We start from the raw sequence: 57,671 nt of genomic DNA on the forward strand, positions 1-57,671 counted from the left end.
ACATGTTCGTGGATTAATTCACACATGTGCGGTTTTTGTTTGCGTCAGAAAAACAAGAAAACGTCCGTAATTTTTGCCAACACGTCCGTATTTTGTAGAACGCGTCCGATTTGCCGCTATTTGCGTCCGATTTTACGCAATAAGCGAAGATAGCTGCAGGGCAATCTCGGTAATTGCGAATAAAAGGTATTACAGGAAGGTAGTGAACGTTACTAACTCAGCTAACGAACTGCGAAAGTAACGGTGATAAGTAAAACACCGTTACTAACTCAGCTAACGAACTGCGAAAGTAACGGTAATAGGCACAACACTGTTACTAACTCAGCTAACGAACTGCGAAAGTAACGGTAATAGGCACAACACTGTTAAAAACTCAGCTAACGAACTGAGAAAATAACGGTAATTACTTGCCAGAAAGAGTTCGCCAGCGAGATTTGGTTAAAACGTTGCGATGGCGCACGCGAGTTTCGTAAGCGAGCGCTTAGAGCGCGAGCATCATCTCACGTTTGGAGGGTTGCGGAGGGTTAGACGCTCCAAACGCGAGATAATTCCCCCACAATTGGAGCGCTCGACGTATGACTCCGCCCAACTGCGCCAGTAACGAAAAACGGTAAAGCGTGCGCGCTTTAAGCGCTCGATATTATCCAACGCGTATAATCCGCGGCACACCAGCCTCAACAAGCTTCCGCTCAAGATTCTTAACGCCAACAACATCCGCAAAATTAAAGCGCACAATCTTACTCACTCCGCACTCCCTAAAAAGCACCGACTCGCGCTCCGCCTGCCTATCAATATTGCGATTAATAGCGGCCTGATTGTAGGAATTACGCAACATTTGAGTATCAGACGAAGAATTGAAGTTGATATTCGCATGCGTAGAATTAGTCGAATCAACAAAATACTTCCCATACCCATCAAGCTCACCAACAATCAGACCACCGCCCGAAACCCGCCACAAAAAATCACACCTATACTTAACCCTAGAATTTGACGCAACAAACTCATGCTGCAACTCAGGCACCATAAACCCAAGATCAATCATCGTGCCGCGCGCAAAAGACTCGCCGCCATTCTCACTTAAACCATTCTTAAAAAGGCAAAGGCGGCGCAGCATAAGAAGCGAATATTCCTTACTCCCATATTTTCCGAACCCGCCGCCAACGAATGCATTCGCAAACGACTCCGCAGAATTAGCAGTAACTACACTCTTCTCACGAGTACGCAAATCTTCATACTCTTCATTGAATGAATCGTACTCATCATAAACGTCGTCCGCGTATTGCAACTTATTAGCGCAACCATTTCTACGTCCGCCAGCAGAAGTCCCGTATCTTCTTCCGCAAATCTCAAGAACCTTGTTAAAATTCACGTTATCGCGCGCAGCAGAATCAAAAATCGGCAGCGCTGTCCTAAAATTCACAGTATTCGCAACATCAAAAAGCATCGTGCTCTTGTCAACAATATGACTTCTAATCTCATAACTTACTCTGTCACTTGAATGCGGAAGCGTAACGAGACGTCTACCATGATTTCGACTCGGCTGCACAATGCGCACGTCATTGCTTGTACCATCCTGTTCTTTGCATGTTCGCATAATCCTATGCAAATACGGATTATCGTTAGCAGACTTGTGCACAGAACTACGAATATAAATCTTCGTTGAACTTACAGAAGAACTGAAGTTGCGCTGAATATTATCACTGCCATCTTCTACATCATCATAATTTTCCACAATATCATAGCCAAGTAGCGCAGCAGCAGTAGGACCAGTGAACTTCCATTCTGGATAAATCTCCATTAAAGAAATAGCTATGTGACGCATTTTTTCAGACGGATATAGCTTCTGCCAATACTCAGTTCGCGCGTAAAGATTGCGGAAAGTGCGCACAAAAGTGCCTTTCTTCACGCACCTATACGCATACTGCTTTTGCGCACCAGTAATTGGTCGTATGCACTGATGATTACTTTCTGCATTTTCGATCATGCGTATTATTTCGTTACTAGTATTGCTCATACAAATTATTATTCAAAGATACAATATTTGCGCAATAAATTTTGAGCGTTGTGGATAAGAGGTATTACAGGAAGGTAGTGAACGTTACTAACTCAGCTAACGAACTGCGAAAGTAACGGTGATAAGCTCAACACTGTTACTAACTCAGTCAACCAACTGCGAAAGTAACGGTGATAAGCTCAACACTGTTACTAACTCAGTCAACCAACTGAGAAAATAACGGTGATAGGCACAACACTGTTAAAAACTCAGTCAGCCAACTGAGAAAATAACGGTAATTACTTGCCAGAAAGAGTTCGCCAGCGAGATTTGGTTAAAACGTTGCGATGGCGCACGCGAGTTTCGTAAGCGAGCGCTTAGAGCGCGAGCATCATCTCACGTTTGGAGGGTTGCGGAGGGTTAGACGCTCCAAACGCGAGGAAATTTCCCCACAATTGGAGCGCTCAAGCAGATTAACCAACTGAGAAAATAACGGTAATTACTTGCCAGAAAGAGTTTGCAAACGCGTCCGTATTTTATAGAACTCGTCCGATTTACTGCTATTTGCGTCCGATTACGCGTCCGATTATGATGATTGCAATAAACCGCTAGAACAATTCGTTTTTAAGCCAGTTAGCAACGCCATCGTCATTGTTGGAAGCGCAAATCTCGTCTGCAATCGCAAGCAAACGCTGGTTACTATTCGCCACCGCTACCCCGTAACCGCCGGCACGGAACATATCAATATCAATAATATCGTCACCAAAAACAACCGTGCGGCTCGCCTTCACGCCCAAGCGATCGCAAATAACGTTCAGCGCATGCCCCTTATTCGCAAGAGGATTCGTAAGCATCCACAACACATCTTCGCTAATATGCAAGGAAAAATCGTCCGGAAGAATGCTCTGAAGTTTTTCCTTCTCACTCTCTCGAGGAACAATAATAATCTTGTCTGCAATGCCACTTGGAACATTAGAAAAATCGGTAATAATAAAATCCTGCTCGTTCCAAAGCATACGAACATCAAAATTAGTGTAACGAACGTCGTTCATCACAATACCAAGCCGAAGCGTAGGAATAGAGTGCAGCAATCGCAAGCAAACATCACTAGCAAGCTTAGAATCAAACCCAAAACGCGTAAGAGTATCGATGCTCTTTTGCGAAGTAAGTTCACTAACGGTACTATGCGCGCAATCAAAATCAATAAGCGCACCGTTGAGATACGCGCAAACTTGAGCATTTACATCGTGAACAAAATCAAAAGCACTTCCAACAGGACGAGCCGTAATAATAGCAAGCGGAATCCCAGATTCATGCAAACGCTCAGCAGCTTGCATAGTTTCGCGGCTTAAAAAGCGGCATTCAAAAGTATCGGAATCGTGAAGCATAGTGCCGTCAAGATCAGCAATTACTAAAGAAGGAGAAAAACGCAGCATTGTAAGAACCTAAATGAATAAACCTAAATAAGCGAGACTAAATAAGCGAGACTAAATAAGCGAAGCCAAATAAACAAAAAGTGCACAATCTGCCGACTATGCGCTTTTCAAAGAAGAATACTTAAATTAGCGAGAACTTAGTCATTAAGTTCAAAATAACAATTACTGCAACCCAAATCAGCGCAATAATCACTGTCCAACGGTTCAAATTCTTTTCTGCAACACCGGAACTACCAGCATTCTTCGTTAAACCGCCGCCGAACATGTCGGAAAGGCCGCCGCCCTTGCCCTTGTGCATCAAAATCAACAGTGTGAGCAAAACGCTAGTAAGCACAAGCAATACCTGCAAAATAATCTTTACAGCGGACACAAACAACCTCCTGTTTCACAGTACTTAGCTCAGTTTAATAAGAACCGTTGACCTATAGACGCGCTGCAGCAGCAGTGAGTCGCACAATATTTGACAGCTCCTCAGCATCAAGAGAAGCGCCGCCAATCAAAAAGCCGTCAACATCCGGTTCCGCAATAAGGCTTGATGCATTAGCAGAAGTCACCGAACCGCCGTATAGAATACGAACAGTATCTGCAACATCGTCGCCAAAAGTCGCGCGTAAATCTTCGCGAATAGCGTATGCTGCTTCCTGCGCAGATTGAGCAGTAGCAACCATGCCTGTGCCAATCGCCCACACCGGTTCATAAGCAATAATCAAGCGTTTAGCCTGTTTAGCATCCAAATCGCGCGTTACGTCGTGAACCTGCCCTACCGCAAAATCAAGCTCAATACCCTGCTTGCGTTCCTCAAAACTTTCGCCAACACACAAAATTGGTTGCATGCCTGCAGCAAGCACCGCACGCACTTGGTCTACAATATTTGCGTCGTCTTCCGGATGATATTTGCGGCGCTCAGAATGTCCAACAATAACCATTGAGCAGCCTAGGCTTGCAAGCATATCCGCAGAAACATCGCCGGTAAAAGCGCCTTGAGCAGTTACCGAAACCGCTTGCGCTCCATATAGTATCGGTAGACGATCAGACTCAACAAGAACCTGCACGCTTCGTATAGAAGTAAAAGAAGGCATAAGAGCCACTTCGCAATCATGATAGTCATAATGCGCATCACGCAAGAGCCACGCAAATTTTTGTATAAAATGCGTTGCTTCGCGGTGATTGAAATTCATTTTCCAATTACCTGCGACTAAGTAGGTGCGACTGGAACTCATGCAAATCCTTCTTAGAAATAATTACATAGCTATATTGCGAATCATATAGTTATATTGCAAATCAGATAATTTATTGCATTATGCCGGTTCAACAGAGAATCGATACTTCTGATATTCTCCGTTGAGCCGGCACAATATTCGCAACGTCAAATGTAAGCGAACGTTTTATCGCTCTAAATAATTACTAATAATTACTAATAATTACTCAAGTACGCTCAAGCCTGGAAGCGTCTTGCCTTCCAAGAACTCGAGGGAAGCGCCGCCGCCAGTAGAGATGTGCGAGAAGCCATCTTCTGGGAAGCCAAGATTGCGCACTGCAGAAGCAGAATCACCGCCGCCAACAATAGTGAAAGTGCCGTTCTTAGTGGCGTCAACCAAGCCCTGAGCTACAGCACGAGTGCCTGCTGCAAACTCTGGAACCTCAAACACACCCATAGGGCCGTTCCACACAACAGTCTTGGAATCAACAATCTGGTCGTGGAACAGCTTCTGAGAGTCAGGACCAATATCCAAGCCCATCTTGTCTGCTGGAATAGCGTCAGCTGGAACAACTTCTGGGGCAACAGGAGTATCGCCTGCTGGGAAGCCAGCGTTCACAACAATATCGGTTGGAAGCACAAGCTCAACGCCGTTCTTCTTAGCGGTTTCAATGTAGCCCTTGACTTTTTCGAGCTGATCTTCCTCGAGCAAGGAAGTGCCAACTTCGTGACCCAAAGCCTTGAGGAAGGTGAAGACCATACCGCCACCGATAACAAGACGGTCGGCCTTAGAGAGCAAGTTTTCAATAACGCCGAGTTTGTCGGAAACCTTGGAGCCGCCGAGAACAACAGTCAAAGGACGCTCTGGATTCTCGGTTGCGCGAGAAAGTGCCTTAACTTCCCTTTCAACAAGCAAGCCGGCAGCAGCTGGAAGATCGGCAGCAACATCGTAGTTAGAGCCCTGAGCGCGGTGAACAACACCGAAGCCGTCGGAAACGAATACTTCACCAAGAGCCGCAATCTTCTTAGCATAAGCTGCTCGCTCGGAAGCATCCTTGCTAGTCTCTTCAGCATTGAAACGCACGTTTTCAAGCAAAACAACGTCACCATTGTTCATGGCAGCAACCTTAGCCTGAGCATCCTCGCCGTAAGTATCTGCAGCCAAAGTAACATTCACTCCAAGCAGCTCTCCCAAGCGAGCTGCCACTGGAGCCAAGGAAAGCTCTGGAACAACCTGACCCTTTGGACGACCAAGGTGAGCCATCAAAATCACTTTCGCACCCTGCTCGCGCAAAGCCTTAATGGTTGGCAAAGCGGCACGAATACGACCATCATCGGTGATAGTAGTACCCTTGAGAGGAACATTAAAATCAGCACGGACTAACACGCGCTTGCCACTCAAATCTCCCAAATCTTTCAGTGTCTTCATTGGTATCCTTTCCAAATCATATGGCTTACCATACCGGCTTAATTCGTTCAAAAAGACGTGAAATCAGCCTAAACATTAACTCAATGCCGTGTGCAATTATACCGCAGGTCTTCAACAATCCCCTATGAGCCACGCAGCTTTGCAGTCGTGCTTTGCTAACGTTGATTCTGTAGCTTTGCAGTCGTGCTTTGCGAACGTCGATTATGTAGCTTTGCAGTCATGCTCTGCTAACGTTGCTAGTGTAGCTTTGCAGTAATGCTCTGCTAACGTTGCTAGTGTAGCTTTGCAGTAATGCTCTGCTAACGTCGATTATGTAGCTTTGCAGTTGTGCTTTGCTAACGTTGATTACTTGTTGATTCATGGAACTTTAACAGTATTGCTCTGCAGACGCTGAGTATTTATTGCTTAGAGAACACTAGCATTCATGCTGCTGCGCACGCCACATCAGACGCACCTACCACACCAAAGAACACTAGCGGTTTTACTAGTAGTGAGGGGTGGGTGTTGCTTGGTCGAGCAATATAAAAGCGGAGCGATAGTAATAATCTTTTTGATGAATAACTATTTCCGCAAAAAAGTAAGCAAAAAACTAAACTTAACTACCTATCCATTAGACCAAATGAGGTATAAGAGCGTAGCGCTGCGAGACAAGTAACCCCACCCCTCACAGCCACACAAGAAACCCACAAGCAAAACACCAGCCAAAACTTATAGACGAAACTCAAGAATATCGAAAATAAAAAAGCGCGAGAAGCAAAAACAACTCGCGCAATTAAAAAATTAACTCTGCTATAAACGCACAAAAACAGCACTAAAGCTGCTGCATACGCGACTTCTCAACTTTCGCCGAAAGCTGCAAAAGTCTACGAATACGACCTGCAATAGCATCCTTCGTAATAGGAGGATCAGCTAAATGTCCAAGTTCTTCCAAGCTTGCGTCACTATGCTCCAAACGAAGCTTTCCAGCCATCAACAAATTATCTGGAATGTCGTCGCCCAAAATATCGAAGGCGTGACGAACTTTTTCGCAAGCTTCGGCGGCAGCTTTAGCACTACGACGCATGTTCGCATCATCAAAGTTAGCTAAACGATTCGCTTTACCACGAGCCTCGCCATCTGAACGCTTTCCAGTCCATTCACGAGCCGAGCGAGGAGCACCAATTAAGTTCAACATGCGTTCGATTGCGTCAGAATCGCGCAAAGTCACACGTTCGGAGCTACGTACTTGACGTGCTTTAGCACTAATGCCTAAACGTGCTGCCATCGTCTGTAAAGCGTTTGCAGCTTCGTGAGTTGGGCACACGACTTCAAGGTAACTAGCTTTGCCTGGATCGGAAATTGCACCATGCGCTAAGAAAGCACCACGCCAAGCTGCTTTAATTTGGGCAATGCTACCACCGACAATTTCAGGAGCTAGACCAGCAACAATGCGCATACGACGGTCAAGCAAGCCAGATTGTAATGCCAATGCTGCCGCCCCACGCTCAACTACGACGTCGTAGCGAACAACTGTGCCTGTAGGCGTTTGACGAGAAACTTGCGAAATGGTAGCTTCTCGCTGGAAATACACCTTCAAAACTTCAAGAAGCCACTGTGCGGCACGCTGCGAATCAAACTGAGCGCGGATGATTGCTTGATTATTTACTGGTCTTAAACCGCCAGCAAAACGCATCATCGCTGCTGCTTGAGCCATAATGACCGTCGGGAGCTCATTGTTGTTGGAAACGAGTTCATTTTTGACGTCGTCAAGAAGAGCCAAGGGACAACCTCCTACTTTTGTTCTTCTTAAAATATGCGTGCTATTGTTACTTGCATGGTGCGGTGGCACGCGACATGCCCGGCTTTCTGTGATACAGAATACGTTGGACATTTTAGCATTATTTGTTCATGCGTACAGTACAATTTTTTGTAATTATTGAATTTTTAAGCTTATATAGTTTTGTTTTTGCTGTAATTTTATTAATTTTATTAATTATATTTATTTGTTGATATATGCTGGTCTACTATTCTCGTTTGTTATTCTCGTATGATAATTATTTATGCATTTACGATAAACATTTACAATAAACATTTACAATAAACATTTACAATAATTATTCATACATTGCACTAATAATTATTCACGATCTGCGCTGAAGTTCTCGCGCAGATACAGTAACTTGCAAGCCATGCAAACGCAAACGCCTAGCAAGCTCAATACTCACTGCCACTGAACGATGCTGACCTCCTGTACAACCAACAGCAATGGTCACATAATGCTTATCTTCTTTAGCAAAACCATCGATAGCAGTAAGCAGCGCCTTTTCGTAAGCATCCAAAAAAGCAACAGCTGCAGGATTTGCAAGAACATAATCGCTTACAGGCTTATCTTTTCCAGTTAAATCACGCAATTGCGGTACCCAGAATGGGTTAGGCAAAAAGCGCATATCCGCCACAAAATCAGCATCCATTGGCATTCCATATTTGAAACCAAAACTGAAAATATGTACCGCTACCGTCGAAGAACCCTTACCAAGCAAACCTTCATAAAGTTTAGTTGAAAGTTGGTGAATACTCAAAGTTGAAGTATCGATAATAATATCCGCGCAATCTTTTAAATGACTCAGCAGCTCACGTTCTTCTCGAATGCCGTCAATAAGTCTACCGCCGCGTTGTAAAGGATGCGGTCTTCGCACAGACTCGTAGCGCTTAATAAGCACAGAATCTGAAGCATCTAAGAACAATATACGCGTTTTTACGCCAAGTTCGTCAATATGTGCGAGCACAGCGAATAAGTCATCGAAGTATCCTCGCGAGCGCACATCAATAACTGCGGCAAGTTTGTGCACTTTTGAACCGGATGATGTCATCATATCTACCAGCGGTATGAGTAGTTTTGGTGGAAGATTGTCGATAACGTACCATCCCATATCTTCCAAAGCGTTGGCTGCGTGCGAGCGCCCAGCTCCGCTCATGCCGGTGATTAGCATAACTTCAAAACCGTCTGCTAATTGCATGTTGATTGCGCCGTGAGTATTTGCGTCTAATTCTTGATTCGCGCTATTTTGCGAGATATTTTGCGCGCTATTTTGCATATCGCTTTTCGCATCAGCTTGATTTTCGGCGCTCATAATGCCTCCTGTAATGCTTTTCGCATGCAATCAATTAAATCTTTAGGATCTTTAGAATTATCGTAATCTTCGGTCTTGTCAGAATCATTATTAGAAATATTTTCCGCGATTACTTCAGATTTTACTTCAGCCTCTTCTTCAGATTTTTCTTCAGCTTTTACTTCAGTTTCTTCTTTAGAATTTCTGTACTCAAACGTCATAAGCTTTACTTGCTCTAAAGCTTGATACAAAAGCATTTCTTCGCCGCCAATCCCCAATCCGTATTGCCTCCACGCGCTAAGAAGCATGCTTGGGCGAGGATCGTACACTACGTCAAGCAGTGTTCCTAGGCTTTTTACGCGCCTATTTTTGCAGTATGCTTTGAGTGCTATTGCCAAGCCGTCTGCAACGTGCGCAGGAACGGTGCTTATTACAATATCTGCTTCTGCAATTGCGCGAATTGCATCTAAGGAACTTAAAGATTGCAAAATGAGAGATTCGTCACATTTTAATATTTCTTCGCTAATTTTTGGAAACTCAATCCCTATAACCGATTCGTAATTTGCGTCGGTTTCATTGCTTTTCTTTTCACTACTTTCATTTTCACTACTTTCTAAGCACGGCTCTATGCTTCTGCTGTTTGGAGAATCAGCGCAATACGCGCGCAGAAGATTATTAAAACGTTCAACACCTTTTACGCTACCGTCACTTTCAGTTCTAGCAACAACTTGTACCTGCTCAAGTTTTGAGGCTTGCGCAATTTCTATAAGTGCCGCCATTGCTGAGGATGCAGTGTTGCCGCTGCCAATAATAACAGCTTTTTTTACGCCGGTTATGCGCTCGTGCAAAGCCTGAATAAAAGCCATAATTATGCCGCTTACGTCCGTGTTGCACAGTTCAATTTGTGAAGGCGAAGCAGTTGCAGGATTGCTGGTAAAAATCGCTGTGTTTGCTACGTTAAGCACTTTAGACCAGTAGTCGCAAGGAGTGCCGAGTTTCATTATGGTTTTTTTCAGTGGCATAGTAAGGCTTAAGCCTTTCCAAGATTCATCTAAGTGACGAATAAAATCCGCTAGCTCAGTTTCGCTGACTTTTTTCTTGCTATATTGCCAATTCGTAAGTCCTAAAGCTTGATAAGCTGCGTTGTGTAATACGGGAGATAGCGAGTGAGCAATAGGGTTTCCCAATACCGCGCAATGATATATTTTTGACATAGTTACTCCCTTATCAGCACGCTTTCATAAGCTTCAGTAAGCTCTATGATACTTCGGCACGCTTTCATGCGTACATATTAAGTATATTTTAGTAAGCTAGTAAGTCTTTTGGATCAATGCAGAAACGCAATTCTCCTGCAGCTCGCGTTGCAACATGGTGTGCTATTTCCTTATGCAAGCGATCTACTAGTTCTTGTCGCCAAGAAATTGGTACTCTTACTACCGCTTTTACACGATCGTCGAGTTCAACAAAATGATGATACTGGTCGGTAGCCGGCGGGTGCATAGGAACAATACCTAGCAGTGGCGGAATTGTGGCAAGTTCAGTAGGTTGATCAGGTTGCGCGGTGTGCGCGGATGTAGTTTGCGCATCAAACGTAAGCATGTTGGGTAAATTCGGTAAATCATGTGAAGTATGTGATGTACCTGCATCTTGATGTTGATGAGGGTGATGATTCGTGGCGGCTTGTTCTTTTGGCATAGCACCAATATTTTGTAGTGCTTGCACAACAGCATCGCGTGCTCCCCACACGCATGCTGCTGTTACACAAGGAGGCAACATTGTTTGTTTTCGCTCAAGAATTTCACTGCAAGAAATTTGTGTAGTATCCCATAGCGTAAGCGCTCTAGCTAGAGTCGAATAAGTTTCACCAATTAACAGCACGCTGCCACCACGAGTACGAGGCGCACACAATCCAGCTGCTTTCATCCAAGCAGTAAGCGTATCTATTCGCGCGTCAAGACCTGACGCATACAAGCTCACCCACGTATCGAGTATGGCAACAACACCGTATTCGCCATTTTGATTGCCGTTTTGTGAACGAACGCGCGGTTCAGCGCCTGGTGTCGCTACAACAACGACACGCTGCTCATCAATGCACTCAATAATGCCATTCGGCTGATGAGGAGATGAAAGTACAATAGGTACATTTTTCAATAGTTTCGCTAATTCACCGGCAGTACCAGCAGCCCCAACTCGTATAATACGCATATTACTATTTCCGCAATGCGAGCACACCCACGATACTGCACTAGCGCCACACCAAAGACAGCGAATTGACTGCTTAGGATTACTAACGTCAAGAGGACCCATACATCGTTTACAACGTGCTTGCTGTTTGCATGAAGTACACACTGCTGATTGAGCTACACCATCTTGTGGAATGGAAAGCAGCACGGGCTTATTTTCATCAAGCGCATCGTTAATTGCTCTTACTGCAATATGCGGTATGCGTGCCCCAATACTTGGATCAGCCAGCGTTGCTAAAGTTTCGCGATTAAGCCAGCGAACCCAAGGGATTAGTTTTTCACGAGCTGATTTGCGCGCAGTTACAGGAACGCTAGATCCGCTGACTTCTTGCGGAACCTGCGAAACTTGCGGAACTTGTGAATTTTTCAAATAGCAATCAACTTCGCTTTGACTTAACGCACTTCGCGAATACGCCATCGCTACAAACACGCCACCATGTCGTTTTGCACGAAGTCGCAAAACCCCGCGAGCTTGAGCGTAAGGCATCATCCCATCAGCATACTGGTAGGCGGTATCTTCAACAATAGCAAATAATGCATCCCCCTCAACCGGAGCGTACATTGCAGCACGCGTTCCGAGCACACAAGGAACTATTCCAGACGCTATAGCACGCCACGCACGGTAACGGTCAGCTGGAGTATCCGCTGACGATAAACGCGCAACATCACCGTCAAAACTGCCAGCCGAAAAACCCGGATGCGTTTCATCCATGCGCTTATACGGCTTTAAACCATACGCCATAAGCGCACGCATCACATCATTAACTTCGCGAAGCGTGGGTAATACTGCAACAGCCTGCTTACCTGCACTTATAGCTGTAGCAAGCATCCAAGCCAAGTCTTGAGCGAGTCGTTGACTACCAGGAAATGCATCCACTACAAAAGCTTGAGAAACGGTATTCGCTGCTTGATTCACTACTTGATTCGCTGCTTGATACTCACTTTGATATTCAACGTACTGCTTCCCAAAATCTGCATAAGTAGTATTCTTACTTAACGCTTGATATAGCATATCCGCATTTTCGTAAGATTCAAGCATTCGCGCAGTAGTAGCATACGCTGAATCAGCATTGTGATTACTGATCAAACGTTGCTTAAGTTTGTTACACCAATCTTTTCTACGATGGAGGCGAATACTATCGAATACTTCTTCATGTTCTACACGAGCCACTCGCTGCGGAACAGCAAGACGAAGAATATTCGCACTAGTTCCCCCATAAGCCTTTGCAATAGCATCGATATCATCGCGCAAAGACTTAGAAAGTAACACATCTGAAGGAAGCACGCGATCTAAAAATCGCAAAGCAGAAGCAGGAGTATCAGTATGCGAAGACCGCGACCAAATAACGCCTGTAAGCTTTTGCGCACCAAAACGCACGCGCACGAAAGCTCCCGGCTGAGCCACCTCATCCTGATCTTGAGATATCAAATAGTCAAACGTACGACCCAAATGTGAAGCTTGAACATCAAGCATTACGTGAGCAATAGCACAATCACCCGCAGGAACACGCGAAACAGCGTTACGTTTACGCTTTGTTTTACGCGCCAATCCATCTAACGAAGGTTGCTCTGCCATACAATACCCTTTAGTTCTGTTTGAATTACCTCACATAACTACTGTTAGTTTACTGCAACATTATTGAGCAATACTATTGACTATTTGCAACCTAATGCAGCGCGAAGCTGTTCAGTGCGATTCGTTTCTTCCCACGGGAAAAGCACATCCTTGCGACCAAAGTGACCATAAGCTGCAGTTTTTGCATAAATTGGACGCAATAAATTAAGCTCGTCAATAATAGCAGCCGGACGCAAATCAAAAACTTCACGAACAGCACGCGCAATATCTGCGCGCGTAATACCGTCAACTTCAGTACCAAACGTTTCAACATTCACGCTTACAGGATCAGCAATACCGATAGCATACGCAACCTGCACTTCTGCTTTATGAGCAAGACCGGCAGCAACAATATTCTTTGCAACCCAGCGAGCAGCATAAGCAGCAGAACGATCCACTTTGCTAGGATCTTTACCAGAAAAAGCACCGCCACCATGATGCGCCGCACCACCATAGGTATCAACAATAATTTTTCGACCGGTTAAACCAGAATCTGCCGCAGGACCGCCCAACACAAAAGAACCAGTAGGGTTTACCAGCATGCGGTACGAATCATGCGCAATACTATGTGGAAGTACTTCATCTAACACAGGCTCAACAACATGTTCTACAAGCTGAGTCTGAAGCCATTCGCGAGAGACTTCAGAATCATGCTGTGTAGAAATAAGAACAGTATCCAAACGTTGTGGCACACCGTTAGCATCATACTCAATAGTTACTTGCGTTTTACCATCTGGACGCAAATGTGACACTATACCATCCTTACGAACTCGCGCAAGCTGCTGTGCTAAACGATGAGCCAGATAAATCGGCAGTGGCATAAACGTATCAGTTTCGTCGCTCGCATAACCGAACATCACACCCTGATCTCCAGCTCCCTGAGCAGCATAACGTTCTTCGCGAGAAGCAGCACTTTCATGCATCGCATCTAAGCGAGCAACGCCTTGATTAATCTCAGCACTCTGCTCAGTTAAAGAAACCATCACACCGCAAGAATCGGCGTCAAGCCCAATCGTTGAACTCGTATACCCAACATTACGCACTACACGACGCACAATGCCTGGAATATCCGTATATACCTCTCCACGCACTTCACCGAAAACAACAAACTGCCCAACCGAAGCACACACCTCTACAGCAACATGCGCATGAGCATCTTGACGCAGCATATCATCCAAAATAGCGTCAGCAATCTGATCGCACAGTTTGTCTGGATGACCTTCAGTAACAGATTCTGCAGAAATCAACTTACGTTCTTCCACATTCCCCCCTAAACTCATAGTCAATAAAGGCTATATAAGCGAAAAAACGCAGTCGGCATCCGAACAAACACAGATGACACGACTGCGATTACATGTATAAAAGACGCTACAGTAATATAATTCTTATTACTTGTTAATTGCCTTCAGATAAATCGTCTTCACCAAGCGTTTCTTCTAGCGAGCCGTTATTAATCTCGCGGAAAGCAATAGATAAAGGTTTTTCTTGATTTTGATACTCAACTAATGGGCCAACATTTTGCAGCAAACCTTCATTCAGCTGGGTGAAATAAGCATTAATTTGACGTGCTCGTTTTGCAGCAAATAAGGCAAGCGCATACTTGGAATCCGCATGTTGCATCAAATCGTCAATTGGTGGATTCGCAAGACCCGTAGGTGTTGGCTGAGTGCCTAATGCCATAATATTCTCCAAATTCTATGGTGCCACAATAGTTCCAAAAGGATTATTATAGGTTATCTCTTGGATATTGCGGTAAGTGATATTTATAAGTCGTATTCGCGAGCAATAACATTCCAAAGTTCGTCTGCCGCGCGCTCAGCATTGTCATTAACAATAACAACATCAAATTCGCTGGCTGCAGCAATCTCAACTTTTGCTGTCTCCAAACGTTTTGCTTGCTGCTCAGGAGTTTCAGTGCCTCTGCCAATAAGACGACGCTTAAGTTCCTCAAAACTTGGCGGAGCAATAAAAACGTATATAACTTCCAAACCAAGACGCGCAGACTCTTGCTTAACACGTCGAGCACCTTGCAAATCAATTTCTAACAAAGTAGGAATATCTTGCTCAAGATGATCCAAAACCGGCTGCAGTAGCGTACCGTAATGCGCCATACCGTGCACTAAAGCAGTTTCCAAAAACTCACCATTGCGCCTACGACGCTCAAACTCTTCTTCATCCAAGAACCAATAGTGAATACCATTAAACTCACCCGGCCGAGGATCGCGAGTAGTAGCCGAAACAGACAACCAAATGTGAGGATGTTTTTCACGAAGTATCCCCTCTACTGTACCTTTACCAGCTGCAGTAGGGCCGGTTAATACGATTAAACGACGCTTAACCTGTGAAGAACGCGAATCTTGCGAAGCAGTCACATCACCTTTGGTAGTCATGTCTTTACCCTCTCACTTAAGCATGTTCGTCTGAGTCAATAAGCGCTTGGCGAATATCCCATGCTATACGCTCAGTTGCAGCGGAAAGATCCCCAATACTAGGACCATGCGAGGCAATAGAACGCGAAACAGTTACCAATACATTACCATGTGTACCAGCAAAAACACGCTTCAAGTCATTTGCTTCTGCGCCCTGCCAACCATAACCAGGAGAAAGAATTGGACCAGTAAAACTTGTAACGTCAATACCGCCACCGTTCATCCAGTCACCAATAGTAGCGCCAACAATTAAGCCAACTGAGCCCAAACCCTTAGTTTTATTATTAAAACTTTGAGCAGTTTGCGCAATTCCATGAGCTACAGTAGTTCCGCGATAAGTTCCACTTTGTCGGATTGCAGTTTGCAAACTTGCACCTTCACGATTAGACGTAAGAGAAGCAATAAAAACGCCTCGACCATTATTAAGCGCTTCGTTAATTAAGCCACCCATTGAACGAGCACCATAATACGGAAGCAAAGTAATAGCGTCGGCAAGCAGCGGCGCGTCCGGCTTAAAATATGCGTCAGCAAGCGCAGAAATAGTAGTAGATAAACCACCATGACCACAATCAACAATGGTAATAATGTCCATTTGACGAGCAGCATACAACACACGTTCAAGCGCTGCGAAACCTTTAGAACCGTAACGCTCGAACATGCTTGACTGGAATTTTACTGCAGCAGCTCTGCCATTCATAGCTTGTAACATACGCATAGAGAACAGCTCAGCGCCGAGAGCATCCACGTTATATCCCCAGTTCAGCAACATTTTGCGATGAGGATCAATACCTACGCATAAAGGACCATATTTAGCCATAGCGTTCTTCAAACGCAAACCAAAATTAGATCGTTGCGCCTGTAATTCTTGATTACGGATGCTCTCGGTCATGTATTAAGCCCGACTTTCTTGACTTTCTGCCTGTTCAATTGCAAACAGCTGTTGAGCATGCTCTTGGATGCTCATCACCTGATAATCGTTGTTCTTAACAGCTTCAATAGCCATTAAGACTGGTGCAAATTCGGTAATAGTAGTGAATTGTGGAAGATCCGCCGCTACAGCTGCCGCACGAATAGCATAGCCGTCCGTACGAGACCCTCTTGAATTCGGTGTGTTGAGTACCATATCAATCTTACCATTTTCGATAAGCTCTACAACATTTTTACCGATTCTTTCCTTGCTATACTCGCTATTACGCACATCCTTCGCCGTGTCGCCTTGACTAGAAAGTTTATCGACAATCACAGAATCAATACCGTAACGACGAAGCACCGAAGCAGTACCTTCAGTAGCCCAAATTGTGAAACCAAGTTCTACTAAGCGCACTGCAAGAAGTGGAAGTTGACGCTTATCCGCATCACTTACAGACACGAACACATTGCCACTGGTTGGCAAACCACCCTTGTATGCTGCAAGCTGGCTCTTAGCAAAAGCGTGCGGGAAGTCGCGGTCAAAGCCCATAACTTCGCCAGTAGAGCGCATTTCAGGTCCGAGCAAAATATCAACAGTGCGACCAACAGGAGTGCGGAAACGCTTGAAAGGTAGCACAGAAGCTTTAATAGCAACCTGCTGACCTGGGTGAATATCACCACCATCTCCCTTTGGAAGAAGAAGTCCGCGCTTACGCTGTTGAGCGATTGTTTCACCTGCCATAATTCGAGCAGCCGCTTTAGCAAGAGCAACACCAGTAGCTTTAGAAGCAAATGGAACAGTACGAGAAGCGCGAGGATTTGCTTCAATTACGTACAATGTGTTAGCCATAAAAGCGTATTGAACGTTAATAAGACCACGAACCGAGCAGCCGCGAGCAATCGAAAGCGTGCCCTCACGAAGACGACGAATCTGATCGTCCGAAAGCGTGCTTGGAGGGAGTGTGCAAGCAGCGTCACCAGAGTGCACGCCAGCTTCCTCAACATGCTCCATAATGCCGCCAATATACAGCTCGTTGCCGTCATACAGCGCGTCAACGTCGATTTCAATAGCGTCCTGAAGGAACTTATCAATCAAAAGCGGCGAAGGTAAGCGACCAGAAACAACCGTGTCTGCTCGAGCTTCATCCAAAGCGCGCTCAACATACTTTGCAAGCTGAGCGTCATCGTACACGATTTCCATGCCACGACCACCGAGCACGTAGCTTGGGCGCACAAGAACCGGGTAGCCGATTGCATGAGCTGCATCTTTTGCTTCCTCAAGACTTAAAGCTGTGCCGTATCGAGGAGCGTTCATGCCTTCTTGACGAAGAACCTCACCAAACAGCTCACGATTTTCCGCCAAATCAATAGCCTCAGGAGTAGTTCCCAAAATTGGAACTCCTGCAGCTTTAAGACGCGCAGCCAACGAAAGTGGCGTTTGACCACCAAGCTGTACAATCACACCCTTAACAGGACCAAGCTTCTTTTCCGCTTCGTAAATTTCAAGCACATCTTCAAAAGTAAGAGGCTCAAAGTAAAGACGGTCAGACATGTCGTAATCCGTAGAAACTGTTTCAGGATTGCAATTCACCATAATAGTGTCGTAATCCTTACCCAATTCCTGAACAGCGTGAACGCAAGTGTAATCAAACTCAATACCCTGGCCAATTCGGTTCGGGCCAGAACCAAGGATAATCACAGCTTCACGATCGCGCTTCTTCAACTCGCTTTCGTCAGCGTAGCAAGAATAGTAGTAAGGCGTTGCTGCATCAAATTCAGCTGCGCAAGTATCAACCGTCTTGTAAACAGGGCGCAAACCGTAAGCCCAGCGAAGCTCACGAACCATGTTTTCGCCTTCGTCACCAAGATTACGCAAATGCGCAATTTGCACGTCCGAAAGACCTGCGAGCTTAGCGCGCTTCAAAACCTTAGGAGTTAAAGTTTCAGCTTCACGAACCGCGAGCGCAGTCTCGTTAATTTGAGCCAGCTGCTCTACAAACCAAGGGTCGATTTTTGTTGCTGCAAAAATCTGCTCCGGCGTTGCTCCGCCCCACAGCGCGCGCTGAATTTGCAAGTAGCGATGCTCAGTTGGAATGTGCATTTCTTCAAGAAGTTTACTAACTTCTTCCTTGCTTGGGCGCTCGCCGTCCCAGTTAAAGCATGCGTGACGCTTGTCGATTGAGCGCATTGCTTTTCCGAGAGATTCCTGGAAGTTTCCAGCCAAAGCCATTGCTTCACCAACTGACTTCATGGAAGTAGTAAGCGTGGTATCTGCTCCTGGGAACTTTTCAAACGCAAAGCGCGGAATCTTCGTTACGACGTAATCGATTGTTGGCTCGAAGCTTGCAGGAGTTGAACGCGTAATATCGTTTTGAATTTCGTCTAAAGTGTAGCCGAGAGCAAGTTTTGTTGCGATTTTTGCGATTGGGAAGCCAGTTGCTTTGGATGCGAGCGCGGAAGAACGCGATACGCGCGGATTCATTTCAATGACAATGATGCGGCCGGTTTGAGGGTTGATTGCGAACTGAATATTGCATCCGCCGGTGTCGACACCAACGCCTCGAATAATCGCAATACCAATATCGCGCATCTTCTGATACTCACGGTCGGTAAGCGTAAAGCAAGGAGCTACGGTAATTGAGTCACCCGTGTGCACGCCTACAGGGTCAACGTTTTCGATTGGGCAAACAACTACGACGTTATCTTTTGCATCGCGCATAAGCTCAAGCTCAAATTCCTTCCAACCTTCAATGCCTTCTTCAATAAGCACTTCATTGGTTGGAGAATAGTGAATGCCTGCTCCTGCAATGCGGTGGAGCTCTTCTTCGTTATGAGCAATGCCAGAGCCGAGGCCGCCCATGGTGAAGCTTGGGCGTACTACTACCGGGTATCCTAAAGTTTCAACAATGTTGTCTACTTCTTCGATTGAGTGAGCAATAAAGGATTTTGCAGACTCTGCACCGGCTTTTTCAACGACTTTTTTGAAAAGCTCACGATCTTCGCCGCGATCGATTGCTTCCAAAGAAGCGCCAATAAGCTCAACGTTATATTTTTCGAGGATTCCTGCACGACCCAAATCCATTGCAGCATTAAGCGCAGTTTGACCACCAAGCGTTGGAAGAAGCGCATCCGGGCGCTCTTTAGCAATAATGCGCTCCAAAATCGAAGTGTCAATTGGTTCAATATACGTTGCATCCGCAAGCTCCGGGTCGGTCATAATCGTAGCCGGGTTAGAGTTGACTAAGATAACGCGAATGCCTTCTTCATGCAACACTCGGCAAGCTTGCGTTCCTGAATAATCAAATTCTGCAGCCTGACCAATAACAATCGGACCGGAACCAATTACCATAACCGACTTAATATCAGTACGTTTTGGCATAGTAAATTTCTCTTTCCGTAAATCTTAAAATATTACTTGCTTTTTCGAGTATTACTTGTTTTTTCGAGTGTTTTCACGCATCAATTGCACAAAGCGGTCAAAGAGGTAGGAGGCATCGTGTGGGCCTGCTGCAGCTTCCGGGTGATATTGCACTGAGAACGCTGGTATATCAAGGCATTGCAAGCCTTCTACAACATTGTCGTTCAAGTCAATATGCGACACCATGACGCGACCAAAGTGACCGTTTTCGTAAGGAGATTGCACAGGACCGTCAAGAGGTGCGTCCACTGCGAAGCCGTGATTGTGAGCCGTAACTTCCACTTTTCCGGTTGTTATGTCTTTTACAGGCTGATTAATACCGCGGTGACCAAACTTCAGTTTGTACGTACCAAAGCCGAGAGCGCGACCAAGCAGCTGGTTTCCAAAGCAGATGCCAAAGAACGGATAGCCCGCGTCCAAAACTTTGCGCAAAAGCTCAACTTCGCGATTTGCTTGAGCAGGATCTCCAGGACCATTCGAGAAGAATACGCCATCTGCGTTCAGCGCTTGCAGAGATTCAAAGCTGATTGAGGAGCTTACAACGTGCACGCGGCAACCGCGCTCAGCCAAACGGTGAGGAGTCATAGATTTAATACCAAAGTCGACTGCCACAACCGTATAAAGCGGATCTTTTCCTTCAAAATCATCGCAAGGCTCAATCGTGTATGTTTCTTGAGTACTGACTTCATCCGTTAAACGCAAGCCCTGCATTTGAGGAGTCTGCTTAATTTCGTCAACGAAAGAAGCGACGGTACGAAAAGCCCCGGTTGACGAATCAACCAGGGCCTTATGAGAAAAAATGCCGGCACGCATAACGCCTACGGAGCGTAAATGACGTACCAGCTTTCGAGTATCAATACCACTAATGCCAACGATACCTTGTTTTTGTAAATCGTCTTCCAAGGAACCTTCAGCTCGCCAATTGCTAACTACTGGGCTTGGCTCCTTAACCACGTAACCTGCAACCCAAATGCGATGAGATTCAGGATCTTCGTGATTCATCCCCGTATTACCGATGTGTGGGAATGTTTGAACTACGATTTGTTGATCATAACTTGGATCAGTTAATGTTTCTTGATAACCAGTCATGCCCGTGGAGAACACAATCTCAGCGCGCGTAGAACCTTGCGCACCAAAAGGCTTACCAACGTAAACCTGACCATCCTCCAACACCAATACTGCATCATCACTGCCGAATCCGGCAAAGGTGTCGTTGTAATCCACCTTAACCCCCTTATGGCTTTAGGATATTCGTGGCAAGTTTACTCAGATTGGCGGACTGGCGACGCGCCGGCGATAAGTTATTGCGCGTCCTGCATTCTTGCGTATCGTCTATGAGTTTTGACTGATGTTTTAGATTGTTACTTTGATGAGTCTAAAGAAATTTCAGCATCGCACGTTCCGTCCTTCGCTCCGCACTTATGTGAAACATTTTTACTGTAACAAAACCTTGTTTATGTTATGTTGCGTTCGCTCAGTCCTCTTTTAGTGCTCTGCCCGAAATTTCTTTAGACTCTAAGTTAATAATCTTTAACACAAAACTCATAGACTCGTGCAAAAAGTTACGAAAGTGCGTGGTTTGCTAAGTGCAACTAAAGTAGCGCAATAACTTACGCTTTGTCTTGTAATTGATAGGAAGGTTTGGCGTGATGGCAGCAAAGCATTAATGCTAGTGCTACCAATCAATAGAAATCGATGTCTGCAGAGCATTAGTGCTAGTGTTATCCAATCAACAGAAATCGACGGAAGCATAGCACAACTGCAAAGCTTCTTACTCGGCAGCAGTTTCGTCAGTAGTTGCACCAGAATCAGCACCAGCTTCCGCAGAAGCATCTTCGCTAGCGTCTCCAGAGTCCTGCGCTTCGCCATTAAACTTTGCCAAGCAAGCGTCTTTATCTGCCACAACTGCGCTCAACAAGCCGTGAATAAAGGCAATAGCTTCATCGTCACTATAGGTTTTAGCTAGCGCAATTGCTTCATCGATTGCAACTTTATCTGGAATTTCGTCGTTTAGTAGTATCTCCCACACTGCAATGCGCAAAATATTACGATCAATAACTGCCATTCTGCCAACTTTCCAGCCAGTTGAATAGCGGTTCAGCGTCTTATCAATTCTGTTACGTCGCTCTCCTACGCCTCGAACAATCTCAATAGCATATTCCGGAAGCGGAGTTTGAGCGCCAGGCTCTTTAACTCGCTCCTCAAGCAAAGAAAGAATATGCTGATTCTTCTCATCCGCCTCATACAGCGTATTTAAAGCCCTTTTGCGAGCGGTGGAACGTGCCATAATAGCGCCCTTCTGTACAAAGTATGTATTGCGATATTACAATTCTGATACTAGTTTGATACGAAAATTGCGCGACCCAGTAACGAAAAATCGTCACCGGGTCACTCTATAAAAATTATTTTACAATGAGTTAGTTATCTCTATGCAACTAGCTAATCTTAGTTTTCACGACCAAGGTAAGAGCCGTCACGAGTGTCGACCTTCACCTTTTCACCTTCACCCACGAAGAGTGGAACCTGGATTTCAGCACCGGTTTCCACGGTTGCAGGCTTGGTACCAGCATTAGCACGGTTGCCCTGCAAGCCTGGCTCAGTGTGAGTAATAGTCAAAATTACGGAAGCTGGAAGCTCAACACTCAAAGGAGTACCATCATGGAAGCTCACGATGCAATCAGTACCCTCAAGCAAGTACTTGCTTTGCTCGCCAACTAACTCCTTAGGAATATACACCTGATCATAGGTGGTCATATCCATGAAAACGAAGTTATCGCCATCTTCATAAGAATATTGCAAAGTACGATTATCAACGGTCTCGAACTCCATCTTCATGCCGGCGTTAAAAGTCTTGTCGACAATCTTGCCCGAGAGCACGTTCTTAATGGTGGTACGCACGAAAGCAGGACCCTTGCCTGGCTTTACATGCTGGAACTTAACGACGGTCCAAAGCTGACCTTCAAGGTTCAAAACCGATCCATTTTTAATATCATTGGTAGTTTGTGCCACGAGTTACCCGTTTCTTTCGCTAATACAGCTGCAATGTGTGCAGCTAAGAAATAAACCTTGCTTATTATGCCACACAGTATCAACTTATGCACTCGTGTATCAATATCATCGAGATTATATACTGAGCATTATGAAACTTTTTGGGAATATTGTGTGGCTGTTATTCGGTGGTCTTTTCCTTGCAGCAAGCTGGTTTTTCATAGGATTATTACTTTGCATAACCATTATTGGCATACCGTTCGGTATGCAAGCTTTCAAAATGGCAATACTCACGCTTACACCATTTGGAAAGCATGTTATTTATACTGGTGGCGTTAGCACAATTTGGAATATATTATGGATTATATTTCTCATTGGGCCAATGCTTGCGTTAGGCTATGTTATTTCAGGATTCATTTGCTGCTGCACAATTATTGGCATTCCATTTGGCATCCAAGCCTTTAAAATGGCAAAACTTGCGCTATGGCCATTTGGTTCCGAAATTGTAGAGGACAGTTACGCACCGTATGTACGCATATAGTTTGCAGCACGCGCAACTAATTCCTCATCCATAACTGGCTTTCCGTCAGCAGTAACTAAACGCTCAGCTGCAGCGAAAATTTCGCGCACGTTTGCAATTGGCAAAACAGGGAATCCAAACTCCTGCTCGACTGCTTTTACTGCTGAAAGTTCACTGTCTTTCGTGCGTTCCATTCTATCTACTGCCAAAATCAAGCCAACAACTTCCACATCTGCTTCCGCCTTAAGCTTCGGCAAAGTTTCGCGCACTGCAGTTCCAGCTGTCATCACGTCGTCAACAAGTAGCACTTTCATACCATCTTTGAGTGGTTTTCCAACCATTATTCCGCCGTCGCCGTGATCTTTGCGCTCTTTGCGGTCGAAAGTAAAGCCGACTGGCATATTGTGATTATTCGTTAAAGCCATTGCTGTAGAAACTGCCAGCGGAATACCCTTATAAGCAGGGCCGAAAACAGTGTCGATATCTTGTGGAAGTTTGCCTTCTTCGATTGCAGCCATTACGCGCTGAGCGTAGTATGAGCCCAAAGTTGAAATTTTCATGCCATCATCGAACGCTCCAGCATTAATAAAATACGGAGATTGACGACCAGATTTCAGCGTAAAGTCGCCAAATTTTAGCGCACCTGAATCAAGCAAAAACTTTGTGAAACGTTCATCTAATGAAGCCATTTTCTTCTCTCTTTCTTTTGAGTATTTTTATTTTTTAAGATATTTTAAGATTTTATTTGCGATTTTATTCGCTCATTAGTCACGATTTTATTCGCGCTTTTAGTCACGATTTTATTCGCGCTTCAGCGCCAAGTTTTGCCTTCAGCAAGCAAAGAAGCAAGCTTTGGCCTAGAATCAAGCAAATCGTCAAGCTCGCGCGCAATGCGAATCGGAGCAGTAGGGTCCACCAGTGCTGCCGCCCCCACTTCTACTGCGTTTGCTCCGGCATACAAATATTCCAAAGCTTTTTCGCCAGAATCAATGCCACCAATGCCAATAATTGGAATATCTGGCATAGCTTGACGCACTCGCCACACGAATCCAAGTCCAATCGGGAAAATCGCAGGTCCAGAAACGCCGCCCGTACGGTTTGCAATAATCGGCTCACCAGTTCGAATATCAATTCGCAAACCAACCAGCGTGTTAATCATGCTTAAAGCGTCCGCTCCAGCGTCAACCGCAGCCTTGCAAATCGACACAATATCCGTCACATTTGGCGTCATTTTTACAATCATCGGCTTATTTGTCATGGCACGAAGTCGCTTAATTAAGCGGTGCAATGCCACAGGATCTGTACCAACGCTCATTCCACCGTGAGTTACGTTCGGGCAGCTCACATTAATTTCAAGCATGTCGGCAGAAGAATCAGCAAGCTTTTCAACAACTTGCGCATAATCGTCGTCACTGTGGCCTGCAACATTAGTAATAACAAGCGCTCCCATGGATTTTAGTTTTGGCAGCTCGTCAATAAGATAATGGTCGACTCCAGGATTTTGCAAACCGACTGCATTCACCATTCCGGAAGGAGATTCTGCAGTGCGCGGAGAAGGATTACCCTCCCAAGGGACTGGAGAAACGCCTTTAGTGCAAATTGCGCCGAGCTGACTTACGTCGTAAAAGCGTCGGCATGCTGCAAGCTGGAAAGTTCCGGAAGCAGTTCCAACCATATTCTTCCACTGAACGCCTGCAACTTGAGTTGGGTGCTTCCATACGTGACTAGTATCGAAACCAAAAGTTGCAGCGTTATTTACGCTATTTTCAGCATTATTTTCGGCATTATTTACAGCATTCATATTTTTTACTCCCAACCCAAACGATTCGCATCAAAAACTGGTCCGTCGTTACAAACTTTCAGTCTGCCTTCCAAAGTATCAACCACGCAAGCAACGCAAGTTCCATAACCGCATCCCATGCGCGCCTCAAGACTTAGCTGGCATCGCATGTTACGCTCATGCGCCCAATGAGCTACGGCTTTCATCATAGGCAAAGGTCCACAAGACAAAATCACTGTTGGCAAATCGTCTTCAAAATCAAAATGATGATGTTGCTCAAGTTCGTCAAGAAGCGTAATAACCATACCTTCAGCATTTGTAATACTGTGTACGTCTGCAATATATTCCTTCATGAAGTCGTCTGCAAAACGCTTACTACGGTAGCCAAGCACTGCTGTTACGCTAGAATCCTTGCGCTCACTCAAAGCTTGAGCCGCACACATAATAGGCGGCACACCCAAACCGCCACTAACCAACACATAATGCGCAGGCTCAGAAATATTAAAACCTAATCCCAAAGGTCCCAGCGCATCAACGCTATCTCCAGGCTTAAGTTCAGCAAACTCAGCAGTGCCTTTGCCAATCACAGCAAAAATCAGCGTAAACGTATCACCTTCTACACTTGCCACACCAAAAGGACGAGGAAGCATAGCAGTTGGATCAGGAGAATACAAGTTCACAAATTGTGCAGGTTTAGCATGCTGAGCAATCTCGGAATCTCGCAACGTCAAACGGTACACGCCTTCGTCAAGCTTTTCGTTATTAAGCACTTCTACAGCTCTACGACCCCAAAGACGCGAGTATTTCGCATTGTCACTTTCGTTCGACGCGCAGGATCCTGAAGAATCAAAAGCGTCTTCACGTAACGTAATTATGGCGTTTCCCGAGGCTTTTCGCGTTGGAATAAACATGCCATCACTCATGTGGTTTCCCCTACCCTTATATGTGTTTTGTACCGTTGCGTTTTGGTTATTCGATTATTTTTTATTTTTAGTTTTAGTTTTTCAGTTTTACTTTTTTAGTTATACATATTAGCGATATACTGCCTGACGTAAGTCATCTCGCATATTTCGCGCAGCAACAGCCGCAGATTCGCGCACAATATCAAGAATATTATCGAGAGACATATTGCCTTGATTATTCACATAATCTTGAGATTTTCGCCAAGCACCAATAATACCGCGCGAAGAGTTCACAATAGCGCCTTCACTGTTTTTATCAAACATTCCGGCAACATCTTGAGCAGTGCCACCTTGAGCACCGTAGCCTGGAACTAGGAAGAAAGTATGCGGCATTACCTCGCGCAAATGCTTCCCCTCCTCCGGGTGCGTAGCTCCCACAACCGCACCAACCCTAGAATAACCGTGCTTACCAATAGTTGAAGCACCCCAGTTTTCAATCAAATCAGCCATATGCTCGTACACAGGCTTACCATCTTGCACAATAAGCTCCTGAAGTTCCTTGCTCGAAGGATTTGACGTACGCAATAGCACAAAAATACTTTTATTGTGTGCTACTGCTTCGTCAATAAAAGGCTTCACACCATCCGAACCCATATAAGGGTTAACAGTAAGCGAATCTTCATGCCACACGTCAAGATTTTTAGAGCTTTGTAGAAGATCATTCAGAGATTGAGGCAGCACGTTACCAGTAGCGTTTTCGCCGTCAAAATATGCAGAAAGATGAGCAAAACCGCTTAAATGAGCCGCATACTGTCCTGCTGTAGAGCCAATATCTCCTCGCTTTGCGTCACCTATTACAACTAATCCTTGCAATTTTGCGTATTCGCAAGTCATTGCGTACGTATCCATTCCAGCGGAACCAAGCGCCTCATACATTGCGATTTGCGGCTTTACAGCAGGCACAATATCCGCAACCGCATCAATAATCGCGCGATTAAACTCAAAATAAGCGGTAGCAAGAAGCGTTGGCAACGCATCTTCACCTGCTACTTCTTGCAGAACTTCGTCAGCAAGACCGCTCATAATTTCTGCAGGCACAATACCCGGTTTAGGATCCAATCCCACGACACTAGGATTTTGTTTGGCTGCAATTGCTTCCATCAGCTCGTCCATAATTGTTACCAACCTCAATGCAAATAATCTGTACAGAAAGTCACATTCTTGAGAACGCGATTTCAGAACCAATAATCGTTGCTACTGGTCTGCCCGTAAGCTGCCAACCGTCAAAAGGCGTGTTTCGAGCTTTTGAATGGAACGAATTCGCATCAACCGTCCAATTTTCGCGCATATTAATCAACACCAAATCAACATTTTCAGGATGCTCAGTAATACTCAAGTGCAGTGTTCGCTTGTTTGCGCATCGCGAAGAAACGTTCAACAAAGCCGCAATATCAGTAGGTCTTCTGCTCATTAATTGCATCGGATTTACCGACATTAATTCAATCAAATGCTTATCATCCGTGTACCCTGCATCAACCAAAACTTTGCGGCACACACCGTACGCGCACTCAAGCCCAATAATTCCGTTAGGAGTTTTTGCGAAATCTCCCGACTTTTCTTCCGCAGTGTGAGGCGCGTGATCTGTTGCAATCATGTCGATTGTGCCATCTGCAATAGCAGCGAGCGTTGCTTGACGATCCGCTTTAGAACGAAGCGGCGGATTCATTTTTGCCATTGACCCGTACTTCAGCACATCCTCATCACACAAAGCAACATAGTGTGGCGCTGTTTCGCAAGTAATTGGCAAACCCGCCTTTTTCGCTTTACGAATTGCTTCAAAAGCTGCCGCTGTGCTCACATGCTGGAAGTGCACGTGCACTCCAGTTTCTTTAGCAGCATCGATATCTCGCTGAACGATTGCAAGCTCTGTTGAAGCCGGAATTCCACCGACCCCCAGCATTTTTGCAACAGGACCAGCGTTCACAGCTCCCGCAGTATGATGCTCGCAATGCTCAACGAAAGGCAAACCAGTTTTCTTTGCCATAGCCAAAACGTCTCGCAAAATTGGTTCTGGAACTGCAGCACCGTCGTCACTTATGGCAGTAATCGGATGCTTTTTCATTGGGGACGTTTTTTCGTCGTCGCCAATTCCTGCAACATACTTTTTCCAAAGTTCAATATTGCTTGGTGCTAAGCCCTCGCGTCCCAAAGATGCGCACACGCTTACATCGTAGCGAACTGGCAATTTTACGCCATAAATACAGCCATAACGTTGCAAATAGTCAATAACATTTTCTACATCAAAAGGAGCATCATCCCAAGGCTCGCCGTCAACTGCAGGAATTGTGTTCGGCATAATCAAAACCTGCGTGTAACCACCAGCCGCCGCAGCCTCACTACCAGTCATCATGGTTTCTTTAGCTGTTTGACCTGGATCCCTAAAATGCACGTGTGGATCTGCAAAGCCGGGAGCAACCACCCAATCGCTTGCATCAATATCGCCAGTAACGCGCGCATTTTGCTCAATAAGGGCATCCTGACGAACGCCGTCCACAACAAGATCAATACGTTCGCCAGTATCCCACACAGAGATATTGCGCAAAGTTAAGGTGCGTGCTCCGTTCATATCACTCCTAGTTTTGCGTAAAATTATGATGCAATTTTATGATGATGTAATTTTTATAGTAAATTTTACTACGTTCACACTGTTAGGCACGCGCTTCTTCGTCGCAATACATACAACGATACTCATGTCTATCGGATTCAGCTTTGTAGAATTTACGTTTGAGAGTTAGTTCACTATTGGTTATGCAACGAGGATTTGGGCAGCTAAGATTTTCAGGTGCGTTCTCATCAGTTGTGTGCACGCGAGGATCTGCTAAGGAAATTCCGTGTGCATCAACTGCTTGCAATTCGTCTTCTGGAACGTTCACAAAATCGGTTGGCTCGTAGCCGCAAAGCTCGTCGCCAAGAACGGAACTTTCCAAAGCCATGCGCATCAGCATACCGTTTTTAACCTGCTCAAAGTATGCTGCACGCGGGTCGTCGTCAACATCAACCGCAATTTCGTTAATACGCGGAAGTGGATGCAGCACAGGCATATGCGACTTTGCTTTCTGCAATTTTTCTTCCGTTAAAATGTATGTGTCACGAAGTCGCAAGTATTGTTCGCGGTCTGTAAAACGTTCTTCTTGCACGCGAGTCATGTACAGCACGTCCAAGCCGCCGATTACTTCCATCAAGTCGCGAGTTTCTTCGTAAGTGCAAGAAGGAGTGTCGTTAATGCGGTCAATAACATATTGTGGAGTTTTCAGCTCATCCGGGCTAATCAGCACAAAATGAACGTTTCCAAAGCGGCACAATGTTTCGATAAGCGAGTGAACTGTGCGTCCGTAAGTTAAGTCGCCGCACAAGCCAACAGTAAGATTATTTAACCGACCAAATCGCGCAAGAATCGTTGCTAAGTCTGCAAGAGTTTGAGTTGGGTGCATGTGACCGCCGTCACCTGCGTTAATAATAGGCGTGCTCACAGCTTGCGTTGCTACGAAAGCAGCACCCTCCTTTGGGTGACGCATAGCGACTACGTCAACATAATTTGAAACAACTTTTAAAGTATCATTTACCGTTTCGCCTTTGCTTGCGCTAGAAAGTTGCGCGCCTGCGAATCCGATTACTTTTCCACCCAAACGCAACATTGCTGTTTCAAAACTTAAGCGAGTGCGCGTGCTCGGCTCATAAAAAAGAGTGGCCAACACTCTGCCATCGCAAGTGTGAGCCACTTCTTTACGGTGCGAATCAATGTATCGCGCTTTATCTAAAAGCATTCGTATTTGCGCTGTTGAAATATCGTCCAACGTAACAACGCTTTTGCCTGTTAAAGAATTTGCAATTGCGTCACGAGAAAAAGTTTGATGCAAAGAATGAGAAGAATTAGATGAATGAGAAGAACTAGAAGCGTTCATTGCGTTCGTCATAAATATCGCTTACCTTTCGCTAGTTGGCAAGACGGCCGCGACTGTACGCGACCTACGTAATACTACTGATGAGCGTTGACGAATCCGCGCTCCCGGAGTGGCGACATACTAGCATTTTCTGCATCTTGAGTAACAAGAATATTAAAGGAACTCATTACAAGCCCTTTTCTAACTCAGCAAAGACATCCGCATAAGGGCGTGCTAAACCAGAAACTGATTGCTTATAACTATGCATAAGTTTGGCAGCAAAATCAGTAGATAATAATTCATCATTTTCTTCTAAATTTTCACTACTGACTGCTTGTTTTATAGGTGAAGAAGCATCAGCATAAAAAACTGAAGAATTAGCTCTTTCTTTTACATCATTACTTATTACTGCATTTTTCACTAAAATCACCTCCCGTCCTGTAGCTACAACGTAAAGCAAAGAATACAACAATAAACGTAAGGCGGCGAAAGATGACGAGATTCACTACAGCAAAATTAGCGACCGTAGAAAAGACGAGACATGATTTCGCGGCACTGACGCATGGTTGCTAGAAGATCGTTTTCAAAAATGCGACCCTGGTTCGGCTCGTAGCCAAGATAAGTTGCGATTCCGCCCAAAGAATACGAGTCTGTTGGAATCACATCCGCGCGAGACATTGATCCGGACCACAAGAAGTTCGCGTTGCGCACAGCAGAGCACATATGCCAGCAGCGCTCCAAAATTTGAGCATCCTCATCCTCAATTAAATGCTCAGATTGCAAGGCTTTCAAAGCTTGCATCGTACCAACAACGCGCAAAGACTCATATTCACCAGCGTATTGCAATTGCAAAAGCTGAACAGTCCACTCAACGTCGCTTAAACCGCCGCGGCCAAGCTTCAAATGCCTGTCTCTACTAACTCCTCGAGGCAAACGCTCAGCTTCCATACGCGCTTTAAGCTTACGAATTTCAGCAAGTTGCGACTCACTAAGAGGATTTTTTGCGTAACGCAAGTCGTTCACAACTCCGTTAAGTAAAGCATCCGCCAATTCTTTAGAACCTGCAGCAAAACGAGCGCGAAGCAACGCTTGATGCTCCCAAGTGCTAGCCCATTGTCGATAATACTTTTCGCAAGATTCAAGACTGCGCACCAAAGGGCCGTCTTTTCCTTCTGGACGCAAATCCAAATCAACCATAATTTTTGGCTCAAGAGTAAGAGAACCCTGCAAAATATTGCGTAACACATCTACAGTTGTTTGTGCAAAACGGTGAGATGCGTCTAAATCGCAATCCTCACCAACCGGCTTATAAATTACCATCATATCCGCGTCCGAACAGAAGTTTACTTCCCTACCGCCGTAGCGACCAAGAGCAATAATCGCGATTTCAGCTTGAGAAGCGCTTGAATTCGAGGCGCTCAAATTCATACGCGAAGCAGCTTCGCGCATAGACCATTTCAAAGCTGCTTCCAGAACGGCATCAAATACGTCACTCATAGCCTGCATAGATGTATCGTCGTCAATAAGCTCACACATCCAAGCTAAAGCAACGCGCTCAATTTCCTGACGGCGAAGAGCACGCAAAGATTGTGCAAAATCAACAGCGCTATGAGCGTAGCGAGCAACCATTGCACACGTTTGCATATCAAGACTTGCTCTATCCCTCGCAGCCAACGCTTCGTCATCACCAAGCCATGTAATCGATTGCATAGACTGCATCATGGCGTCACCAAGGTAGCGCGAATTTGCCAACACGTGACATAGTCGCTGAGCCGCAGAAGGAGAATCACGCAAAAAACCAAGATACGTACTTTTACCGCCAAAACGCTCAGCAAGACGACTCCAAGCAAGCAAACCCATATCAGGATTCTGTCCTTCTCCAAGCCACTTCAACACGGCAGGAAGAAGAATTCTATGAATTTTAGCAGCCCTAGAAAGCCCTTCCGTAAGCGCTTCAACATGCAGCTGAGCTGCGCGAGCATCCGCAAAACCAATAGACGCAAAGCGCGCGCGAGCAGCTTCCGGTGAAAGTACGATAGGATCCGCATCAGTTTGTGCATTAATTGGAAGCATAGGACGATAGTAAATATCCTTATGCAAATTGCGGATTTCGCGGCGAGCTTTATCAAAACGCTCAACTAGCTCTTCCGGGCGAAGCCGCACAGCACGCGCAAGCCTACGAATCTGCTCGTTGCTATTCAACTGCTCTGTAGAAATATTACGAGCGCGATCCAAACCGCCGTTTCCCTGAGCACCCAAATCTGGGAACAAATGCGTGCGATGCATACTCCACATTTGCTGACGATGCTCAAGCACACGCTCAAAACGGTAGTGCTCCGCCAAAATTGCTGCTTGATTTCGCGACACATAACCACCTGCAGCCAGAGCTTGTAAAGCAGAAAGCGTATCTCGCACACGAAGCGAATCATCTTCACTACCGTGCACAAGTTGCAACATTTGCACAGTAAACTCAACATCACGCAAACCACCCTTACCAAGCTTCATATCAAGATCACGCTGTGAAGCTGGAATCAGCGATTCCACACGTTGACGCATATGCTGACAATCCGCCACAAAATGCTCACGACCAGAAGCCTTCCAAATAAGTGGCTCAACCATAGTACGATAAGCTTTTCCAAGATCCGCATCCCCCGCCGCAGGACGCGACTTTAGCAATGCTTGAAACTCCCAACTACTCGCCCATTTTTCATAATATTCACGGTGAGATTCAAGCCGACGAACCAAAGGGCCGTCCTTACCTTCAGGGCGAAGCGCAGTATCAATTTGCCAAAGCGGAGGTTCTGCCGAACCCATAACAACCGACTGACATACTTTTTGTAGCACCATTGCTATGGAGGTGCCAATACGCAACACAGCATCCTGATTGTGCAAATCAGCTGGTTCTACAACATAAATCAAATCAATGTCTGAAACATAGTTAATTTCTTGCGCACCAAGCTTTCCCATAGCAATAATCGCAAACTTACATGCAGAAGAACCAGCAACCTGACTACGCGCAACAGCCAACGCAGCTTCTAACGCAGCATCAGCAGCATCAGAAAGTTTTCTACTAATATCTGGCTGAACTTCAACTGGATCAGCGCTCGATAAATCCGCCGACATAATCGCAGCAACATGTTCACGATATCGTGCGCGTAATGCAGAAACAGCTTGCGCAAAACCAAGCGTAGTAAGCGAAATTGTGTAAAAAGAATTGTTTTTTTCAGAAGAATTGTTTTTTTCAGAAGCGCCCTCTTGAGAAGTAGATTGGGCAGAAGCGCTTTCTTGAGAAGTAGACTGGTCGGAAATATTTTCTTCAGAAGCAGTTTTCAATGAAATTTTTTCAGATATGTTTTTTTCTGAAGTAACTACTGTAGCACGATAAGCTTGAATAGCAGTAAGTAAATCAGCGCAACGTTCTTCACGAGTCATAGCAAACAGATGATCAGGATCATTGGCTGCCGCTTTCATAAGATTTGGATGGATGCGCATCCAGTTACCCATCGCATGAGAGGCGCCTAATACTTGCATCAAAGACGCTAAAGCACAAGTCATTGGCGAATTACGCGATATTGCAGCAAGCTGAGCAATAATTGTTGGCTGAGATTGCATAATACTACGTAAAGCTTGCACTGCAGTATCTGGGTCTTCCACGCTAGCAACATATTGTAGAAGTTGTGTTGGAGTAAGAGCGCATTGATCATAGTTCTCACAGATAGCGATAATTGCTTCACGAGCTGCATCTGGACGCGCAAATCCTGCTTTAATAAGATTCCTCAATGTGAGCGCAGAAGAACCCACAGCAGAACTTACAGAAGAACCTACAGAAGAACCTACAGAAGAACTTACAGAAGAACTTACAGAAGAACTTACAGCAGAACTTACAGCAGAACTTACAGCATCTGCATTGTTTTCGTTAGTATAAGCAATTTCATCTGTCATATACGCACTTCCCATACCGCAACTCTACCTTGTAGTGCTGTACAATGCACATGCTTGAACCAATGCACATGCTTGAACATAAAAATGCCAGCGCAAGCTCATGGGAGAAAAGCTTACGCTGGCACGAAGGAAGCTGCTGCTGCATTTCACTTCGCATACTATGCAAAGGTTACAGCAGCAGTCAGGTTATAAATTTTTATTTCCAATAATCTTGCAGTTTGAGCTGCAAGCTACTGCTTTAGTCGCGCGAATGCTTACGACGACGAGCAATAACAGCAGCACCAAGACCTGCGAAGACTGCAGCCAATTCAGCAAAGATTGAAGTCTTGGCACCAGTTTTCACAATCTTACCAGTGCTATTACTTGTATTCTTTGCAGTATTCTTTGCGGTATTGGCATCAGCATTGGCGCTATGGGAATCCGCTTGCACAGCATGATTCGTGGCATCTTCAGCCTTGGTTGTACCAGTGTTTCCAGTATTTACACTACCGGTAGTATCAGTACTTGTGTTCTGAACAGTGCCAGAAGCACCTGAACCAGCATCAGTGCCGATGGAATTGTACTTATCGAGAATGAGCTGCTTGGCATCCTGAAGCTTTCTCAAAGCATCATCAACCTGCTTCTGAGTAGCATTCGGATTCCTAAGCACAGAATTAGCTTCGTCAAGAGCCTTCTTATAAGCATCAAGATCTGGCACTTCACCAACAAGATACGCTGCCTTCTTGCGGAAGTCGCTATCAGCATCCGCTTCAGACTTCAACTTAGAAGTATCAGTCTTATGCGAATCAGCAAGCTTCTTCTTCGCATCCTGAAGCTTCTTCAAAGCATCATCAACCTGAGCCTGCGTAGCATTCTTGTCACCAAGAACCTTCTTAGCGTCTTCGAGTGCCTTCTTATAAGCTTCAACCTCAGGGCTGCCAACAGCATTCTGGAATTCTGGAGTCTTAGTGAAATCACCATCAGCATTGGACTCAGTCTGCAACTTGGTCTTATCAGTCTTATGAGAATCAGCAAGATTCTTCTTAGCATCCTGAAGCTTCTTCAAAGCCTCATCAACCTGAGCCTGAGTAGCATTCTTGTCACCAAGAACCTTCTTAGCGTCTTCGAGTGCCTTCTTATAAGCATCAACTTCAGGGCTGCCAACAGCATTCTGGAATTCTGGAGTCTTAGTGAAATCACCATCAGCATCCGCTTCAGACTTCAACTTAGAAGTATCAGTCTTATGCGAATCAGCAAGATTCTTCTTCGCATCTTGAAGCTTCTTCAAAGCCTCATCAACTTGAGCCTGGGTTGCATCCTTATCACCGAGAACCTTATTAGCATCCTCAAGAGCCTTCTTATAGGCTTCAACCTCAGGAGAACCAACAGCATTCTGATACTCAGGAGTCTTGGTGAAATCAGAATCCTTACCAGCCTCAGCAGTCAACGCAGTCTTATCAGTCTTATGCGAATCAGCAAGCTTCTTCTTCGCATCCTGAAGCTTCTTCAAAGCCGCATCAACCTGAGCCTGGGTAGCATTCTTATCACCAAGAACCTTGTTAGCATCCTCAAGCGCCTTCTTATAAGCTTCAACCTCAGGGCTGCCAACAGCATTCTGGAATTCTGGAGTCTTAGTGAAATCACCATCAGCATTGGACTCAGTCTGCAACTTGGTCTTATCAGTCTTATGAGAATCAGCAAGATTCTTCTTAGCATCCTGAAGCTTCTTCAAAGCCGCATCAACCTGAGCCTGGGTAGCATTCTTGTCACCAAGAACCTTCTTAGCGTCATCCAAAGCCTTCTTGTAGGCTTCAACCTCAGGAGAACCAGCAGCATTCTGATACTCTGGAGTCTTAGTGAAATCACCATCAGCATCCGCTTCAGACTTCAACTTAGAAGAATCAGTCTTGTGCGAATCAGCAAGATTCTTCTTAGCCTCTTGAAGCTTCTTCAAAGCATCATCAACCTGCTTCTGCGTAGCGTTAGGATCCTTAAGCACCGAATTAGCATCCTCAAGAGCCTTCTTGTAGGTGTCAAGAGCCTGCTTAGAAGCGTCGTCACCCTTAGCTTGAGCATTCTGATACTCAGGAGTCTTAGTGAAATCACCATCAGCATCCGCTTCAGACTTCAACTTAGAAGTATCAGTCTTGTGCGAATCAGCAAGATTCTTCTTAGCCTCTTGAAGCTTCTTCAAAGCCTCATCAACCTGAGCCTGGGTAGCATTCGGATCCTTCAGCACAGAATTAGCTTCGTCGAGAGCCTTCTTATAAGCTTCAACCTCAGGAGAACCAGCAGCATTCTGATACTCAGGAGTCTTAGTGAAATCACCATCAGCATCCGCTTCAGACTTCAACTTAGAAGTATCAGTCTTGTGCGAATCAGCAAGATTCTTCTTAGCCTCTTGAAGCTTCTTCAAAGCATCATCAACCTCGGTCTGAGTTGCGTTCTCATTGCCAAGCACGGAATTCGCCTCATCAAGCGCCTTCTTATACTCGTCAAGAGCCTTCTTAGAAGCGTCATCACCCTTAGCTTGAGCATTCTGATACTCAGGAGTCTTAGTGAAATCAGAATCCTTACCAGCTTCAGCAGTCAGATCAGTCTTATCAGTCTTATAACCATCCGAAAGCTTAGACTTAGCATCCTGAAGCTTCTTCAAAGCATCATCAACCTGCGCCTGAGTAGCATTAGCGTCGCCAAGAACCGTGTTCGCATCCTCCAAAGCCTTCTTGTAGGCTTCAACCTCAGGAGAACCAGCAGCATTCTGGAATTCTGGAGTCTTAGCAAAATCACCATCAGCATTGGATTCAGTCTGCAACGCAGCCTTATCAGTTTTATGCGAATCAGCAAGATTCTTCTTCGCATCCTGAAGCTTCTTCAAAGCCTCATCAACCTGCTTCTGAGTAGCATTCTCGTCACCGAGAACCTTGTTAGCGTCTTCGAGTGCCTTCTTGTAGGCTTCAAGAGCTTGCTTAGAAGCGTCGTCACCCTTAGCTTGAGCATTCTGATACTCAGGAGTCTTAGTGAAGTCAGAATCCTTACCAGCTTCAGCAGTCAGATCAGTCTTATCAGTCTTATAACCATCAGAAAGCTTAGACTTAGCATCCTGAAGCTTCTTCAAAGCATCATCAACCTGAGCCTGCGTAGCATTCTTGTCACCAAGAACCTTATTCGCATCCTCCAAAGCCTTCTTGTAATCCTCAAGAGCCTGCTTAGACGCATCATCACCCTTAGCCCGAGCGTTTACGTACTCAGGCGTCTTGGTGAAGTCAGAATCAGCATCCGCCTCAGACTTCAACTTAGAAGGATCAGTCTTGTAGCCGTCAGTAATCTTCTTCTTAGCGGCTTGCAAGGCATCTAGAGCCTCGTCAACTTCCTTCTGAGTTGGGATTTGCTTTTCGCCAGGCTTTGGCTTACCTTTATCGTCGAACTTGTTAAGCAAAGTCCTAGCTTTCTTCAACGCTTCTTTATAGGCAGTAACGTCAGCATTATCCTTGCCGTCATCAGTCTTCTTAGCAAGCGCATTCTGATACTCAGTAGTACTCTCAAATGACCCAGCAGTTGGCTTAGCAGTAGGATTTGTCGTATCGGCAGTAGACTTCGCAGCTTCAGTCTTCAAATCGTCAATCTTAGTGCCGAAGCTGTCGTCGATTGCCTTCTTGGCATCTTGCAAAGCCTTAAGAGCAGCGTCTACCTGCGCTTGCGTTGGCTTTGAGTCAGCTGCAGCATTTGGATCAGGATTATTCACCTTGTTGATGAGTTCCTGTGCAGCCTTGAGCTTTTCGTTGTAAGCTTCCAGCTTCTTGGTTGCGGACTTAGCATCCGTTGTCGTAGGATCTTCCGTCTTCGCCTTTTCAAGTGCGTTCTTGTACGGAATCGACTCTTCAAACTTAGGAGTTACAGGATTGCCCTGGGCATCCTTATCACCAACTTCGTTCTCAAGAAGCTTTGCATCAGTCTTGTACTCCTTAGCAATCTTATCTTGAGCAGCTTGCAGCTTTTCGAGCAACTCATTGACAAACTTTTGAGTTACCTTGCCCTTCCAATCCTTATCATTGAGCTTATCGGTAACTTTCTTCAGAACATTGTCGAAGCCAGTTTGCTCACCATCTTTACCCAAGGCAGCTATAGCACCTTGGTCACCAGCAGTCTTCTTGGCAAGAGCATTTTGATACTCAGGCGTCTTCTTGAAGTCGCCACCTGCAAAGTCTTTAGCAGAAGTCAACGGCTCAAGATTCGTCTTGTAGTTATCGGTGATTTGCTTCTTGGCGTTCTTCAAAGCCTCAAGCGCATCGTTAATCTGTTGCTGCGTTGGACGCGAACTGTTCTTAGCACCCGGATCTGTAGGATTAGCAGCCTTTACAAGATTGCGAGCTTTCTCGAGCGCATCCTTGTAAGCCTTGACATCCTCATTGTCGTTGGTGCCATCCTTCTTATCGCTAGCGTTCTTGAACTCTGGAGTGTCCTCGAAGTCGTCTTCAGTAACACCAGGAGCACCCTCCGCAGTAGACTTATTAATTTCTTTCTCAAGATCAGTAGTAACAGTCTTATACTTCTCAATCTCAGTGCGAGCTTTGTCGAGCTTTGTCAAAGCCTCGTCAATCTGCTTCTGAGTTGGCTTAGCGTCGAGAGGCGTAGTTTTATCGTCATGTTTCTTCAAAAGTTCCTGAGCTTTTGTCAAAGCTTCATCATACGCCTTCTTGGATGCAGCGGCCTTAGTGTTCCTATCTGTATCAGGCTTGCCATCAGCAGTTAAGAAGTGAGGATCAGACGCATTGCGGTATGCGTCGGAGGTAACAGTACCTTCGGTAGCTGCAGTCTCGCCTTGCTTTTCTTTACCATGCTTTTCAACGCTGCTCTTCAGAGCTTCAACGTTGGTGTCTTGAGCCTTAAGAGCGTCACGCTTCTCATTAAGCTTCTTAAGAGCCGCATCCACCTGCGCCTGGGTAGCGGTTGGATCCGTCAAAAGCTTCTTAGCATCAGCAAGCGCATCGTCGTAGTCTTTAGCCTTCTGCCTGATGGCCTCATATCCAATTTTATCTTCCTGGCCATCAGCGCCCAGCTTGTGCGGATTCTGGGAGTTCTTATACGCTGGATCGTGCTGAGTATCGGTATCCTTGTTGATGGATTCCAGCAGCTTATCGGTCTTGGTTGCAAACTTGTTCAACTCAGCAGCTGCGTCGTTCATTTCCTTAAGGATTGAGGTAATATCCCTATCCAGAGGCTCGCCTTGTGCATGTGCCTGAATATTCTTCAATGCATCTGCATCAGTAACATCAATATTCTTTGCAGGAGGATTAGAAGTTGGGATTTCTGTATTACCTTGCTTATCCTTAGGCATCCTTTTCTCAAGCGCCAGTTGTAGCTTCTTCACTGCGGCGTCATACTTCTGCTTAGCAGCCTTTGCATCTGCACTTGCATCATCTGCGGACACATTCTTGTATGCTGGGCTGTGTTGTATAGCAATATCGTTAAATACAGCTGCCGAAAGCCTGCTGGTATTAGTTGCATACTTGTCGATGACTTTACGTGCTTCTTCAAGAGCCTTCTGGGCTTCATTAATCTGTGTTTGATCTGGAGCAGTTCCACCATTCTTAGCTTTTTCTAGCTTTTCCTTAAGCGCCTTAGCTTTTTGATAAGCATCGTTGTAATTCTTGAATGCATCAGCAGCATCCTTATCGCCAGCATGCGCCTTATCAAAAGCATTGAAGTACGCAGGCATCAGGTAACCGCTAAAGTTATCCGCAAGCACTTTCGTAAGTTCATCAGCGTTGGTTGCATATTTTTCATGCAATACTTTTTCGGCATTAGTTAACGCATCCTTAGCAGCATCAACTTCAGCCTGAGTTGCCTTATCGTTCTTAAGAACCTCACGAGCCTTCTTCAGCGCATTGTCATAGTTTTCAACTGCAGTTTTAGCAGCTTGTTTTTCTTGATCGTTTGCGCCATTAGTCTGCTTGTTAAGCGCATTCTTATAGAAGGTGCTCTGCCTGTTTGCATCATCCTTATCAGGATTATCGAAACTGAGCTTTTCGGCAGTTATAAGCTTTGACTTATCTGTTGCTTCAGCGTCAAGAGCTTTCTTAGCATTCTCAAGAGCTGTAATTGCCTCGTTTACTTCCTTTTGAGAAGCGTTAGGATCGGCTGAAAGATCATTTGCTTTCTTTACAGCAGCATCGTAGGCTTTGCGCTCTTTTTCAGTTGCGTTTTGATAAGCTGGGTCAGCGTTTGCAAGCGTTTGAGTGCCATGAGCGTCCCTACCATCCTTTACCTTGCCATGCTCAGCAATAGCAGCGTTAAGCTTATCCTTATTGGTGCTGTACTTATCAAGCTCCTTACGAGCTTCGTCAAGCTTAGCCTTAGCATCGTCAACAGCCTTTTGCGTGGCGTTCTTGTCGTCATTTAACTCCTTGGCTTCTTTGAGAGCCTTGTCGTAAGCAGTCTTGGCAGCTTTAGCAGCATTGTTCCTAGTTTCGTCAGTTTTGCCATCAGGTGTCTTGAAGTCAGGGTCGCTCACGTTCTTAAACTGATTCGTCGCTTGCGTACCAGTTGCTGCAGTACCTTCCTTTGCAGGCGTACCATCGGCTTCAATCGAGGCAATCAGCTTATCCTTTTTAGTATCAGCACCATCAAGAGCCTCACGAGCCTTGTCTAACTTAATAGTCGCATTGTCAATATCGGCTTTTTGCTTCTCAGTAAGGTCAGACTCTTTTGTATTTTTAACTTGCTCGTACAAAGCTTTAGCAACTTTGAGTGCATCGTCGTAGTCGCTCTTTACCTTGTCAGACGCATTATAGTACTCATGCTGAGTAGGAACATCTTTGCCCTCAATAGCAACAGTCTTGTGACCATCAACAGACTTCTTCAAATCACTCGTCTTGTGATTCATCTGCGGCACAAAGATAACGTTAATTGCCTTTGCCGTATTGCCTGGATGGCGACCTTGCTCCAGATAAATATCCTTATAGTACGACATTGCATACGGCTCAACAAACAGACGTGCCTTGAAAATCTTGCCCTTTTTAGCAGCCACCGTTACAGATCCAGCTTCTGGATCCCATGAATACGGACCAGCTTCTGATAAATTATCACCGAGGTTTACGTCAGAATTAGAGACTTTCTGATTCCCATACCAATAAGCGCCGTTCATATTGCCAAGCGTTAGCTCGCCCGTTGGCTCGCCATTTTGCAACGCATAGTGCATGTGCGACTTTTGCGCGGTATTCCCTGTACCTTCATAGGAAAGCAGCTCGCCGCCCTGAAGGTCACGCAAACCAGACTTTGGATCCTTTGGTGTAGCTTTCAGCAAACCAAGAATCTTTGTTGTATTAAACTCTTCTGCTTTAGTTGGGTCGTAACGGTAGATGATAGTGGTTTTCTGATCATTACTCCAAGAAATACCCTCGTCGGTGTCACGACCACCAATCTTGTCTGCAGTCCAAGTAACGTTGTAATCCTTGCGGATATCTGGAAGCTTTGTAAGCTTGCTCTCTTTTACATTAGAGGTAAACTCAGCAACCGCCTTATCGGTCTTGATCTTAACGGTAATCGTATTTTCCGCCTGACCGTTCGAGATGCCCTGATTAGCTTGACCAGCCGCAGTAAAATTGCCCTTAAGATATTCAAGCGAAATCTGATCTACACTGGTAAGGCCAAGTTCTGTATTGGTCTTGTTGGCCTCAAAAATCGACTGCTTGATTCGGTTAAGCTCCGCGGTTGAGTAATCGAGTGGGTTGGCAACAAAGACTGCTTTGTCACCAGTTGGAACGGTAACATCCTTTTCTGCAACCTTCTTCAACACAAGGTCGCGCACAGCGATCTTCGGCGCATCATCAGTATCCACGCCATCGAAGTTGATTACAGCATTATCCCCGTCAAACTTGATTTTATCTGGAGTTACGCCGTTAATCTTTGCGAGCTTCTGTGCGATTTCGTTCTTTACATCTTGCGAAAGATTATTCGGGTCTTCCACAATCGGCTTATCAATAACATCGTTATAACGCACAATAGTCAGCGGAATATCCTGCGACTTAAAACCAAGATCGGTAACGAAATGGGTATTTACGATTGATACACCAACCTTACTATTTGCTTTCGTTAATGCATTCTTATCGTATTCGTTGCTTCCAGTAGGAATTTTCTTATCGATAGTATCTAACTTTCGTTTACCAACCTTGCTTAACGCTTGAATTTGTGCTTCTAGCGATAGACCATCAATACCACTCTTGCCAACATGCGTTGTTTTGCCATTCTTTTTAGCATCATCCATAGCATTGTTGACATCAGTGTCGGTGATATCAGCATCACTTACTTTTTTAACAATAGTTCCAGCACTTTGCGGAGGTACTAACAGAGCCGCTCTGAATTGATCTGATACTGCATCTTCTTTAGCACTTCCCTGAACTGGAATTGGATTAATCTGAATCGAACGCGTTGCAGAATAACCTTGCGCATTCTTAATAGCTTTGGAATCACTACGTTCATCTTTACGGAAAATCCTATTCATGGTAAGCGTTGCAGAACCATCAACGTTCTGTTTAAACACATATTCGCCAGAATATGGCTGATGTCCACCATTGTCGGAATCAAAATCAATACTTCCTGCAGTTTTTTTGGTATTAATATGGTTTGAAGTTGAAGGAAATACAGCTACACGCGTAACAGCCTTATCTGCTCCATTAGCATCTTGCTGTTTAGGAAGCTTAAATATTATAGGATTATTTGCGAGTTGCTCATCATACTGATTATCCACTGTGCCAAAGCCATAAACGTTCGGCATTCCACCTGTTTGACTAGAGAAAGCTACTTCGTTTGTGCCACCATTAGAAGCGCGATTCTGATCTACAGGCGCAGGAGTCTCAGGATCTAGCGAACGACCTACACGCTTCTTTGCAGTAGTTTCTTCAGTGGCGCTACTAGCTGCATTAGTCTTATCAGTATCAGTAGTTGCAGAGTTACCATCCTTCTTCTCTGCAGGCTTAGCATTCTCAGCCTTCTTCTCTGCAGTCTTACTTACATTTTCAGTATTCTTGTTAGCATCTTGATTATCAGTTGCAGTACCCGTATCAGCACTAGCGGTCGAGGATGCTGCAGAAGTAGCTGCAGAACCAGTAGAAGCAGTTACAGTAGCAGGAGTAGCAGGAGTAGTAGCAGCAGTCTCCGCAGCCATTGCAGGAGTTGCGCCGAAAGCGAAGGCAGCACCAGCTAATACGCCTGCTGCACCAATCGTAAACGCCGCCACTTTGCGAGCGTCAATTGCTTTCTGAATCGCATTACTTGCTGTTGCATCTAACGTCACTTTACGCGAATGTGCATGCCTTCCAGAATTTGCATTAATCATAACAATATCTCCTTAAGACAAATTTCTTTACGTGTATATGCCAGTATTAACTACAACGAGCTGCAAAAAACATCAATGTATGTATGCATATTTCATCAATCTTTCTCACTTAGCTCGAACGCATAGGCGCATCGCCAGTTATAGTTAGTGACCATCTTACCAGCTCAACATCAGCTATAACAGGTTCATTACAACCAATTGCATTGAGTACCCCCCCCCCCCGTTGGGCTTTATTTCAACGTTTTTAGCGTATTGGTAATCTTAAAAATTTTATAGTTATGTGGTTATAATCACAGTTTTTGAGTGTCGTATAAACTTTTGTTTATGCTATTACCTGCATAATGGTACAGCTTTCAAGCCTTACATACTATACATTCATATTCCAAAATTTTATACACCCGCAAAAATGTACATAAGCTAGCAAAGTTCATATGAAGCGCACATAGCTACAATATTTGTATTAATACAACAATATGAATAAATTACACCAACTTAATGTAAACGCAGTAGCAAATGAGCAAACGAGCAACTTACATAAAAGCCAATAAGCAAACGAACTAGCAAACTCAAACTAGCAAGCAAACTCAAACTAGCAAACGAACAAAAACCCAATAAACCAACAGCACACATACCAGTGAAAAGCGCCGAAACTTTCGCCCCAGCGCTTTCACTTTCACCTTACATCTTCTGCTTCTCTACCCGATTTTCGTAAAAAGCGGCTTCACATTCGCCCAAATCCTGCGCGCAATGCCCGGATGATTCATGGTATACAAGTGAATACCATCCACACCCTCAGCAATTAAATCGTTAATCTGCTGCGAAGCAAAAATACTGCCAGCATCGCGCAAACACTCAGCGTTACTCCCCCAACGATTCATCATTGCGGAAACTTGCGAAGTAATGCGCGAAGAGCAAAGACTTGTCATGCGCTGCACTTGCGAAGCATTCGCCACAGGCATCACTCCAGCCTCAATCGGCACGTTAATGCCGGCGGCACGAGCTAAATCACGGAAGCGCAAAAAATCCTCGTTATCGTAAAAAAGTTGCGAAATTAAATGCGTAACACCCGCGTCAACCTTGCGCTTAAGATTCTCAATATCCGCCTGCAAACTTTCCGCTTCCGGATGCTTCTCCGGGTAGCAAGCGCCCAAAATAGGCAAATCCGGGCGCTTTGAACGAATGTAGGAAACCAAGTCACTAGCGTGCTCAAAAACGCCTGCTGCCTCTTGACCTGCAATCACGTCGCCACGCAAAGCCAAAACGCCAGAAACACCAGCATTATCAAACATTTCCAAAGCTTCATCAACAGCATCATAATCAAGGTAGCGAGCCGTTAAATGAGCAACCGCGTCAATGCCATATTCGGAACGAATCGTATGAGCAATACGCGCAGTAGCAGTACGATCCTGCAGCTTTCCAGTGCCGTAAGTAACCGAAATAAAATCCGGGTCAAGACCCTTCAAGCCATCCAAAGTATCGTAAATCGTACCAATAGGAGATGTGCGCTTAGGTGGAAAAACTTCCAGCGAAAACTTTGGTTTATAAGTCACAACTCACCCCCTATTTAGATTATTGCACTGCTGATTGCTTGGTTGAGCATTAGAAAGCTCTGCGCGCACTTCTTGAGCAGCAGCAACAAGATTTTCCAAGCTTGGCCAAGTTTCAGCGTCGCCACGAGTTTTAAGACCGCAATCCGGGTTAATCCAAAGCTTCTCAGCAGGCATCTTACGCAAAATCTCGTGAATACGCTCCACAAGCTCAGCCTTACCAGGCACGCGAGGAGAATGAATATCGTAAACGCCAGGACCAGCCTCCGTCTCAAAATGCGCGTCGTGAATAGCGTCAAGCACAACCAAGTCGCCGCGAGAAGCCTCGAAAGAAATCACATCCGCATCCATAGCATCAATGTCGCGAATAATGTCATTAAACTCCGAATAGCACATATGCGTGTGAATTTGCGTAGTCGCAGCAACAGCAGAATGAACAAGGCGGAAAGCTGGAATAGCCCAATCCAAATACTTCTTATGCCAATCAGAACGACGAAGCGGCAACTTTTCGCGCAAAGCAGCCTCATCAATCTGAATCACACGAATACCAGCACGCTCCAAATCCAACACTTCATCGCGAATAGCAAGAGCCAACTGCTGAGTCTGCTCTTCATGCGTAATATCCTCGCGAGGCCAAGACCAGTTAAGAATCGTCACAGGGCCTGTAAGCATGCCCTTAACAATATGCTTCGTGCAGCTTTGTGCGTAAGCGCTCCATGCCACGGTAATCGCAGACTCGCGAGAAACATCCGACCACACGATTGGAGGCTTCACGCAGCGAGTGCCATAAGACTGCACCCAAGCGTTCTTCGTAAACTTAAATCCGCGCAAATGCTGGCCGAAATACTCAACCATGTCATTGCGCTCAAACTCGCCATGAACAAGCACATCCAAGCCAATTTGCTTCTGATGCTCAATGCACTTAGCGATGCGATCGCGCATAAACTCGTCGTAAGCTTCACGCGAAATCTCACCCTTACGAAGAGCAGCACGAGCATTACGAATATCCTTAGTTTGTGGGAAAGAACCAATAGTTGTCGTTGGCAAATCCGGCAAGCCAAGAGCTTCCTTTTGCAAACGCTGGCGCTCCGCTCTAGCAGGTTCACGCACAAAATCAGACTCTTTAAGATTCACAAGACGATTAGCAACAGCAGCATCCGCCTTCACGCGCGAACCGTCAAACAAAGCCTGATTCTTAGCCAAAACGTTACTCGATTTGCGGCTTTCGTCACTTTCTGCAGCAAGATGCGCAATATCGTGAATTTCATGCAACTTTTCAACAGCAAAAGCAAAATGCTGCAACACTTCCGCACCCAAAGCATCCTCACCAACAGTGCTAAAAGGCACGTGAAGAAGCGAGCAAGCAGTAGAAACAGCCACACGATCCGTAACATTCTCGCGCAAAGCATCAATAAGCCCAAGGCTCACAGCATAATCGTTACGCCAAATATTACGGCCGTTCACAACGCCTGCAAAAAGCGTAGTCTTATCGTTCACACCATAGCGCTCAATGGCTGCAAGATTTTCATCCTTACCTTCCACCAAATCAACGCCAACGCCATCAAAACCGAGATTATTCACCGTCTCATAAGCGTCTGCAATATGGCCAAAATACGTGTTAAGAAGAAGCTTAACTTCCGCACTCCTTGCCTCAAGCAAAGGCTTATACAAAGCTTCAAAAAGCTCCAAATCGCCTTGCTCTTTATCCAACGCCAAATAAGGCTCATCAAATTGCAACCAAGTTGCGTGAAGCTCACCAAAACGCTTCACAATACTCGCATAAGCGTTAGCAAGAGCCGAAATCACAGAATCTGTTACTTCCAACTCCTGAGCTTCAGGAGTACGAGCCAACTTCAAGAACGTGTAAGGACCAATCAACACAGGCTTCGTTTCCAAACCCTGCGCGCGAGCCTCCAAAAACTCGTCAAAAGGCTTCGTTCCAGCCAAATGCAAGCCTTCCGGATTCTCAACTTCCGGCACAATATAGTGGTAGTTCGTAGTAAACCACTTCTTCATCGGCAACGCCGTCACATCGCCGCGCTCACCCTGGTAGCCACGAGCAATGGCAAAAAGCGTATCCTCGGCATGCTCAAAATTCAATTTACGATAACGCTCCGGCACAGCACCCAGCAAAATAGCCGTATCAAGCATTTGATCATAGTAGCTAAAATCGTTACTCGGGATTAAATCAACACCAGCTTCAGCTTGCAAACGCCAATGCTTAGCACGCAAAGACTGAGCAACCTCACGCACTTCATCCAAAGAAGCATCCTGCTTCCAGTAGCGTTCAATAATCTTCTTCAACTCACGGTCAGCACCAATACGCGGAAAGCCGGAAACCGAAGTAACAACCGTAGACATACATCCTCCAAAAAATTCCTATTTAACTCATTTTTATTTCTTCTCGACTCGCTTTAGCCTAGCAAAGAAATGCTTAAATGCGGTCATTCAAGAACTTGGGGTGTCGTTATAAGCCGAATTTATATGCTTAATTTCGTGCGTTTTTTTGATTAGTTTTATTTTTCTTTTCGATGTTCTTGCGTATCGTCTATGAGTTTTGACTAGCGTGTTTGGTGTTTAGTGTTGTGAGGTTGGAAAATTTATGTTTGCGCGGTACTTAAGTTTCGTCTATGAGTTTTGACTGGTGTGTTTGGTGTTTAGTGTTGTGAGGTCAAGGAAATTTCAGCATCGTGCGTTCCGTCGCTGCGCTCCTCTTTTAGCACTCTGCCCGAAATTTTCTTGACCTCTACTTCACTACTCTTTAACACAAAACTCATAGACTCGTGCAGAAAGTTGCGAAAGTGCGTGGCTTACTCAGTGCAACTAAAGCCGAAAAATTAAGCTGCGGGTGGGTTGGTGGTTGAGTGGGTTTGGTGTAGTGTATGCGGCAGCATGAATGCTAGTGTTCTCTAAGCAGTAAGTACTCAGCGTCTGAAGAGCAATACTGTTAAAGTTCCATGAATCAACAAGTACTCAACGTTCGCAAAGCATGACCGCAAAGCTACGGGGAACGCCGTGTGCGGCAGCATGACTGCAAAGCTAGGCAAAGGATTTGGGGGTGAGGACTGCGAGCGCTGTGGCGCCGCGCAAGCCGCAAGTGGCAAATGGGCGCTCAGACACAAGCACCACAACCGACGCATTAGCAAGTCCCAAACGCATCGCCCCAAGCACATCCGGATCCGAATCCGGCGAAGAAAGCCACTGCGCAGCCATCGACATCGTTGGCTCATGACCCACAATCATCGTCGTATGAACATCACCTCGAACCGCCTGCAACTCGTCCATAACCGACTGCATACCGCCATCATAAAGACTCTTGCGCGACTCAACCACAGGCGCATCGCCAAAACGCTTCAACATGCGCTTCAAAGTTTGCTCAGTACGGTTCGCGCTAGAACACACAATATAATCTGGCACAAGCTTCAAAGATTCCAAGCCTTTTGCCATAATTTTCGCCTGCTTCAAGCCCTTATCAGTAAGGTTTCGACCCCAATCGTCGCCCATTTCAGGCGCCTCAGCTTTAGCATGACGCATCAGCAACAAAACGTACTTACTATGATGTGCTTTCTTCATAAGCTTTTTCATTGGTGATGCCATAATGCTCTCCTACTTAGCTTGACTATGCTCTATTTTTGAGATTGCACAGTTACTTGCGATTGCGAATCTTCCGGCAATTGCGCAAGTTGCACGTCTAAATCGCGCAAAACTTTACGAAGCTTACGATCCGAAATATCGCGCAAAGACAAGTCTTCCAACTGTTCAGCGCGCTCTTCCGCTGTCATATCGTCAATATCGCTCACAGTATCTTTAGTACCGTGCTCACGCTTCTTCAAAGCGCTAAAACCTTCTGCCATTGCGCGCGAAACAATCAAAAATCCAGTGTGGCCAATCATCGCGTGATCCGGACGAACCGCCAAACCTTGAGCTTTCCAAGTACGCTCCAATGTTTCTTGAATTTCTGGCTCAGTCCACATGCCACTTTCTCGCAAAGCTTCAGCCATGCGAGACATTTGCGTTGTAGTCGTAACGTACGCAATAAGCACGCCTCCAGGTACAATCACGCGATGCGCTTGTTCAAGGCGATTCCAAGGGTCAAGCATGTCTAGCATAATGCGATCCACGCTGTGAGCATCTAAGGTTTTTGCAACAGAATCAAAATCGCCAGTAAGCAAATTCCACCATTCTGGGCGCTTTCCGTAGTACAAAGTTGCGTTAGACTCGGCAATGCGCGCAAAATCCGGGCGAAGCTCAATCGTCGTAAGCTTTCCGCTCTCCCCAACTGCGTCCAAAAGGCTTAAGCTCATAGCACCAGAACCAGCACCCGACTCCAAAACGCGCATACCTGAGCGGATATCTCCTAAAGCAATCACTTGCGCAATATCTTTTGGATACATAATTTGCGCGCCTCTAGGCATAGAAAGCACGTAGTCAACCATGCGCGGTCGCATCACCACGTAATCCCAGCCACCAATAGCGCGAGCTGCTTTCCAAGGCTTGTTGCCGGTTTTTGAAAGGTCTTTAGATGCCTGATTTTCGCTATTTTGCAGCGTTTCACGCTTTGCGCTCACAGTAGTAATTACAACGCCTTCGCTTTGACCAATCACGTCATCGTGACAAATAAGACCGTGCTCAGTTTGTGTAACACCACCTGCAACAAGTTGTGCAGTAATCCGCTTACCCTTACGATCAGTGAACTGAATCTTCTCACCTACTCGTAACACACCACTACGCGAATTAACTGACTGCACAAAACACCTCACTTACAAAATTTGCTAACAAACTCAACTAACAAATTTGCCAATAAACTTTACTAATATTCGCATCAACAAACCGTATTTATTTTACGGCATACCCACACTAAATCTCACTAAAACGACGCAAGTGCTACATAACCTACAAACTTACAGTAGTAAGCGGCATAGCAGAATCGATGGCAAAATCAGGAGCGGAAGGACGCACCCCTGCTTCCACCAAATTCACGCCAAGCATGGCAACCATCGCACCGTTATCTGTGCAAAGCTTAAGTTCCGGCAAACGCACTTCAATTCCATGCTCCTTGCCGCAAGCCAACAAATGCTCACGAAGCTGCGAATTAGCGGAGAATCCGCCGCCAATCATCAACGTTTTAGAACCGTACTGCTCACAGCCCATCATAGCTTTGCGCGAAAGCACATCCGCCACAGAATGAGCCAAAGAAGCACACACGTCGTCAACTGGAATGTCAAGACCTTGAGCCTCGCGCGCTTCAACCCAACGCGCAACAGCAGTTTTTACACCAGAGAAGCTGAAATCGTAAGGATGCTCTTTACCAGAACGACCTTGCGTCAAACCTTGCGGAACTTTCAAAGTATCCGGGTTGCCAAGCCTGCCATGCCTATCAATATGAGGGCCACCCGGGTACGGGAATCCAAGCAAGCGCGCAACCTTATCAAAGCACTCGCCTGCAGCATCGTCCAAAGTCGTGCCAACAACGTCAATGCTTCTAGCAATATCGTTCACGTGAAGAAGCGAAGTGTGACCGCCGGAAACAATTAGAGCAAGCACATCTTCTGGCACATCACCGAATTGCAATTGCGTTACTGCAATATGCCCGATTACGTGGTTAATACCATAAATTGGCTTATTTGCAGCCCAAGCCAAAGCTTTAGCTCCCGAAACTCCCACAGCCAAGCAGCCTGCAAGACCAGGACCTGCACTTACTGCAATCGCGTCAACATCGCTTAAATCCATATTTGCATCTGCCAAAGCTTGAGAAACAACCGGCATAAAAGCTTCAGCGTGCGCGCGAGAAGCAATTTCTGGAATTACACCACCGTAGCGCGCGTGCTCCTGCATAGAAGATGCCACCACATTTGACACCAGCGTACGTCCGCGCACAATAGCGGCGGCAGTTTCATCACAAGTTGATTCAATTCCCAATACGATTGCTTCGCTCATTGCTATTCCTCGTTATTCTTCGTTATTCTTCAATTCCGTTATTTTTTGCGGAAGGTACCTTACTATTTTCGGAAGTTTTGTTATTTTTTATGGAGATTACATTATTATTTTCGCAAGTTATGTTAGTACCGCCTAAAATCTCGCTTAAATCAGCGCACATCGTGTACGCGTCCACACCTTCCGGCTGATAGTAACGTTTTCGCAAACCCATTTTCTTAAAACCAAAACGTTCATACAACGCGAGCGCAGGATTGTTGTCAACTCGTACTTCCAGCAGCATGCGCTTGGCACCGATTTGTTTTGCGGTTTTCATCATGGTTGATAACAGCTTAGAAGCTATGCCTTTCCGTTGGTATTGCCTCACAACGCCAATTGTCATAATTTGCGCATCGTCTCCATCGAACCAATATCCAGCATACCCGCATAACGTATGCGTATTTTCGTCGATTTCCGCATAATATGCGCGCATAGGAGCTTGCAATTCTTGCGCAATCATGCTCTCATTCCAAGAGCCTTTTCCAAATAAATCGGCTTCAATGGGAGCTATTTTTTGCGCTAACTCATCGCATGTAAAATCGCACTTTGGAACTATATTTAAGCTTTCGTTATTTATGCTCTCAGCAACTGCCGGAAATGTAGAATGCGTTATATCAACAATCATAATTACTCAAATCGTTACAACGCTTCTATTTTTCTTTAGCTCTCGTTGCCTCACCGGATCCAAGCACATGCTTAAGCGGATTTGGCACAGACACATCTGGGCGGCGCAAATACAGCGGTTCAACAGCTTTTACGTGCTCATTTTCATCGGAGCAATGCTTAGCGCAATTCTCAGCACACTGCTCGAAAATTTGTAAACCTTGCACACCCAAGTCAAGCGCAGAAACTTCAGCAATAACGCCAACATTGGCAATATTTCGCCAATCTTCAACGTATTTTTGAGCACCATGTCCAAGCACATCCACGCAATAATTTTCACCATTTACACTCGCTACATACTCGTTCACACGAGCCGCAGCATTCTGAGGATAGTCAATATCCATATCGATGACAGCATTGCCTTCATCATCGTACAAAGCCATATACACTTGGCGACGGCGTGCATCGTTGAGCGAAAGCACGTAATGCTTTACATCAGAACCTGCAGAGTTAGCAGAATCAACAGCATTCGGAAGATGTAGTAGTGAATCCTTGCAAATAACGTCATTTTTAAGTGCTTCTTCAAACGCACCAGATCGCATCATCAAACTTTGAGGAAGCAGGCTGTCACATCCCAAAATTTCGGCATTATTTGCAAATGCGATTGCTTTCGCTGCAACTAACCCTGCGCGAAGTCCCGTAAAAGGAGCAGGTCCTACTCCCACAACCACGCGATTAATATCCGAAGGCCTAAGCCCCGCATTTTCCACAACTTTCGCAATATTTACTTGCAAACGCTCCACGTGAGTGCGTGAGTCAGTCTCAACAATCGGCTCATGACCCACAATTCCAACAGTAGAACCAAATGAAGTGTCAATAATCAGCGTATTACTCATGTTTATTCCTCGACGTAACGTACCCGACCAGCTTACTCGCTTACCACAACTTGCGTTATTTACTGCGATATTTGTTGCTATATTTTCCGCGTATTTTTAATTACAATTTTGCAAGTCGATTCAGCCAATCCTTACCAACAGCTTTCAAAGTTACGATTCGCTTACCGTCACTAGTGAAACTATCTGCTTGTGAAGCATCAACAGGTCTTGCAATATGAACTTCTAAGCGCTCGCTTGCAAGCACTCCAGCCATTTGCTCACCCCACTCCATAAGCACAACAGTACCGTCGCCCGGCTCTTCCAAAGCTTCGTCAAGTCCCAAAGATTCAAGCTCATCAAGCAAACGCGACACAGTATCTTGCCCCGGAGCAAAATCCTCACCACCCAAACGATAAGCGTCAACGTGAATGAGCGTCGCTGGCTTTCCGTTCACAAAAGTGCCATGCAATTCGCGCGCAATCGTAAAAGTTGGAGACACAATCGGCTCACTAATACCAAGACCAACTCCAAAACCTTGTGCGAACGTTGTTTTACCAGCCCCAAGAGGACCCGACAGCAGTAGAACATCGCCTTCTTTAACTAGTTTTGCCACAGCTTTACCAAGCTCGCGCATATCAGTATCCGTAGGCACGGTACGCACTTTTTGCTGTTCTAATTGTTCTGCCATATGTAATGCACTCTTTCTAATTTCGCTTGACTTTCTTTATAAGTTCCTTTATAAATTTTTTATACGTTATAATTTTTTTATACGTTCTTCTATAAGTTCCTTTTTTAATTTCCTCGAGACGCAATGAGCATAATACATTTTTCAAGCGCATAATTCGCGTCGCTAGATCCGCCCTTGCACTGCTCATCCGCCCAAGCTAAAGATTGCAAACATTGAGAAACTCCTGCACTACTCCAACCAGCAAGCTGGCGCATTGCCATTTTCAGCGCCCACGGATTTACTTTTGCTTCCGCTTGAGAAATTGTGCCGTTACGAACTGCCATTGCGAGCGCAATACAGCGTACTTTTGCAGCTAAAGCGCCGATTAACGCTATAGGGTCAACTCCTTGAGCAACTGCAGTTCTAGCAGCAAGCACAGCGGAACCTGTATGCCCTGCAACAGCTTTATCTGCCACAAAGAAGCCAGTAACTTGCGGATCTGCAATCAAATAACGATCAACAATATTAAGCATTATTGGATTATCGTCATAGTCGAAGCATAATTGCGAGCACAATGCTGCAAGCTCACCAGTTTTCCCTCCCAAAACTGCTACGAGTCGCTGAGCTGCTTGAGGTTCTATAGTGCGATTATGTTTCTCGAATATGCTGATAACAAAATTAAGTTTCGCATCGTCTTTTTAAGATCCGGCACTGTAATGGTTTGAGCACCAACTTTTGCCAGACGCGTAATAATAGATTTTCCTTTAATACCACCCTCATGGCATGCAATAACCCAATTTGCAGAAGATTCATCGGAATTATTATCGTCATGTTGCGTTTGCTTACAAAATTTTTCAATTGCGTCTACTAAAGATTCGTCTGCTTGTTGCAAATTATGTATTATTACAATCGTTCCGTCACCGAAAAGTGAAGGACCTACAGCTTCGTCAAATGCGTACTGATCCGCAGTCGACGCATCAAGTTCAATAATTTCAGCATCCGGAACATTATGTTGGATTTTTCCGCGCACAGTACGAGCATTAAGCTCATTTAAGTATGTGTCTCCCCCAACTACCATCGTAACTGGCATAACGTGTTCTGCGCGCTTATTACTTGCTGCCATCATGCTCCTTAAACCAACCAACTCGTACCTATCATAATATTCCTCTCGAATATGCGTGCGTGTTCACTCCTCTTCAAAGATGCGTGCAGTATCGCTTACTGTGCGCTTTGCTGAAGCAGCCCACAATTGCCCAACTATACGCAGACGCTGGATGTAATAACGATTGTGAAAGGCACGAAAAGCAAGCATAAAAACAGCAAATATCGTAAATTCTACGCAAGCCATCACCCATGCCCCCAACGCGCCACGCACCCAAGGAAACACGCCAAACGACACCTCATCGCACCAATATGCACACTGCTCCATAAGGCTTGTAGCAATTGATGCAAGCTGTGCAAAAATGAGCGATACTCCTGCGCAAAACATTGCACAAACTAGTGAAATTAAGCCACATACTGTTGCCCAATCCATCAAAGGAGCAACCATAATATTCGCAGGAATTGCCATAAAAGACACTTCCGGCTGCATAAGAATTTGCACTGGCATAGTCCAGCATTGTGCAGAAAACGTTATAGCTAACGCTGAAGCAACACAAGATGGCATATATTGCGTTAATGTTTGAGAAAGTGGCACTCCCATCATTACAATTCCTAAAGTTGCTGCAGAAGAAAGCGCAAAAGCGTAATCCCAAGCGTATGAAGGGTTACATGTTAAAACTCCAATAACAGTCCAGCTCAGTGCGCTGGCTGATTGATATGGTCGCTTACAACACCACGCTACTGCGGATATAATTCCCATAACAAGCGCACGAAGCACTGATGCTGAAGGGTATACTATTGCAGCCAAAACAATTTGAAACACAATCTGTATGAAGGACATAATCCATCTAGGCAGTAAAAAGTATGCGCAACAGCGGCGAATAATCATACTCAGCAGCAAAAAGTGACCGCCAGAAACTGCCATAACATGCATAATGCCAGCATGTTGAAAATGGCGACGCATCATTGTTGCATACGTTTCGTCAATTGGATCAAGTGAATTTGTCTCTTCTGCTGGCACATATTCCTGTCCAAGCATGCCAACAGTTACTCCAGGAACCAACATTCTACCTTGCATATCAAGCTTATTGGTTACGTCATAAAACGATTTCCATACATCACTAACAGCTCTATGCCAAAAGTCTGAGCCTTGTACAACATGCAAATTTCGTTGAGTTTTTTCTACATGCAATTCAGGCTTACTACTATCAAATCTCGAAGCTTTCACGCTAACTGGTAAACGTATACGCGAACCATAATTCAACTGTTCACATATTGGAGAATATGCATACAGTCGCGCTTGAACGTAACTTTTTTGCTTCGCAAAATAATGGACTTGAACCGTTGCTTGACAATCACCATTAAAGCTTTGCGAAGTCCGCATCGGCGTAACCATCGTTACTTCAGCAATATGATAAGCTTGATTGCTATTGCGTCGAGCATACCCTACTTGTGCAATGTTCACTTTATGTATTTCACGCATAACAACATCTTGAGATAACACGCATTGCGTCAGATACGACAACATGCAAGCCACAGCACAAATATGCAATACGAGCGATATTGTACGATGCCATGTAAAACATTGGTAACGCACACTACTGAGTGCAGCTCGCAGCATACTTACATATGTATGAGTGCATTGCATATTACTGTTAATAATCACGCGTAATATACTCCAGGTAAGAAACGCAATAATAAACACTGCTACCACACCAGCAAATACTGTTACTACACCGTGCATCATATGCACTTTCCAGCACCATCTCCCCAGCAAACAACCCATCCAACAAGCTGCAGCAACAGGAATCATACGCAAATCGCAACTTCCAGAAATACGTTGCTTTACGACGCTCATACTCATAACACGCCTAACCTACGTCAAGTACGCCACGGAATTTGTTCAAAGTTTTAGGACCAATGCCTTTAATTTGCAGCAAATCTTCCAAACTGTGAAAACGACCGACTCGTTTACGTTGAGCAAGAATACGAGCAGCTGTTTTAGGTCCAACTCCTTTCAAAGTTTGTAATTGCGCAAGCGTTGCAGTATTAATATTGATGCGACCAGCATTTTCACGCGAGATTACAGCTCCCTGTTGAGCTTTACGCATAGCAGTGCCAGTAAGTGGAGATTTCGCTTGTTTTGTAGTTGTTACGCCATGATCATTGTGCGTTGTGTCATCCTGATGCTCCACACTATAACTGCCATCACTATTACTGTCACTGACGGTATTGTTAGCATCGATAGTATTTTCACTATTGTCATCAATATTCGCATCTTCTTGGCTTTGATTATCTTCATCAATATTTTTACTATTGTGAGCACGTTTATTACGCAATTTTTTAGAGGAACTAGTACTATATGCAGGATTATCACTCGCGCTTTGCCATGCTTCAGCTTGAGTATGCTGCATACGTTGATACGTTAACGACTGCGAAATAAGCATAGTAAGACTTGCACATAATGCTACAGTCAGCAGCAATATCAACGCTAACGTATGCACAGGCTTCATATGCAATCTGGGCGAAGTCTTACCACTCATAAGAGTTTCATCACAAGAATCGCAAGATTTTTCGCGAGATTTATCGCTACAATTTTCAGCAAAACTATCATTAGAAAATTCTGCTAAAGACCTTGCAATTCGTCTCCTAGGCAAGTCACTTCTCGGCTTATCCAAGCCATAGTTACGGTCCGTAGCATAGTTATCCATACCATAGTTATGGTTCGTACCATAGTTATCCATACCATAGTTATGGTTCGTACCATAGTTATGAACATAGTCTTCCATAAATCCCCCAACTCTTAATGTTCTTAACTTAACTATTGGGAAACTTATAGCACTTTGCAACAAAAATACGCGCCTGTGGTTAAAACCTTTAACACTCGTTCTACTGTTCAAAGAACACTAGCATTAATGCTGCCGCGCACACCACACCAGACACTCCTACCACGCACCCATCCGCAGCTTAATTAAGCGACTTTAGTTGCACTGAGTAAACCACGCAGCTTCGCAACTTTCTGCACGAGTCTATGAGTTTTGTGTTGTGGTCTAATGTGGTAGAGCCTCAAAAGTTTTCGGGCAGAGCAATAAAAGAGGACTGAGGAAGCAACGTTCTTTTAAGAACAAAGCAGACAGTAAAACCTTTAACAGCTAGAGCGACGAAGGACGGGAACTTGCGATGCTGAAAACTTTCGAGGCTCATCAGACCGACTATAGAAAACATTAATCAAAACTCATAGACGATACGCAAGAATAACGAAAAAATGCTGTAAAGCGCGAAAAATCGCGCAATACAGCATTCATTAAGCCGACTTTAACCTTGACTCAGCTTTCGTCAGGCACAATAGACACAATCTTAGGAGCCTTCACAATCACCTTGCGCGGAGCCTTACCACCTAAGCGATCAGCTACAGCTTCTAGCGCAAGCTTTTCAAGCTCAGAAGCGTCAATATTTGGATCAACTTCAAGCTTTGCTCGAACCTTGCCCTTTATTTGCACAACGGCAGTAACAGTATCCTCACCAACGTAGCGAGAATCCGCAACAGGCCAATCTGCGTGAGCAATCGACTTTGCGTGTCCAAGCTTACTCCACATTTCTTCACAAATATGAGGCGCAATTGGAGCCAACATAAGCACCAGTGGCTCAACAGCTGCGCGAGGCACGTGAGGAAGAGAAGTTAAGTGGTTGTTCAACACAATCAGCTTAGCGATTGCAGTATTTGGACGCATTGCTTCCATTTCCACAGTCACTTCTG

General features: G+C 45.2%; 38 protein-coding genes and 1 pseudogene (1 of these 39 cut by a window edge). 1 reads left to right on the forward strand and 38 read right to left on the reverse strand.

Annotation, left to right across the window (positions count from 1 at the left end):
* Nucleotides 1-640 precede the first annotated feature (640 nt).
* The 17 genes from HXT28_RS03295 to efp form a co-directional block, all read right to left on the reverse strand.
* Nucleotides 641-2,014, reverse strand: a complete 1,374-nt coding sequence (locus tag HXT28_RS03295; RefSeq protein ID WP_422113226.1) for an AMP-dependent synthetase — start codon at nucleotides 2,012-2,014, stop codon at nucleotides 641-643.
* A gap of 587 nt (nucleotides 2,015-2,601) precedes the next feature.
* A complete protein-coding gene (locus tag HXT28_RS03300; RefSeq protein WP_422113227.1) occupies nucleotides 2,602-3,429 on the reverse strand; it encodes an HAD hydrolase family protein in 828 nt (275 codons plus the stop codon).
* Nucleotides 3,430-3,550: 121 nt separating this feature from the next.
* Entirely contained in the window at nucleotides 3,551-3,799 is a 249-nt protein-coding gene (gene secG / locus HXT28_RS03305; protein ID WP_016637650.1) for a preprotein translocase subunit SecG, read from the reverse strand.
* Nucleotides 3,800-3,851: 52 nt separating this feature from the next.
* Nucleotides 3,852-4,649 carry a triose-phosphate isomerase gene (tpiA, locus tag HXT28_RS03310; protein WP_016637649.1) on the reverse strand — a complete coding sequence of 266 codons (798 nt, stop codon included), beginning with the start codon at nucleotides 4,647-4,649 and terminating at the stop codon, nucleotides 3,852-3,854.
* Nucleotides 4,650-4,850: 201 nt separating this feature from the next.
* Nucleotides 4,851-6,056 (reverse strand): phosphoglycerate kinase, encoded by a 1,206-nt coding sequence (locus tag HXT28_RS03315; RefSeq protein WP_422113228.1) that lies wholly within the window; start codon nucleotides 6,054-6,056, stop codon nucleotides 4,851-4,853.
* An 811-nt stretch (nucleotides 6,057-6,867) separates the two neighbouring features.
* The gene (gene whiA / locus HXT28_RS03320; protein WP_064347282.1) at nucleotides 6,868-7,815 is read right to left on the reverse strand and encodes a DNA-binding protein WhiA; all 948 of its coding nucleotides are present in this window, start codon (nucleotides 7,813-7,815) and stop codon (nucleotides 6,868-6,870) included.
* Nucleotides 7,816-8,176: 361 nt separating this feature from the next.
* Nucleotides 8,177-9,052: an RNase adapter RapZ gene (gene rapZ / locus HXT28_RS03325; protein WP_155639964.1), complete on the reverse strand. Its 876-nt coding sequence runs from the start codon at nucleotides 9,050-9,052 to the stop codon at nucleotides 8,177-8,179.
* Nucleotides 9,053-9,162: 110 nt separating this feature from the next.
* Nucleotides 9,163-10,359, reverse strand: coding sequence for a shikimate dehydrogenase family protein (locus HXT28_RS03330; protein ID WP_422113229.1), 1,197 nt, complete (start codon nucleotides 10,357-10,359; stop codon nucleotides 9,163-9,165).
* Between the two features lie 88 nt (nucleotides 10,360-10,447).
* On the reverse strand, nucleotides 10,448-12,964 hold the full coding sequence (locus HXT28_RS03335; RefSeq protein ID WP_422113230.1) for a primosomal protein N': 2,517 nt from the start codon (nucleotides 12,962-12,964) through the stop codon (nucleotides 10,448-10,450).
* An 80-nt stretch (nucleotides 12,965-13,044) separates the two neighbouring features.
* Nucleotides 13,045-14,265: a methionine adenosyltransferase gene (gene metK, locus HXT28_RS03340; protein WP_032814545.1), complete on the reverse strand. Its 1,221-nt coding sequence runs from the start codon at nucleotides 14,263-14,265 to the stop codon at nucleotides 13,045-13,047.
* Nucleotides 14,266-14,398: 133 nt separating this feature from the next.
* Nucleotides 14,399-14,683, reverse strand: a complete 285-nt coding sequence (gene rpoZ / locus HXT28_RS03345) for a DNA-directed RNA polymerase subunit omega (RefSeq protein ID WP_016636937.1) — start codon at nucleotides 14,681-14,683, stop codon at nucleotides 14,399-14,401.
* A gap of 83 nt (nucleotides 14,684-14,766) precedes the next feature.
* On the reverse strand, nucleotides 14,767-15,393 hold the full coding sequence (gmk, locus tag HXT28_RS03350; RefSeq protein ID WP_016636938.1) for a guanylate kinase: 627 nt from the start codon (nucleotides 15,391-15,393) through the stop codon (nucleotides 14,767-14,769).
* 16 nt (nucleotides 15,394-15,409) lie between these two features.
* Nucleotides 15,410-16,321 (reverse strand): orotidine-5'-phosphate decarboxylase, encoded by a 912-nt coding sequence (gene pyrF / locus HXT28_RS03355; RefSeq protein ID WP_016636939.1) that lies wholly within the window; start codon nucleotides 16,319-16,321, stop codon nucleotides 15,410-15,412.
* 3 nt (nucleotides 16,322-16,324) lie between these two features.
* Nucleotides 16,325-19,720, reverse strand: a complete 3,396-nt coding sequence (gene carB / locus HXT28_RS03360) for a carbamoyl-phosphate synthase large subunit (protein ID WP_064347290.1) — start codon at nucleotides 19,718-19,720, stop codon at nucleotides 16,325-16,327.
* A 51-nt stretch (nucleotides 19,721-19,771) separates the two neighbouring features.
* The gene (gene carA, locus HXT28_RS03365; RefSeq protein WP_422113231.1) at nucleotides 19,772-20,983 is read right to left on the reverse strand and encodes a glutamine-hydrolyzing carbamoyl-phosphate synthase small subunit; all 1,212 of its coding nucleotides are present in this window, start codon (nucleotides 20,981-20,983) and stop codon (nucleotides 19,772-19,774) included.
* A 547-nt stretch (nucleotides 20,984-21,530) separates the two neighbouring features.
* Complete coding sequence (gene nusB / locus HXT28_RS03370; protein WP_016637441.1) at nucleotides 21,531-22,046, reverse strand: transcription antitermination factor NusB; 516 nt, start codon at nucleotides 22,044-22,046, stop codon at nucleotides 21,531-21,533.
* A 158-nt stretch (nucleotides 22,047-22,204) separates the two neighbouring features.
* Complete coding sequence (gene efp / locus HXT28_RS03375; protein ID WP_016637442.1) at nucleotides 22,205-22,768, reverse strand: elongation factor P; 564 nt, start codon at nucleotides 22,766-22,768, stop codon at nucleotides 22,205-22,207.
* 130 nt (nucleotides 22,769-22,898) lie between these two features.
* Here efp and HXT28_RS03380 point away from each other — a divergent pair, with 130 nt between their 5' ends.
* A complete protein-coding gene (locus tag HXT28_RS03380; RefSeq protein ID WP_422113232.1) occupies nucleotides 22,899-23,288 on the forward strand; it encodes a YccF domain-containing protein in 390 nt (129 codons plus the stop codon).
* Here the strand turns inward: HXT28_RS03380 and pyrE are convergent.
* The 21 genes and pseudogenes from pyrE to leuS form a co-directional block, all read right to left on the reverse strand.
* Complete coding sequence (pyrE, locus tag HXT28_RS03385) at nucleotides 23,264-23,956, reverse strand: orotate phosphoribosyltransferase (RefSeq protein ID WP_422113233.1); 693 nt, start codon at nucleotides 23,954-23,956, stop codon at nucleotides 23,264-23,266. The two genes, HXT28_RS03380 and pyrE, sit on opposite strands and share 25 nt — an antisense overlap.
* Before the next feature lie 122 nt (nucleotides 23,957-24,078).
* Nucleotides 24,079-25,068 (reverse strand): dihydroorotate dehydrogenase, encoded by a 990-nt coding sequence (locus HXT28_RS03390; RefSeq protein ID WP_064347293.1) that lies wholly within the window; start codon nucleotides 25,066-25,068, stop codon nucleotides 24,079-24,081.
* A 5-nt stretch (nucleotides 25,069-25,073) separates the two neighbouring features.
* Complete coding sequence (locus HXT28_RS03395) at nucleotides 25,074-25,970, reverse strand: dihydroorotate dehydrogenase electron transfer subunit (protein WP_422113234.1); 897 nt, start codon at nucleotides 25,968-25,970, stop codon at nucleotides 25,074-25,076.
* 108 nt (nucleotides 25,971-26,078) lie between these two features.
* Complete coding sequence (pyrF, locus tag HXT28_RS03400; RefSeq protein ID WP_422113235.1) at nucleotides 26,079-27,122, reverse strand: orotidine-5'-phosphate decarboxylase; 1,044 nt, start codon at nucleotides 27,120-27,122, stop codon at nucleotides 26,079-26,081.
* Nucleotides 27,123-27,162: 40 nt separating this feature from the next.
* Nucleotides 27,163-28,575, reverse strand: a complete 1,413-nt coding sequence (locus tag HXT28_RS03405; protein WP_422113236.1) for a dihydroorotase — start codon at nucleotides 28,573-28,575, stop codon at nucleotides 27,163-27,165.
* Between the two features lie 82 nt (nucleotides 28,576-28,657).
* The gene (gene pyrB, locus HXT28_RS03410) at nucleotides 28,658-29,923 is read right to left on the reverse strand and encodes an aspartate carbamoyltransferase (RefSeq protein ID WP_422113237.1); all 1,266 of its coding nucleotides are present in this window, start codon (nucleotides 29,921-29,923) and stop codon (nucleotides 28,658-28,660) included.
* Between the two features lie 154 nt (nucleotides 29,924-30,077).
* Nucleotides 30,078-30,311 (reverse strand): hypothetical protein, encoded by a 234-nt coding sequence (locus HXT28_RS03415; RefSeq protein ID WP_422113238.1) that lies wholly within the window; start codon nucleotides 30,309-30,311, stop codon nucleotides 30,078-30,080.
* Nucleotides 30,312-30,406: 95 nt separating this feature from the next.
* Entirely contained in the window at nucleotides 30,407-33,847 is a 3,441-nt protein-coding gene (locus HXT28_RS03420) for a bifunctional [glutamine synthetase] adenylyltransferase/[glutamine synthetase]-adenylyl-L-tyrosine phosphorylase (RefSeq protein ID WP_422113239.1), read from the reverse strand.
* 223 nt (nucleotides 33,848-34,070) lie between these two features.
* A complete protein-coding gene (locus HXT28_RS03425; protein ID WP_422113240.1) occupies nucleotides 34,071-43,148 on the reverse strand; it encodes a peptidase in 9,078 nt (3,025 codons plus the stop codon).
* Nucleotides 43,149-43,843: 695 nt separating this feature from the next.
* The gene (gene metF, locus HXT28_RS03430) at nucleotides 43,844-44,698 is read right to left on the reverse strand and encodes a methylenetetrahydrofolate reductase [NAD(P)H] (RefSeq protein WP_422113241.1); all 855 of its coding nucleotides are present in this window, start codon (nucleotides 44,696-44,698) and stop codon (nucleotides 43,844-43,846) included.
* Nucleotides 44,699-44,701: 3 nt separating this feature from the next.
* Nucleotides 44,702-47,056, reverse strand: a complete 2,355-nt coding sequence (gene metE, locus HXT28_RS03435; protein WP_422113242.1) for a 5-methyltetrahydropteroyltriglutamate--homocysteine S-methyltransferase — start codon at nucleotides 47,054-47,056, stop codon at nucleotides 44,702-44,704.
* A gap of 678 nt (nucleotides 47,057-47,734) precedes the next feature.
* Nucleotides 47,735-48,292, reverse strand: coding sequence for a SixA phosphatase family protein (locus HXT28_RS03440; RefSeq protein WP_422113243.1), 558 nt, complete (start codon nucleotides 48,290-48,292; stop codon nucleotides 47,735-47,737).
* A 29-nt stretch (nucleotides 48,293-48,321) separates the two neighbouring features.
* Nucleotides 48,322-49,443, reverse strand: a complete 1,122-nt coding sequence (locus HXT28_RS03445; protein ID WP_422113244.1) for a tRNA (adenine-N1)-methyltransferase — start codon at nucleotides 49,441-49,443, stop codon at nucleotides 48,322-48,324.
* Between the two features lie 145 nt (nucleotides 49,444-49,588).
* Nucleotides 49,589-50,632 (reverse strand): tRNA (adenosine(37)-N6)-threonylcarbamoyltransferase complex transferase subunit TsaD, encoded by a 1,044-nt coding sequence (tsaD, locus tag HXT28_RS03450; RefSeq protein ID WP_422113245.1) that lies wholly within the window; start codon nucleotides 50,630-50,632, stop codon nucleotides 49,589-49,591.
* A gap of 22 nt (nucleotides 50,633-50,654) precedes the next feature.
* Nucleotides 50,655-51,293 carry a ribosomal protein S18-alanine N-acetyltransferase gene (rimI, locus tag HXT28_RS03455; protein WP_016637359.1) on the reverse strand — a complete coding sequence of 213 codons (639 nt, stop codon included), beginning with the start codon at nucleotides 51,291-51,293 and terminating at the stop codon, nucleotides 50,655-50,657.
* 25 nt (nucleotides 51,294-51,318) lie between these two features.
* Nucleotides 51,319-52,167 (reverse strand): tRNA (adenosine(37)-N6)-threonylcarbamoyltransferase complex dimerization subunit type 1 TsaB, encoded by an 849-nt coding sequence (gene tsaB, locus HXT28_RS03460; RefSeq protein ID WP_016637358.1) that lies wholly within the window; start codon nucleotides 52,165-52,167, stop codon nucleotides 51,319-51,321.
* Nucleotides 52,168-52,267: 100 nt separating this feature from the next.
* Nucleotides 52,268-52,834, reverse strand: a complete 567-nt coding sequence (gene tsaE / locus HXT28_RS03465) for a tRNA (adenosine(37)-N6)-threonylcarbamoyltransferase complex ATPase subunit type 1 TsaE (protein ID WP_016637357.1) — start codon at nucleotides 52,832-52,834, stop codon at nucleotides 52,268-52,270.
* Between the two features lie 104 nt (nucleotides 52,835-52,938).
* A pseudogene (holA, locus tag HXT28_RS03470) lies at nucleotides 52,939-53,936 on the reverse strand (DNA polymerase III subunit delta).
* 63 nt (nucleotides 53,937-53,999) lie between these two features.
* Nucleotides 54,000-55,778, reverse strand: coding sequence for a ComEC/Rec2 family competence protein (locus HXT28_RS03475; RefSeq protein ID WP_196227884.1), 1,779 nt, complete (start codon nucleotides 55,776-55,778; stop codon nucleotides 54,000-54,002).
* 7 nt (nucleotides 55,779-55,785) lie between these two features.
* Nucleotides 55,786-56,703, reverse strand: a complete 918-nt coding sequence (locus HXT28_RS03480; protein WP_422113246.1) for a helix-hairpin-helix domain-containing protein — start codon at nucleotides 56,701-56,703, stop codon at nucleotides 55,786-55,788.
* A 537-nt stretch (nucleotides 56,704-57,240) separates the two neighbouring features.
* Nucleotides 57,241-57,671 carry the 3' portion of a leucine--tRNA ligase gene (gene leuS / locus HXT28_RS03485; protein WP_422113247.1) on the reverse strand. The gene runs 2,554 nt beyond the window's last position, so 431 of the gene's 2,985 nt are visible here — the last part of the coding sequence; the start codon falls outside the window, past its right edge; it ends in the stop codon at nucleotides 57,241-57,243.

It is taken from the genome of Gardnerella washingtoni, assembly GCF_049262705.1.
GTDB lineage: Bacteria > Actinomycetota > Actinomycetes > Actinomycetales > Bifidobacteriaceae > Bifidobacterium > Bifidobacterium vaginale_D.

Coding starts and splice junctions, on each gene's coding strand:
- HXT28_RS03300 (WP_422113227.1), bottom strand. CDS start 3,429: ATGCTGCGTTTTTCTCCTTCTTTAGTAATTGCTGATCTTGACGGCACT.
- HXT28_RS03295 (WP_422113226.1), bottom strand. CDS start 2,014: ATGAGCAATACTAGTAACGAAATAATACGCATGATCGAAAATGCAGAA.
- HXT28_RS03420 (WP_422113239.1), bottom strand. CDS start 33,847: ATGGGAAGTGCGTATATGACAGATGAAATTGCTTATACTAACGAAAAC.
- carB (WP_064347290.1), bottom strand. CDS start 19,720: ATGCCAAAACGTACTGATATTAAGTCGGTTATGGTAATTGGTTCCGGT.
- HXT28_RS03395 (WP_422113234.1), bottom strand. CDS start 25,970: ATGAGTGATGGCATGTTTATTCCAACGCGAAAAGCCTCGGGAAACGCC.
- tsaB (WP_016637358.1), bottom strand. CDS start 52,167: ATGAGTAATACGCTGATTATTGACACTTCATTTGGTTCTACTGTTGGA.
- HXT28_RS03480 (WP_422113246.1), bottom strand. CDS start 56,703: ATGGAAGACTATGTTCATAACTATGGTACGAACCATAACTATGGTATG.
- HXT28_RS03390 (WP_064347293.1), bottom strand. CDS start 25,068: ATGAATGCTGTAAATAATGCCGAAAATAATGCTGAAAATAGCGTAAAT.
- tsaD (WP_422113245.1), bottom strand. CDS start 50,632: ATGAGCGAAGCAATCGTATTGGGAATTGAATCAACTTGTGATGAAACT.
- gmk (WP_016636938.1), bottom strand. CDS start 15,393: ATGACTACCAAAGGTGATGTGACTGCTTCGCAAGATTCGCGTTCTTCA.
- metE (WP_422113242.1), bottom strand. CDS start 47,056: ATGTCTACGGTTGTTACTTCGGTTTCCGGCTTTCCGCGTATTGGTGCT.
- HXT28_RS03335 (WP_422113230.1), bottom strand. CDS start 12,964: ATGGCAGAGCAACCTTCGTTAGATGGATTGGCGCGTAAAACAAAGCGT.
- rimI (WP_016637359.1), bottom strand. CDS start 51,293: ATGATTGTTGATATAACGCATTCTACATTTCCGGCAGTTGCTGAGAGC.
- HXT28_RS03315 (WP_422113228.1), bottom strand. CDS start 6,056: ATGAAGACACTGAAAGATTTGGGAGATTTGAGTGGCAAGCGCGTGTTA.
- HXT28_RS03475 (WP_196227884.1), bottom strand. CDS start 55,778: ATGAGTATGAGCGTCGTAAAGCAACGTATTTCTGGAAGTTGCGATTTG.
- rapZ (WP_155639964.1), bottom strand. CDS start 9,052: ATGCAATTAGCAGACGGTTTTGAAGTTATGCTAATCACCGGCATGAGC.
- pyrE (WP_422113233.1), bottom strand. CDS start 23,956: ATGGCTTCATTAGATGAACGTTTCACAAAGTTTTTGCTTGATTCAGGT.
- pyrF (WP_016636939.1), bottom strand. CDS start 16,321: ATGACCGAGAGCATCCGTAATCAAGAATTACAGGCGCAACGATCTAAT.
- HXT28_RS03425 (WP_422113240.1), bottom strand. CDS start 43,148: ATGATTAATGCAAATTCTGGAAGGCATGCACATTCGCGTAAAGTGACG.
- HXT28_RS03405 (WP_422113236.1), bottom strand. CDS start 28,575: ATGAACGGAGCACGCACCTTAACTTTGCGCAATATCTCTGTGTGGGAT.
- HXT28_RS03380 (WP_422113232.1), top strand. CDS start 22,899: ATGAAACTTTTTGGGAATATTGTGTGGCTGTTATTCGGTGGTCTTTTC.
- HXT28_RS03440 (WP_422113243.1), bottom strand. CDS start 48,292: ATGGCATCACCAATGAAAAAGCTTATGAAGAAAGCACATCATAGTAAG.
- nusB (WP_016637441.1), bottom strand. CDS start 22,046: ATGGCACGTTCCACCGCTCGCAAAAGGGCTTTAAATACGCTGTATGAG.
- rpoZ (WP_016636937.1), bottom strand. CDS start 14,683: ATGGCATTAGGCACTCAGCCAACACCTACGGGTCTTGCGAATCCACCA.
- tsaE (WP_016637357.1), bottom strand. CDS start 52,834: ATGGCAGAACAATTAGAACAGCAAAAAGTGCGTACCGTGCCTACGGAT.
- tpiA (WP_016637649.1), bottom strand. CDS start 4,649: ATGAGTTCCAGTCGCACCTACTTAGTCGCAGGTAATTGGAAAATGAAT.
- pyrB (WP_422113237.1), bottom strand. CDS start 29,923: ATGACGAACGCAATGAACGCTTCTAGTTCTTCTCATTCATCTAATTCT.
- HXT28_RS03330 (WP_422113229.1), bottom strand. CDS start 10,359: ATGTCAAAAATATATCATTGCGCGGTATTGGGAAACCCTATTGCTCAC.
- pyrF (WP_422113235.1), bottom strand. CDS start 27,122: ATGGACGAGCTGATGGAAGCAATTGCAGCCAAACAAAATCCTAGTGTC.